Origin of the sequence: Luteimonas sp. FCS-9, assembly GCF_001014645.1 — a bacterium.
In the GTDB taxonomy this organism is placed as follows: domain Bacteria; phylum Pseudomonadota; class Gammaproteobacteria; order Xanthomonadales; family Xanthomonadaceae; genus Luteimonas.
In genome coordinates, this window is sequence record NZ_LASZ01000010.1 from 57,672 (window position 1) to 113,752 (window position 56,081).

Below are 56,081 nucleotides of genomic sequence, written 5' to 3' on the forward strand. Positions count from 1 at the left end.
GTCGCGGATCGTCGACGGCTCGCGCCGCGCGCCGGTCTCGCCGGCCGCCACGCCGTCGATGCGGGCCAGCAGCCGCGGGTCGAGCGCGTCGGCCGCGTGCACCGCCGGCTCGCCCGACAGGTTCGCGCTGGTCGACACCAGCGGCCCGCCGAACGCCGCGCACAGCGCGACGACGCCGGGGTGCGCGCTGACCCGCACCGCGATGCCTGCGTGGGCGCCGGTCAGCCAGCCGGGCACCGTCGGCAGCGCCGGCACGATCCAGGTATTGGGCCCCGGCCACGAGCCCAGCACCGCATCGCGATGCCCGGCGTCGAGGCCGGCCCAGTCGACGATGCCGGCGAGCTGCGCGGGCGTACCGGCGACCAGGATCACGCCCTTGTCGACCGGCCGCCGCTTGATGTCGAGCAGGCGGTGGACCGCGCCGGCGTCGAAGGGGTCGCAGCCCAGGCCCCACACGCCCTCGGTCGGGTAGGCGACGACGCCGCCGCGCGCGAGCACGGCGGCCGCGGCGGCGGTGTCCAGGCGCGCGGAGGCGGCCATGCGCGACGCGGCGGGCGCGTCAGAACGGTGCGGCGTCGTCGGCCGCGGCCTTGACCACGCGCTTCTTGCCGGGCGCGACCTTGGCTGGCGTCAGCAGCGACTTCGCAGGCTCGGGCGCGGCGACCGTCCGCTTGGCGACCTTCCTGGTCGCTTTCTTCGCGGTCTTGCTGGCGGCCTTCTTCGCAGGCGCCTTCTTCGCGGTGGTCTTCTTCTCGGCCGGCGCTTTCTTCGCAGCGACCTTCTTGGCCGCGGCCTTCTTCGCGCCGAAGCCCTTGCGCACCGGCTTGCCGGTCTCCTCGAGCAGCTTCGTCACCTCGTCGAACGTCAGCGACGCGGGCTCGCGGTCCTTCGGGATCTTGCCGTTGAGCTTGCCGTCGCTGATGTAAGGCCCGAAGCGCCCGTTGAGCACCTGGATGTCGCTGCCGTCGAAGGACTTGATGATCCGGTTGCGCGCGATCTCCTCCTTCTCCTCGACCAGGAACACCGCGCGCGCCAGGTCGATCTTGTACGGGTCGTCCTCCTTCTTCAGCGAGGCGTATGTGCTGCCGCGCTTGGCGAACGGCCCGAAGCGGCCGATGCCGACGCTGACCTGCTCGCCCTTGTCCTCGCCGAGGATGCGCGGCATCAGGAACAGCTCGAGCGCCTGCTCCAGCGTGATCGTGTGCATGCTCTGGCCGGGACGCAGCGACGCGAACTTGGGCTTCTCCTCGGCGTCCTCGGCGGTGCTGCCGATCGCCGCGTACGGCCCGAAGCGGCCCAGCCGCACGCTGACCGGCTTGCCGGTCTTGGGGTCGGTGCCCAGCTCGCGCGCGCCGGTGGCCTCGGTGCGGTCGACCGACTCGGTCTTCTCGGCGACCAGTTCCTTGAACGGGCCCCAGAACTTCTCCATCAGCGGGATCCAGTCCTCCTCGCCGCGGCTGACCGCGTCCAGGTCGTCCTCCAGCCGCGCGGTGAAGTCGTAGTCCACGTAGCGGGTGAAGTGGCTCGACAGGAACTTCGACACCGCGCGGCCGACGTCGCTGGGCCGGAAGCTGCGGCCCTCCATCTCGACGTACTTGCGGAACAGCAGCGTCTGGATGATCGAGGCGTAGGTCGACGGCCGGCCGATGCCGTACTCCTCGAGCGCCTTGACCAGCGCGGCCTCGGTGAAGCGTGGCGGCGGCTGGGTGAAGTGCTGCTCGGCGATGATGCGGTCCAGCGGCACGCGGTCGCCGGGCTTCATCTGCGGCAGCTTGCGGCCTTCGTCCTCGTCGTCCTTGCCCTTGGTGTCCTTGCCTTCCTCGTACACGGCCAGGAAGCCCGGCACGACGACGGTGGTGCCGCTGGCGCGGAAGCTGTGCTCGCTGCCGGCGGCCAGGTCGACCGACACGGTGTTGAGCGTGGCCGGGATCATCTGCGAGGCGACGGCGCGCTTCCAGATCAGTTCGTACAGGCGGCGCTCGTCGTCGGTGAGAAAGCGCGCGACCTGCGCGGGCGTGCGCAGCGCGGACGTCGGACGCACCGCCTCGTGCGCTTCCTGGGCGTTCTTGGACTTGGTGGTGTAGACGTTGGGCTTGTCCGGCAGCGAGGACGTGCCGTAGTCCCGCGCGATGACGTCGCGGATCTCGCCCAGGGCGTCCTGCGACAGGCTCACCGAGTCGGTACGCATGTAGGTGATCAGGCCGACCGTGCCTTCGTCGCCGATCGCCACGCCCTCGTAGAGCTTCTGCGCGACCTGCATGGTCTTGCGCGTGGTGAAGCCGAGCTTGCGTGCGCCTTCCTGCTGCAGCGTCGACGTGGTGAACGGCGCGGCCGGGCGACGCTTGCGCTCCTTGGCGCCGACGTCGGTGACGTGCAGCGCACCCTGGGCGGCGGCCTGGATGCGTGCGCGTGCGGCCTCGGCGGTGTCGCCGTCGGTGACGGTGAACTGCTCGAACTTCTGCCCATCGAGCTTGGTGAGGCGTGCGTTGAACGGCTGCGAGGGGTGGGCGAGGGCGGCCTCGATCGACCAGTACTCGCGCGCGATGAAGGCCTCGATCTCCTCCTCGCGCTCGACGATCATGCGCAGCGCCGGCGACTGCACGCGACCGGCCGACAGCCCGCGCTGCACCTTGCGCCACAGCACCGGCGACAGGTTGAAGCCGACGAGGTAGTCGAGCGCGCGACGCGCCTGCTGGGCATCGACCAGGTCGGACGCGATCGCGCGCGGCTTCTGGATGGCCTCCTTGATCGCGCGCGGCGTGATCTCGGTGAACACCACGCGCTGCAGGTTCTTGTCCTCGAGCAGGCCGCGCTCCTTCAGGATCTCGGCGATGTGCCAGCTGATCGCCTCGCCTTCGCGGTCCGGGTCGGTCGCCAGGAAGATGTCGTCGACACCCCGGGCCGCCTTGGCGATCGCCTCGACGTGCTTCTCGTTCTTGTCGATCAGGTCGTAGCGCATCGCGAAGTTCTGCGCCGGGTCGACCGCGCCTTCCTTCGGGATCAGGTCGCGCACGTGGCCGTAGGACGCCAGGACATGGAAGTCCTTGCCGAGGTACTTGTTGATCGTCTTGGCCTTGGCGGGCGACTCGACGATGAGGAGGTGTTTGGCCATGGTGGGCGACATCCGTGGGCGCGCCGCCAGCGCGGCGGCCCGAAAGTGTGAAGACGACGCCGCCCGGGGACGGGCCCCGGGCGGTCGGTTGCTTTTATAGTGGAATCACGGCCGGGCAGGCCTGTCAAGCACCGGCGGTGCGGGGGTTCACATGGCAGCGAAGCCGATGGCCGCCAGGACGACGAGCAGGGCCAGGCCGAACAGCGCGCCGAAGATCGCCAGCACGACGACCGTCACCGTGCCGAGCTCGCGCCGCTGCAGCTCGGGCCGGTCGGTGAACGCCCATTTGTCGACCACGAGCGTGTCGCAGACCATGTCGTGCAGCGCCTGCTTGCGCTGGGTGAAGCCGGCCATCAGGAAGCCGATCATCAGGATCATCGCGCTGAGCACCGTCGCGAAGTAGCGGCCGATGCCGCGCAGCAGCGAGATGCGCTCGCCGCTGGTGCGCACGACCTTGATGCCGACGGCCATCTTGCCCGGCGTGGCCATCGCGTTGGACGCGTGGAACCAGGCGTAGTAGACGGCGGTGACCGCGAGCGAGAGCAGGTTGGCGAGGATCTGGATCAGCGCGAAGCCGAGATCCCCGGCCACGCCGCTGACGGACAGGATGCCGCCGATGAACCCGCCGACGATGACGGCGACCAGCATGCTGGCCATGCCGACGACCATGGCGTCGATGAAGTAGGCCGCCAGGCGTTTCCAGAAGCCCGCGTAGACCACCTCGCCGCCGTGCACCACGGTGTCGGCGCGGGCCAGCGGTGCGGTCGGCGGTGCGTACGGCGAAGCCTCCGACGCGCCCGCTGCGGGGACCGCGGCGACGGCGCTTTCGGTGACCGGGCGCCAGGCGTCGCCGGGCGCGGGCGGCGCGTCGTCGGCCCCCGGCGGGGGCGTGGGTGCCAGCGCCTCGAGCGTCCACTCCGACGCCGCCGGGGCGGTGGCCCCCGCGCCGTCGAGTTCGCCGCGCACCGCATCGAGCGTGACCCACTCGGCCAATCCGTCGCGCCACACCAGCGTCCGGTCGTCGATGCGGCCCGCTTGGGACAGGCGCAGCAACTCGGCGGCCGGGATCGGCCCCTGGCGGGTGTGCGTGGCGTCGGCGTAGTACCAGTCGGTCATCGGTGGAAATCCTGTGCGGGGAGCGGGCGCCGGGTGCGGCGGTGGGGGGCGGGAGGTGCGGTGCGACGGCCGGCAGCGGAGGCGCGGCGGTACGGGCGCGTCGGGCAGGCGATCGCGCACGCGCCCACGGCGGCGCCGGCCCCGATGGGCCGGCCCGCGGACGTGGTGCGGCATGCGAACCGGTTCATCCCTGCGCCCCTGCAACCCGGCAGGCGACGGCCCCGCCGGCCCCTGCGCGACCGCGCGCCGGTGTCGTGGCGTTCATGCTAACCCGCCGGACGCGGGTTCGTCCCCGTCGCGGGGCCGGATCGGTGCGGTGCGTGTGCCGCCGCGGCACGCGGCCGTGGCGGTCGTCCCTGCGGTCAGTGCACCGGTTCGGGCTCGTCGACGAACATCTGCGTCTCCATCCAGGCGTAAGCCGCCTCGCTGCCTGGCTGGTTGAACAGCACCATCAGCACGACCCATTTCAGGTCGTCGAGGTCGAGCTCGTCCTGGTCGAGCGCCATCACGCGGTCGAGCACCAGCTCCCGCTGGTCGGCGTCGAGCACGCCGTGCTGCTCGAGGAACAGCAGGAAGCCGCGGCACTCGACATCGAGACGGTCGAGCTCGGGCGCGGAGTACACGCGGGTCGGCCCGTTCGCGCGGACCTCGGAAACGGCCGGGCGCTGGTCGGCCAGCGCGTCGAGCCAGTCGAAGGCCTTGCTGGTCTCCGCCGGGCTGAACCCGGCCTGCAGCAGGCCGCTCTGCAGCGAATCGCGGTCGCGGACCAGGTCCGCGTCCTCGGTGAAGTAGTGCTCGAACAGGTAGAGCAGGACATCCAGGATGCTTTCTTTCATTTCCCCCGGCCTGCGTCCCCAAGGACGCGTGATTCAGGACTTTCGGCAATAGCGACCGTGCGCGACGTCGATGCGTCCATCCAGCTCCATGGCCAGGAGCATGGCCGACGCACGGGCGACCGTCAATCCGGTGCGGGCGATCAGTTCATCCATACCGCTTGGGTCGTGGCCCAGCGCCTGCCACAAGCGGTTGTAGTCGGGATCGGCGGACGATGCGGACGGGACGGCGGTTGCCCCGTCCTCCTGCCCGCCCTGGATGGGGGCGGCCAGGCGCCCGCGCAAGGCGTCGGCCAGGCCGGCGGCGGCCGGGCCCAGCGCGGCGGCCGCCTCGTCGGGGGATTCGACCAGCATCGCCCCGTCGCGCAGCAGGCGGTGGCAGCCGCGGGCCATCGGGTTGCGGATCGAGCCGGGGACCGCGAACACCTCGCGGCCGGCTTCGCCGGCGAGCCGGGCGGTGATCAGCGCGCCCGACCGGTAGGCGGCCTCGACCACCAGCGTGCCGAGCGCGAGCCCGGCGACGATGCGGTTGCGGCTGGGGAACTGCGCGCGGCGCGCCGGGGTCCCGGGCGGATATTCGCTGACCACGGCCCCCTCGGCGGCGATGCGCGCGTACAGGCCGGCATTGCAGCGCGGGTAGGGCACGTCGATGCCGCTGCCCAGCACCGCGACCGTGATGCCGCCAGCCTCGAGTGCGCCCAGGTGCGCGGCGGCGTCGATCCCGCCGGCGAGGCCGCTGAACACCGCCAGGCCCTGCGCGGCGAACCGCCGGGCGAAGCCGGTCGCGCTCGCCAGGCCGCCGGCGGTCGGGGCCCGGCTGCCGACCACGGCGACCCCCGCACGCCACAGCAGCAGCGGGTCGCCGTCGACGAACAGCGCCAGCGGCGGGCCGGACATGCGCCGCAGCAGGGCCGGGTAGTCGGGGTCGTGCCAGCCCACGAGGTGGCGCCCGGGCGCGGCGGCCAGCCAGGCCTGCGAGCGGTGGCGTGCCGGATCGGGCGCGCGCAGCGCCGCGCGCTGCGTCGCGTCGAGGCCGGCCTCGCGCCAGGCGTCGTGGCCGGCGGCCAGCGCGGCGGCCGGGCCGGGATGGCGTTCGAGCAGGCGGCGCCGCGGCGCCAGCGGGCCGGCGGCGTGGACGAGGCGCAGCAGGGCGTCGAGGTCGGTCTGGGCGGTGTCGGGCATTCCGCGAGGCTAGGCGCGCCCCGCGCCGGCGACCGTCGGCGCATGCCCCGCGGACGCGTCGGGAACGCCCGCGCCGCGCGAGCCCCGCGCTCAGTAGGTCGCGTCGGGGTGCTTGAGGCGGTCGCCGACCTGGATCGGCCTGGTGCCTTCCATGATCAGCGCATAGCTGACGTGGTCGAAGGTGCGGAACACCATCGCGTGCGCGGCGTACTCGTCGGGCAGGCGGTCGCGCCGCGAGCCGCGGTCGGGCGCGGCGTCGATGCGCGAGGTGTTGGGATGGCGGACGCGGTCGACGACGTGGTCGCCGCTGTTCCAGATCGAGAACACGGTGCCGTTGTCGACGCCCGAGGCGCGGCCGGCCGAGATCGCGATCACGTCGCGCGGGCCGCCGGTGATCAGCGTGTCGGCGACCGCGAGCACCTGCGCGTCGGCGGCGATCGCGTCGGCGACCGGCGCATGCGGGAAGAACTGCAGGTCGTAGGGCTGCGGGTCGACCGGCACGACGCGGTCGCCCGGGCGCGCCTCGAAGCCGCCGCCGTCGAGGGCGATCGTCGTGGTGTCGGTATCGGTCGTGGGCCCCGAGACCACGGTGCCCACGCCCAGCTGGACCATCTCCACGCCCAGGAACGCATCCTGGCCGCGCAGGCGCGGCAGCGTCTGCCGCCACAGGTGGCTCTCGCCGGCCACGCGCTTGCCGCGGAAGTTCAGGTCGCGCGCGCGGCGGGCGCCGTAGAACTCGGTCGCCGGCCGCTGCACCGCGTAGCGCTGGCCGGGCAGCGCGCCTTCCAGCCCCTTGACGTAGATGTCGCGGTCGATGCTGCCGCGCAGCCGCGTGCCCTCGCTGCCGAGCACGTAGGGCAGGTGGTCGAAGTCGTAGACGATGCTGCGGTTCTTCAGGAACGGCTCGATGTCCGACAGCGAAACCGCGTCGACCGGCGCCTGGGCGGTCGCGCGCGGGCCCGGGCGCACCGTCGCCGTCACCCGGTCCAGGTAGGCCAGGCTGATGACGTCGCCGGGATAGATCAGGTGCGGGTTGGCGATCTGCGGATTGGCCTGCCAGATCTCCGGCCACAGCCACGGGCGGTCGAGGAAGCGGCCGGCGATGTCCCACAGCGTGTCGCCGCGCACCACGACGTAGGTATCGGGATGGTCGCCGCGCAGCTGCTGGGCCGCGGCATACGTGGTCACGGTCAGCAGCGCGACGGCACACACCGTGCGGAGCGATCCGGAAAGGCGTCGAAGCATGCCGGCCATCTACAGCTCCCCTTGGGTTTCTCCCCTTGCAGCGCCGCAATATAGCCTGAAACCGCGAAACGGAAGCAACTGCGCAGCGCGTTACAATGAGCGGCTCCGCCTGCGGCCCCGGCCGCCCACGCCGTCGAATCCATGGCCCTGCTCCCGATCCTCGAATACCCAGACAACGGCCTGCGCAAGGTCGCCGCGCCCGTGCCCGACGCGCGTTTCGCCGATCCGGCGTTCCAGCGGCTGCTCGACGACATGTTCCAGACCATGTACGAGGCGCCGGGCATCGGGCTGGCCTCGACCCAGGTCGACACCTACGAGCGCTTCATGGTCATCGACGTCACCGAGACGCGCGACCAGCCGCTGGTGTTCGTCAATCCCACGATCCGCGATCGCTCGGCCGACCTGCGCGTGCACACCGAGGGTTGCCTGTCGATCCCCGGTGTGTTCGCCGACGTGACCCGCGCCGACGGCATCGTCGTCGAGGCCTTCGACCGCCACGGCAAGCCGTTCGAACTGACCGTGGACGGCCTGCTGGCGACCTGCGTGCAGCACGAGATCGACCACCTCGACGGCAAGCTGTTCATCGACTATCTCTCGCCGCTCAAGCGCGACCGCGCGCTGAAGAAGCTCGAGAAGCTGCGGAAAGGCCGGGAATAGGACGTCGGGATGGGGATTGGCAGCGCGCCGGATCCGTCACCCGTTCTCCGAGCCCGCCGTTCCGATTCCCGAACCCCGAATCCCCATTCCCGTCCCATGAGACTCGTCTTCGCCGGAACCCCGGATTTCGCCGTGCCGTCGCTGCTCGCCGCCGATGCGCGCCGCGAGGTCGTGGCCGTGTACACCCAGCCCGACCGGCCGGCCGGGCGCGGGCGCGCGCTGGCCGCCTCGCCGGTCAAGCAGGCGGCGCTCGACCGCGGGCTGGTGGTGCGCCAGCCCGAGCGGCTGCGCGGCGCCGAGGTGCTCGACGCGCTGCGCGCGCTCGAGCCCGACCTGATGATCGTCGTCGCCTACGGCCTGCTGCTGCCGCAGGCGGTGCTCGACATCCCGCGTCTGGGCTGCTGGAACGTGCACGCCTCGCTGCTGCCGCGCTGGCGCGGCGCCGCGCCGATCCAGCGCGCGATCCAGGCCGGCGACGCCCAGACCGGCGTGTGCCTGATGCAGATGGAGAAGGGCCTGGACACCGGGCCGGTGCTGCTGCGGCAGTCGACGCCGATCGCCCCCGACGACACCGGCGGCCGCCTGCACGACCGGCTGGCCGAGCTCGGCGCGCAGGTCCTGGCCGACGGCCTGGGGCTGTTGCGTGCCGGCATCCGCCCGGTGCCCGAGGCTCAGGCCGAGGCCGGGGCCACCTACGCCCGCAAGCTCGACAAGGCCGAGGCGCGGCTGGACTGGACGCGACCGGCGCGCGTCCTGGCCGACACCGTGCGCGCGTTCGACCCCTGGCCGGTCGCCGAGGCCGAACTCGCCGGCGAGCGCGTGCGCGTGCACGCGGCGCAGGCGCTGGCGCTCGACCACGACCGCGCGCCGGGCACGCTGCTGACGGCCGGCCGCGACGGGCTGGACATCGCCTGCGGCGACGGCGCGCTGCGCGTGCTGCGGCTGCAGCGCGCCGGCGGCAAGGTCGTCGCCGCGGCCGACTACCTCAACGCCCGCCAGGACCTCAAGTCGCTGACCGGCGCGCCGGCGGGGCCGGGCTGACGTGGGCGTGCCCGGCGCCGCGGTGCGGGTGCAGGCCGCGCAGGTGCTCGACGCGGTCGCGCACCGCGGCACCTCGCTGAAGGCCGCGCTGGCCACCGCGCTGCCGGCGCTCGCCGACCCGCGCGACCGCGCGCTGCTCGAGGCGATCTGCTTCGGCGCGCTGCGCGGGGCCGCCCGTTACGACCGCGCGCTCGCGGCGTGGATGCCGCGCCCGCTGCCGCGGCGCGATGCCGCGCTGCGCGCGTTGCTGCATGTCGGCTTCGCCCAGCTCGACCCGCTCGGCCTGCCGGCGCACGCCGCGCTGTCGGCGACCGTCGACGCCGCGCGCGCGATGGGCCGCAGCCACCAGGCCGGGCTCGTCAACGCGCTGCTGCGCCGCGCCCAGCGCGACGGCCTGCCGCCGCCGGCGCCGGGCGACGGCTGGCCGGCGTGGCTGCTGGCGCAGGTGCGCGAGGACTGGCCGGATGCCTGGGAAGCGATCCTCGATGCCAGCGCGTCGCAGGCCCCGACCTGGCTGCGGGTCAATCGCCGGCGCAGCACGCCCGCGGCCTGCATCGCCGCGCTCGCCGACGCAGGCGTCGAGGCGGTCGCGCATCCTGCGCTGCCCGACGCGCTGCGGGTCGACACGCCGTTCGCGGTCGCCGCGTTGCCCGGTTTCGCCGACGGGCTGTTCTCGGTGCAGGACGGCTCCGCGCAGCAGGTCGCCGCCGCGCTGGCACCGGCCCCGGGCGCACGCGTGCTCGACGCCTGCGCCGCGCCGGGCGGCAAGAGCGCGCACCTGCTCGAGCGCGATCCGGCGCTGCGGCTGACCGCGCTCGACGTCGCCGCGCCGCGCGTGGCGCGGATCGCCGCGACCTTCGAACGCCTGGGCGTGGGCGGCCAGGCCACGCTGCGCGCCGTCGATGCGCTCGAGGTCGGCCGCTGGTGGGACGGCACGCCGTTCGACGCGGTGCTGCTCGACGCGCCGTGCTCGGCGACCGGCGTCGTGCGCCGCCAGCCCGACGTGCTGCTGCACCGGCGCGCGTCCGACCTCGAGGCGCTGACCGCGCTGCAGGCGCGCCTGCTCGATGCGCTGGCGCCGACGGTCGCACCGGGCGGCGTGCTGCTGTACGCGACCTGCTCCATCCTGCGCCGCGAGAATGCCGCGCAGGTCGAGGCCTTCCTCGCCCGCCATCCGGACTTCGCGGTGGCGCCGCTCGACGCGCGCTTCGGCCGCGACACCGGCGCCGGCCACCAGCGCCTGCCCGGCGAGGACGGCATGGACGGCTTCTTCTACGCGCGGCTGCGCCGCCGGCGCTGACCTGGACGGCTAGAATCGCCGGCATGCAGACGCCCGCCGCCAGCCTGATCATCAGCACGTACAACAACACCGACTGGCTGCAGCGCTGCCTGTGGGGCTACGCGCAGCAGGACCGGACGGATTTCGAGCTGATCGTCGCCGACGACGGCTCCGGCCCGGCGACGCGCGAGATGCTCGAGGCGATGGCGCCGACGCTGCCCTATCCGCTGCGCCACGTCTGGCACGAGGACGCGGGCTTCCGCAAATGCACGATCCTCAACCGCGGCATCGAGGCGGCGCGGTCCGACTACCTGATCTTTTCCGACGGCGACTGCGTGCCGCGCGCCGACTTCGTGTCCCAGCACCTGCGCCTGCGCGAGCCGGGCCGCTACTTGGGCGGCGGCTACTGCAAGCTGCCGATGGACCTGAGCCTGAAGATCGACCGCGACGTCATCGCCCGCGGGCTGCATGCCGACCCGGGCTGGCTCAAGGCCAACGGCCTGCCGCGCAACAAGCGCTCTCTCAAGCTGTGGGCGCGGCCGGGCTGGCGCGAGCGGCTGCTCAACGCGGTCACGCCGACGCCGCCGCGCTGGGCCGGCAACAACGCCTCGGGCTGGAAGGCCGACCTGGTGCGCGTCAACGGTTTCGACGAGCGCATGACCTACGGCGGCGAGGACCTCGAACTGGGCGAGCGGCTGGCGAATGCCGGCGTGACCGGCAAGCAGATCCGTTTCTCGGCGGTGTGCGTGCACCTCGACCACGCGCGCGGCTACGTCAAGCCGGAGATGAAGGCCGCCAACCAGGCGATCCGCGACGCGGTGAAGGCCGGGCGGCTGACGTGGACCGAGCATGGGCTGGTGCACGGGCCGAAGGCCTGACCGAAGCCCTGACCGCTCCGCTCCGGACGCACGGCCGCGTCCCGGCGGGGGCCGTGTAGGAGCGCGCTTGCGCGCGATGGGCGTTCCCGGTGAAGCCCGTCGCGCGCGAGCGCGCGCCTACAGGTTCCGCGACAGCGCGCGCAGCCGGCGGTACTTCTCGAGCACGTAGCCGGCCTGGGCGCAGTGGAAGCGCCAGCCGGCCGCGCCGTCGACGAACGCGCCGCGCAGCAGGTACTGCTTGAGCAGGTAGGCGGCGGCATGCAGCGGGCCATCGAGCGCGCCGGCGCGCTTGCCGGCCTCGGCGCGCTGCTGCGCCCACAGCTGCGCGTAGCGCGACAGCTTGGCGACGTGCTCGGCATGGCTGCGCGAGGTGTCGTGCTCGAAGTCGGCATCGAGCGCGCGCACCGTCTTGCCCGCGAGGTCGGGCCGCTCGTGCACCTGCGAGGGCAGGTAGCGCCAGCCCGCGCGCACCAGTCGCTCCATCGGCTCACCGCCGCGCAGGCGGTGGCCGAGGAACCGGTTGCGGCGGGTCAGCAGCCAGGCATCGGCCTGCTCGACGCGCCCGTCGGAAAACAGCGCCCGGATCGCGTCGGCGGTGCCGGGCGAGAGCCATTCGTCGGCATCGAGCAGCAGCAGCCAGTCATGCGCGGCCAGCGTGTTGGCGAAGGTCTTCTGCGCGGCGTAGCCCAGCCAGTCCTGGTGCACCACGCGCGCGCCGTGCGCGGTGGCGACCGCGACCGTGTCGTCGGTCGAGCCCGAGTCGACGACCAGCAGTTCGGCGCACAGCCCACGCATCGAGTCGAGGCAGCGGCCGATGCGATCGGCCTCGTTGCGGGTGATGACGACGCCGGAGAGAGGAAGGGGGGCGGACATAGGGCAGGCACGTCGGGGTAAGCGCGATTGCCTAGAATCGCATTGCCGGGACACATCATGCATCCTGTCTCGATTCGATTCTCAGTGAACCGGCAGGGCATGGCGAACATCCGCATCATTTCCCGCGACAACGGTGTCGGACTCAGCCGGGATATGGCGCTGGTCGCGGCCTTGTTCCGTGACGCCGGGCATGCGGTGGAGGTCGTTGCCTATGGTGGCAACCGGGCCCTGGATCGCTGCATGGAGATCGGACACCGTGTCCGGCATGCACTGGGCCGGCGCGTGGATATGCAGATCTTCCTCGAACGCGTGTATCACCGGTTCCTGTCGTTGGCAGATTGCAATCTGCTGATCCCCAATCCCGAGTGGTTCCAGCCCGCCTGGCAGAAGTTTCTGCCGCGATTCGATGCGGTGCTGTGCAAGACCCAGCATGGCGCACACGCCTTCGCGGCCTTGGGCAGCGAGGTGCGCGAGATCGGATTCACCAGCGACGATGTGTTCGACCCCGGGGTCGCCCGTGTGCGTCAATTCTTCCACCTGGCCGGTCGGAGCAGCGCGAAGGGGACTCAGGTGGTACTCGACGCCTGGGAGCGGCACCCCGAATGGCCGGAGCTGGTGGTCGTGCAGAACCCCAAGACCGCAGTCAGGCGGATGGCGCGTGCGAATGTCTCGCACCGGCTCGAGTACCTGGGGGCGGACGAACTGCGGCAGCTACAGAACGCGAGCCTCTTCCACCTGTGTCCGTCCGAGATGGAAGGCTTCGGGCATTATCTCAACGAGGCGATGTCCGTCGGCGCCGTCGTGCTGACGACAGATGGCGCACCGATGAACGAGTTGGTGTCGGCCGATGACGGCGTATTGCTCACGCCGAGCGCGCGCATTCCCGAAGGGCTGGTCGAACGGTTCATCGTCGACGTCGCTGCGATCGAAGCAGGGGTTACCCGCGCACTGACATTCGACGACGCCGAGCTGGCACGTCGGGGCGCTGGCGCGCGTCGACGCTTCCTGGAACGCGACGCGCGCTTCCGCAACACGCTGGTACCGCAATGCCTGGCGATTGCCGACGCCGTGCGTCGATGAGGTGAGATCGGGGGCGGCGAGGACGGGTTACCGACCGCCTCGGCGAGACTCGACGGGCCGTAGTGACGAGATCTGATCGTTCATGCGCATGCGTTCGAAATTGCGCACATCCCGATTGATGATTTCGCAGCGGCCGCGGAAATCTGCGTGCTCGCAGACTTCCCATGCGCCGCGCACCTCGACCGAGCTGATCATGTCGTTCATGCCGACACTTCGCATATCGCGAATGCCTTGGCTGAACGACTGCACGCGGCCTTTGAAATCGGCGTGTTCGTACACCGTGATCGACGGGCCGTAGCGGTCGGAACGCGCGTCGCGGCGTCCGCGTCCCCAACGCTCGTCTCGATCGTTACGTTCGCGGCGAGCCCACCGCTCGTCTCGATCGTCATACACGTGGCGATCGTCGTATCCGTACCGATCGTCATCATGAAACGCCTGAGCGGTGCCCGTACCGGCAAGGGACAGCGCTGCAAGTACAAGTGCGGTGCGGAGACTTGCTGACATGATGGGTCCTTGGGATGTGGTGTCGGGCGAGCACACCGTAGCCACGCACAGCTGAAGAATGGCTGGCCGAATCCGACACGAGCGCCTGCCTGATGTGCCGCGGTCGGCGTCTGTTACACCTTCCGCAAGGCGTCTGCCAGCAGCGCCAGCCACAACGCCAGCCACGCCCCACGCCCCACGCCAGCGTCCCATATCGCGCCAGGCCAGCCGCCAGGGGCCGGCCTCATGCCGGCCGCCGGCGCTGCGCCGAGCGCAACGCGTCGGCCGCGCGCAGGCCGTAGAGGTAGACGCCGGTCGCGCACAGCGCGGTCAGCATCGCGCCGAACGCGCACCACAGCCAGCGCACCGGCCAGCCGCCGAACGTGCCGAAGTGCAGCGGGTCGGCCAATTCGGCGATGCGCTTTGCAGCCCCATGTCGCGGCCGTCGCGCAGGTCGGCGACCGTGTCGTCGCGCAGACCGAAGCCGCGCTGGAGATCGTGATCGTCGACGACGGCTCGCGCGACGGCTCGCCAGAGCTGGTCGGCCACCGCGAGCACGGCAGCAACGCGCTCAAGTCGTTCGGTCCCTCGCGCTGCGGGTGTACCGGCACGTGATCGGCAGCGAGCGCATGCTCGAGTTCTACCGGCGCCAGGCCGGGATCACGCCGCGCTGGCTGCGCATGGCCAAGGCCGAGTTCCGCACCAAGCCGGCGCCGACGTTCTGGGAGCTGCGCGCCTACCTCTGGCTGCTGTTCCGTGCGCCGGTCCCGCTGACCAAGCGCATCGAGCACGGGCTGGGCATGCTCGGTCATTTCCTGCGCGCGCGCCGGCGCTGAGGCGTCAGGCGGTGCCCGCGCCGTCGTGCCAGCGCCATGCGGTGGCGACGATGTCGTCGAGCCGGGTGTAGTCGGGCCGCCAGCCCAGTTCGCGGCGTGCCAGGTCGCTGGCGGCCACGAGCACCGCGGGGTCGCCGGCCCGGCGCGGGGCGATGTCGACCGGTACCGGGCGGCCGCCGACGCGCTCGACGGCCGCCACGACCTCGCGCACCGAGAAGCCCTGGCCGTTGCCGAGGTTGAACGCGTGTGCGCCGGCGTGCGTTTCCATGTAGCCCAGGGCCCGCCAGTGCGCCTGGGCCAGGTCGTCGACGTGGATGTAGTCGCGCACGCAGGTGCCGTCGGGCGTGGGCCAGTCGTCGCCGAAGATGCGCAGGCGGCCTCCGTCGCCGCGGGCGGCGGCGATCGCGTTGGGGATCAGATGGGTCTCGGGCGCGTGCCCCTCGCCGATCGCGCCGTCGGGGCTGGCGCCGGCGGCGTTGAAGTAGCGCAACGCGACCGAGCGCAGCCCGTGCGCGTCGGCCACGTCGCGCAGCATGCGCTCGACCATCAGCTTGCTGGCGCCGTAGGGATTGATCGGCGCGGTGGGGTGGGATTCGTCGATCCGGTCGCGCACCGGCTCGCCGAACACCGCGGCCGTCGACGAGAACACCAGCCGCCCGACGCCGTGGCGCCGCATCGCACGCAGCAGGTTGAGCGTGCCGACGACGTTGTTGTCGTAGTAGTCGAGCGGCAGGCGCACCGACTCGCCCACCAGCGAACGCGCGCAGAAGTGCATCACCGCGTCGAACGGCCCGGCCTCGAACACTGCGTCCAGCGCGGCGGGCTCGAGCAGGTCGGCTTCGACCAGCCGGCCGTAGCGCGCGGCCTCGCGGTGGCCGGTCGACAGGTTGTCGAGGATCGTGACCGCAGTGCCGCGCGCGTGGAGCCATTTGGCCATGTGGCTGCCGATGTAGCCGGCGCCGCCGCAGATCAGGATCGACATCGGGTGGCGCTCCGGACGAAGGGACGTCCGGACGGGGCGGCTGCCGGGCGGTATCGGCGACGCTAGGCGCGCCGATGTCGGGGCCGCGTGGCCGCGGGTGCCGAACCTCAGCCGCGCAGTGCAATCGACAGCAGCGCGGCCCACAGCGCGAGCAGCGCCAGCCAGGCCCAGCGCCAGCGGCCCATGCCGCGCCAGGCCAGCCGCCAGGGGCCGGCCGGCCTCATGTTGGCCGCCGGCGCTGCGCCGAGCGCAACGCGTCGGCCACGCGCAGGCCGTAGAGGTAGACGCCGGTCGCGCACAGCGCGGTCAGCATCGCGCCGAACGCGCACCACAGCCAGCGCACCGGCCAGCCGCCGAACGTGCCGAAGTGCAGCGGGTCGGCCAGTTCGGCGATGCGCTGGTGCAGCCCCATGTCGCGGCCGTCGCGCAGGCCGGCGACTGTGCCGTCGCGCAGGTCGAAGCCGATCGCGTTCGCGCGGTCGCGCACCAGCCAGGCCTGGGCCTGGCCGTCGACCAGCAGCGCCGAGGACGAGACGTCGTGCACGCCGCGGATGCGCAGCTGCGGCCAGCGCCGCGCCGCCTCGGCGATCGCGCGGTCGATCGCGGCCGGATCGGCCGGGCCCACGGTCGCGTCGTCGCCGGGCAGCGCGATCTTCGCCGCCGGTCCGGCGCCGCCGCCCAGCGATTCGACCAGGTACCAGCCGCCGGTCAGGCCGATCAGCGCGACGAACCACAGGCTCCAGACACCGGCCAGCCGGTGCACGTCGCCCCACAGTCGCCGCGGCCGGTCGCCGCGCGGCCAGGTCCCGAACCCGCGCCACCAGCGCTTGTAGATGACCAGGCTGCTGACCAGCGACAGCAACAGCGGCATCGACAGCGCCGCCACCAGCGGCACGCCGATCTTCAGCGGCAGCATCAGGTGGCGATGGGTGTTGCGCAGGATCCGCTGGGCGTTGAACCAGGGGGTATCGCCGGTCACGCGGCCGCTGCCCGGATCGATCCAGACGAAGCGGCGCCGGCCGTCGGGCAGGCGCATCACCGCGCGGGCGGCGAAGCGCGAGGCGTGCGGCGCAGCCAGCGATTCGAGCGTCCACGCCGGATAGGCGCGCTGCACCCCGGCGACCAGCGTGCCCCAGCTCGCGTGCTGCGTGGGCGGCGGCACCCGCGCCTCGGGGAACACCAGCCAGTCGATCTCCTGCGACACCGTCGCCAGCGTGCCGGTCAGGCACACGAAGCCCATCAGCAGCGACAGCTTGAGCCCGACCCAGCTGTGCAGGTCGAACCACAGCCGGCGGCCACCGGTCTTCTTCGCGGCGGCGGCGGGCGGGCGCTGGCGGCAGGCGGACGCGTCGGCGTGCATCGGTTCAGAACGTATACGCGGCCTGCAGGTACAGCCGTCGCGGCTCGCCGGGGAAGTGCCCGGTGCGCCCGGTGAACCCGCTGGCCGCGTAGACCTTGTCGAACAGGTTCTTGACGTTGGCCTGGAACTTCCAGCGTCGCCAGTGCGTCTGCCAGCTCAGGTCGAACACCGTGTACGGCTTGACCCGCTGGCCGTCCAGGCTCAGGCGCTCGCCGGTGTGGTCCAGGCCGAAGCCGACCGCCGAGGCCAGGGCGGGCAGGTCGTAGCGGGTCCACACCCCGAGCTTGTTGCGCGGCGCGTTGGCGAAGCGGTCGCCGGCGGCGTTGACGATGCCGTTGCTGCCGGCGTCGACCACGCGGGCGTCGTTGTACGCGTAGGCGACGTTGAGCACCCAGCGCTCGGTCAGGTCGGCGAGCAGGTCGACCTCCAGGCCCTCGCTGCGCACCAGGCCCAGCGGCGCGAGCTGGTTGACGCCGTCGACGACCTCGCCGGTGGCCTGCACGATGTTGCTGCGCTCGATGCGGTAGAGCGCGGTGCCGAGCGTGACGCGGCCATCGGCGAACGCCGTCTTGAGTCCGGCCTCCCACTGCCGGCTGCGCTCGGCGTCGAACGGGCCGCCGGCCGCCGGATCCTGGCTGCCCGTGGCCTGCGGCAGGAAGCCGCTGGCGACGTTGGCGTAGGCGTTGACGCCCTCGCGCAGCGTCACGGTGCTGCCCAGGCGCCAGCTCAGGTCGCGGCCCTCGACCCGGCTGCCGCCGATCCGGTCCTCGTCCTCGAAGCCGTCCCAGCGCAGGCCGGCGAGCACCTGCCAGCGCGGCGTGATCGCGATCTCGTCCTGCACGTAGGCGCCGTAGCGCAGCCCGCGCGTGCGGGTGCCGCGCCAGGGCAGGGTGTCGAGTCCGTAGTCGAAGTACCCGCTGCGTCCGTAGACCGGCGCGCGCAGGTCGATGCCCGGCACCGGACCGGCGCCACGGGCCAGGTCGGCGCTGTTGGCGGTCTGCGCGGCGAAGTCGGCATCCAGGCGGTAGCCGTCGGCGCCGAACAGCAGCGTGTGGCCGAGCGCGCCGGTCGAGAAACGCCAGACCGCGTTGCCGGCGACGGTCAGTCCCTCGTTGTCGCGGATCTGGTTGCGCAACTGCCGGGTCATCCATTCGGCGCGGCCGTCGCCGTCGCGGTCGATCAGCCCCATCGGCTCGTGGTAGATCTGGTGCTCGCCGTTCTCGAACCAGCGTGCCGAAAGGTCCACGTCCCAGTCCGCAGACGGCGAGGCGCGGTACTGCACCAGCGCCACGCGCGCGTCCATGTCGAGGAAATCAGTGGCCTCGTTGTGGTTCCAGCGACGATCGGTCAGGAAGACGCCGTCGTCGGTCACCGGCACGCCGCGCAGCCGGTTGCCGCCGAGGTTCTGTTCGATGTCGGTCAGCTGCAGCGTCAGCTCGCCGGTGGCGCCGACGTCGAAGGCCAGCGACGCGTCGCCGATCCGGCTCTCGCTGTCGGCGTTCCAGCGCACGCCCTCGTCGCCGTCGGCATGCGCGCCGACCCGGTAGCGCACGCGCTCCGACAGCGGGCCGGTCGCCTCGAACGAACCGGCCGCGAACGCGGCGTTGCCGGCCGCCAGTTCGATCCGGCGCAGCGCCCGGCGCTGCGGCTTGCGGGTCACGTAGTTGATGATCCCGCCGGGCTCGCCGCCGCCGTAGAGCGCGCCGGCCGGCCCCTTGAGCACCTCCAGCCGCTCGATGTTGAACAGCTGCGGCACCGAGAAGCCGGCGTAGGGATCGCCGCGCAGGCCATCGTAGAGCACGTTCTCCTGGCGGAATCCGCGCAGTGTGACGCCGGCGTAGCTGAAGAAGCTCACGCCGCTGATGCTGCGGTACAGGTCGGTCACTTCGTAGGCGGCCTGATCGTCGATCAGCTCGCGCGGCAGCACCTGGACCGAGGCCGGCACCTGCGACAGCGGCGTGCCGGTGCGGGTCGCGACCGCGGCGTCGTCGCTGCGGTAGAGCGCCTGCGCGCGGCCGACGACGCGCACCGCGTCGAGCTCGGTGGCCTGCGGCGGTTCGGCCGCGGAGGCGATGGACGGGGCGAGTGCGACGGCCAGCCACCAGGCCAGCGGGCGGAACGGGGAACGCGGGGACAAGGGCGGCCTGCAGAAGCGAAAGTCGGCCGACGAGTATAAATGAAATCAATTCTCATTCGTTTCTTGCGCAACCGCCCAGCCCTTACGGCTACCAGCGCAGCGGCCGGCGGGCGATCTCGCGCGACAGCGCCGCGTGCAGTCGCTCGGCTTCGGCGAGCGGCACGAAGCGCAACCGCAGCTGCGGCGCCAGCGGATGCGCGCCGGCGGTGTCGAGCCACAGCGAGGCCATCCCGGTCCAGCGGTCGAGCGGCGACTGGCGCAGTTCCACCGCCTGCAGCTTGCCGATCTCGGCAAAGCGCCAGTGCCGCCGCCACCAGCCCTCGCGCACGGCGACCATCGCCGCGTCGACCGCGTAGCCGGCGCGCGCGGCATGGCGGTGCGCGACGAACGCCGACCACGGCAGCCACAGCAGGCCGAGCAGGCCCCAGCGGCCGAAAAACCAGCCCAGCACGACGCACAGCGCGGCCGTCGGCAGCCACGCGCCGAGCGCCAGCCGCAGCCAGGCGCGCCGATGCAGCGGCCGCCACTGCGTCGGCGGCCAGGCCGCGACCGCGGCGACGTCGCGCACGATCGCGTCGCAGGCCGCGGCCGTCGCGATCGGCGCCAGCGCATCGAGCCCGCGGCCGTCCTGCTGCCCCTGGCCGTCGCTGCCGCGTGCGCTGGCGGTGTCGATCTCCAGCGTGCGCCGCGCGAACAGCCGGTGCAGCACGCCCTCGCGCAGCGTCCAGGCCTGGATGCGCCGGCGCGGCACCGAACTGCGCGAGCGGCTCAGCAGGCCGCGCTCGACGGTCAGCCGGCGGCCCTGCCGCTGCAGCCGGAAGCCGTGATAGCGCACCAGCGCCAGCAGCACGGAGAATGCGCGGATCGCGACCAGTACCAGCGCCACCGCGCCGGCCGCCACCAGGGCCTTGGCCATCCAGGTCGCGGCGAACGCATTGGCATAGCCGAACGCCTCGCGCCCGCCCTCGACGAGCCAACGGCCGGCGGTGCGGTCGGGAAGCGCCTGGAACGCCAGTGCCAGCGCGCCGGCGACGACGATCATGCCGCGGTTGGAGATCAGCCCGAGCTTGACGACCTCGGCCGTCGACAGCGCCAGCAGCGTGTCGCCCGGGGCGGCGTCCGGCGTCGGCTGCGTCGCGCCGGCGTCGGCATCGGTCCGGCCGCGGTCGCGGATCAGCTGCTCCAACGCCAGCGCCTCGGGCAGGCGCAGCACGCGCATCTGCGCTTCGGGGCGGGTGCCGCCGGCCGACTCGAGCCGGACCTCGGCCACGCCGACCAGGCGATGCAGCAGCGACTGGTGGATCGCGACGTTGTGGATGCGCGAGTACGGGATCTGGCGCACGCTGCGCTCGAGCAGGCCGCTGCGCACCACCAGGCGGTCGTCGGCGATGCGGTAGCGGAACGTCAGGTACTGCCACACCGACACCGCGACCAGCGCCCCGACGCCGATCAGCGGCAGCCAGGCGGGGCCGTCGTCGGCGCGCCGGCCGGCGACCAGCAGCACGACCAGCGGCACGATGAACTGGCGCAGGTTCTGCAACAGCACGAACAGCCACGAGGCCGGATGCAGCCGACGCTCGGCGTCGCCCGCGTCCGTGCCCGCCGCCGGCGGCAGCGGCGGCGGCTCAGCCGTCGTCATGGTCGTCGTCGCGCGCCGCGCGCGCGGCCAGCGCGTCGCGCAGGCGCTCGGCCTGGGCGTGCTCGAGGCCCGACAGCGCCACCGCGCTGTTGCGGGTGCCGGCGGTGTGCACGGTCAGCGTCGACAGCCCGAACGCGCGCTCCAGCGGCCCGCGGCGGATGTCCAGGTGCTGCACGCGGGTGCCCGGCACGCGCACGTCGCTGCGCCACAGGTGACCGCGGCGGATGCCCAGGCCGTCGTCGTCGAGCCGCCAGCGCGTGCGCAGCCAGCGCCGCCGCGCGATCCACACCGTCCAGGCCGGCAGCAGCACCAGCGCGGCGGCATGCGCGGCCAGCGAGGCGGGCGAGCGGCCGAACGCGATCAGGGCCGGCACCAGCGCGACCGACAGCGGCAGCAGCGTGCCGACCAGCGCGGTGATCGTCGACAGCGTGCGCGCGGCGACCGGAAGCGGCTGCCAGACGTCGGTCTCGACGGCGGGCATGCCCCCGGTCTCGGCCACCGGCTGCGCCGCCGCGTCGTCTCGGCCGTCGTTCGGCGCGGTCATCGGCGACGCTCCAGGTCGAGGTAGGGATTGTCGTCGCCCGAGCCGGACGGCCGCGCCTTGTAGCGCTTGTAGGTCCACTGGTACTGCGCGGGGTCGCGGCGGGCGATGTGCTCGACACCGGCATTGAGCACGGCGGTGGCGTGCAGCACGTCGGCATCGGCGATGCCGTCGGGTGCCGGTTCGATCCGCAGCGCGAAGCCCGGACCGTCGCCGATGCGCTCGCAGTAGGCGTAGAGCACGGTCGCGCCGGTGCGTTCGGCCAGCCGCGGCACCAGCGTCATCGTCAGCGCCGGCAGGCCGAAGAACGGCGCGAACTCGCCGTCGCCGGCCTTGGGCTGCTGGTCGGGCAGGATGCCGGTCACGCCGCCGTCGCGCAGGGTCTTCCACAGCTGGCGCACCGCCGGGCCCTCGGCGCGGACCTGGCGCACGCGGTCGCCGTCGCCGGCGCGCGCGCGGACCAGTCGCAGGAACGCCTCGCCGACCGCCGAGTCGGGCGCTCGGTAGAGGATCGAGATCGGCGTGCGCGCGGCCAGCCACTGGTTGAGCAGCTCCCAGTTGCCGTAGTGCGGTGCGACGACGATCAGGCCCTTGCCCGACGCGAGTTCCGCGTCGAACAGCCCGACGCCGTGCTGTTCGCGGATCGCGCGCAGGTTGCGCGCCGGGCGGCGGGTCCACAGCCGCAGCGTCTCGAGCGTCTGCAGCGCCGTCGTGCGCAGCACCGCGCGCCGCAGCGCCTCGCGTTCGTCGGGCGACAGCTCGGGATAGGCCAGTTCGAGGTTGCGCAGCGTCACGCGGCTCTCGCGGCTGCCGGCGGCGCGGCCGAGCGCGGCGGCGGCGGTGGCGATCGCGCGCTGCACGGCCGACGGCAGCAGGCCGACGAGCGTGGCGAGCAGGTACAGCAGGCGGGCGAGGAAGACGGGCATGCGGGGAGTTTAAGCGCCCGGGCCCCGAACGAAGAACGCCGCCCGGAGGGCGGCGTTGGATGTCGTCAGTCGCGGTCGCTGTCGATCGCGGTGCGCTCGGTCGCGAACGGGTTGAGGCGGCGGATGCGCCAGGGCTCGTTCGGCCAGGACCCGGTCAGATAGGCGTGGTCGGGCTCGTTGCGCTCCAGGACCCGGCGCGCGTCGGCGGCCAGCGCCTCGTTGCCGAGCCCCTCGTAGGCGAGCGCGAGCACCGCGACGGCGTCGTTCTGGTACTCGCTCTGCGGATAGGTCTCCAGCAGGTAGGTCGCGCGCTCGGTCGCGGCGACGTACGCGCCGCGGCGCAGGTAGTACAGCGCGGTCTCGATCTCGTGGCGCGCGAACATGTTGCGCAGCGCGACCATGCGCTGGCGCGCGTCGGCGGCGTAGCGGCTGTTGGGGAAGCGCTCGGTGACGGTGTTGAAGTCGGCGTAGGCCTGGTTGGGCGAGGCCAGGTCGCGCCGGCTGCTGTCCAGGCTCCACACGCGCTGCAGGAACACCGTGTCGCGGCTGGAATTCACCAGGCCGCGCAGGTAGTACATGTAGGCGATGTTGCGGTGCGTGGGATAGGTGCGGATGAAGCGGTCGATGCTCGAGATCGCCTCTTCGTTGTTGCCCATCTTGTACTGCGCGTAGGCGATCTCGATCAGCGCCTGCTCGGTGTGCGGGCCGTACGGGTACTGGGCGACCAAGCGGCGGAACGTCGTCGCCGCGTTGCTCCAGTTGCCCATGCGCATCGACGCATGGCCCTTGTCGTAGAGCTCGGTGACCGGCACGCCCTCGTTCTCGTCGTCCTTGGTGTTGCCGCGGGAACAGCCGGTGGCGACCAGCGCGGCCAGCAGCAGGCACACCAGGGCGCGGGTCGTCGATGCAAGGCGTGGGGTCATGGAGGCGGTGAGCGGTCGGGGCACGAACGGCGGATAATAACAGTCCGGGCCCCGGGCCCGCCGCCCACGCCTGAATCCGAGCCGTCCAAATGCAGCCAGCCCCCAGCGACCCTTCCGACCAGCGCACCGCCACGGTGCCCGACGCCGCCGCGGGACGCCGTTTCGACGCGGTCCTGGCCGAGCTGTTCCCGCAGTTCTCGCGCTCCCGGCTGACCGCCTGGATCAAGGCCGGCGACGTGCTGCTCGACGGCGCCGTGCCGCGCCCGCGCGACCCGGTCGTCGGCGGCGAGACCGTCCGCCTGAACGTCGTGCTCGACGCACAGACCGAGGCGCTGCCGCAGGACATTCCGCTGTCGGTGCTGTACGAGGACGACCAGGTCTTCGTGATCGACAAGCCGGCCGGCCTGGTCGTGCACCCGGGCGCCGGCAACCCGGACGGGACCCTGGTCAACGCGCTGCTGTTCCGCGATCCGTCGCTGGTCGCGCTGCCGCGCGCGGGCATCGTCCACCGGCTCGACAAGGACACCTCGGGGGTCATGGTCGTGGCGCGCACGCTCGAGGCCCACAACGCGCTGGTCGAGCAGCTCTCGGCGCGCGACGTGCACCGCCAGTACCTGGCGGTCGTGGTCGGTGCGCTGGTCTCGGGCGGCACGGCCGATGCGCCGATCGACCGGCACCCGCGCGACCGCCTGCGCATGGGCGTGCGCGAGGACGGCCGCGAGGCGGTCACCCATTACCGGCTGCGCGAGCGCTTCCGCGCGCACACCGCGCTCGAATGCCGGCTCGAGACCGGCCGCACGCACCAGATCCGCGTACACATGGCGCATCTGCGCCATCCGATCCTCGGCGACCCGCTGTACGGCGGCGCGCTGAAGCTGCCCAAGGGCGCATCGGAGGAGGCCGCCGCGATGCTGCGCGGCTTCCGCCGCCAGGCCCTGCACGCCGAGACGCTGGCGTTCCGCCACCCGGCGACCGGCGAGGCGGTGCGCTGCACCGCGCCGCTGCCGGCCGACATGCAGGCGCTGCTGAAGACCTTGCGCGCCGACGCCGCCGAGCACGGCGACCTGGCGCGCCGGTGAGCGCCTGGCTGCCCGCCGACTGGCCCGCGCCGCCGGGCGTGCGCGCCGGCACCACGCTGCGCCACGGCGCTGGCGCCTCGTCGCCGCCGTTCGACAGTTTCAACCTCGGCAACCACCGCACGTCAGCGGGCGACGACCCGGCGGTCGTGGCCGGCAACCGCGACGCGCTGGCACGCCTGCTCGCGCTGCCGTCGCCGCCGCACTGGCTGCGGCAGGTGCACGGTACGACGGTGCTGCGCTTCGACGCGCCGGCCGCGGGCGCCGCGGCGATCGACGCCGAGCCCGAGGCCGACGCGGCCGTCACCGCGGTGCCCGGCGTCGTGCTGGCGATCCTGACCGCCGACTGCCTGCCGGTGGTGTTCGCCGCCGACGACGGCGGCGAGATCGCGGCCGCGCACGCGGGCTGGCGCGGCCTGGCCGCGGGCGTGCTCGAAGCGACGGTCGCGGCGATGCGGACCTCCTCATCGCGGCTGCGGGTCTGGCTCGGGCCTGCGGCTGGACCTGCGTCCTACGAGATCGGCGCGGAGGTGCGCGAGGCATTCACGGCCACCGATCCGGGCGCCGATGCCGCCTTCGTCGCCACGCGAGCCGATCACTGGCGCGTGGATCTCTACGCGCTCGCGCGTCGGCGTCTCGAGGCGGTGGGGATCCGCAGCGACGCGATCCACGGCGGCGACCGCGACACGATCGCCGAATCCGACGCGTTCTTCTCGCATCGCCGCGACGGCCGCAGCGGCCGGATCGCGACGCTGGCGTGGATGGCGCACGCGTGAGCTGGATCCCTGAAGGACGCAGTCCCCTGTAGGAGCGCGCTTGCGCGCGATGACGCTGTCCCGGCGACGCCCGATCGCGCGCAAGCGCGCTCCTACAGGAGGTCGGACGCGCGCCAGCAGGATCAGGCACGCGCCAGCAAGGAATCAGGCACATGCCAGTCCATCGCGTGCGGATGCCGCGGGACGCGCCTTCAGAACGTGTAGCGGACCCGGGTGTACCAGTAGGCGCCGTTGCTGCCGATCGGCGAGAGCACGTCGTAGGGCAGGTTGCCGAAGTAGAAGATGTCCTCGTTCGACAGGTCCGGGTACTCGTCGGTGATGTTCTGGCCGCCCACCGCCAGCGTCCAGCGCTGGGCCAGGCGCAGCTCGACCTCGGCGTCGAGCTGCCATTCCGCGCCGTAGACCTGCTCGGGCTCATAGCCGCCGCCAAAATTGAACACCCGCTTCGCGCTGCCGTGGCGCTGCACGCGCGCGAGCAGGTGCCAGCGGTCGTCGCGCCAGGTCGCGGTGAACTGGCCGCGGGTGCGCGGCGCGGCGTCGGTCAGCGTGTTGCGCTCCTCGACGCCGAACAGCACGTAGTCCGGGTCCAGCGCGGCGAGCTGCTGCGGCGTGGCGACGACGTTGCGCAGCTCGGTCTTGGCGTAGCTCCAGGCGCCGGTCAGGTGCAGTTGGCCGCCGGCGAGCGCATCGCGCCAGTTGGCGACAAGTTCGGCGCCGCGGGTGCGGGTGTCGGCGGCATTGACGAAGAACTGCGCGCTCTCGATCCGCGCGACGTCGAAGTTGGCGTCGACGAACGCAGTCAGCGCATCGCCGGTGATCGCCTCCGACAGCGCGATGCGGTCGTCGATCTCGATCTGGAACAGGTCCAGCGCCACGTCGAAGCGCCGGCCGATGCGGCTGGTGAAGCCCAGGCTGGCGTTGATCGACTTCTCCGGCGACAGGTCGGTCGCGCCCAGCGCGCGCGCGATCGGGTTGTTCACCGACAGCAGCCGGCCCTGCACGATCTGGCCGGCGGCGCTGTAGCCGGTGCTGGTGGACTCGTAGCCGGTCTGCGCCAGCGCCGGCGCGCGGAAATTGTTCGACAGCGCGCCGCGCAGCGCGAACGCCGGCGCGAACTCGTAGCGCGCGGCAAGCCGCCCGGTCAGTTCGCCGCCGAAGTCATCGTAGTCCTCGTAGCGCACCGCGACATCGGTCACCAGGCGCTCGCCGAAGCTGCTGGCCAGGCTGGCGTAGAGGCTGGCGACGTCGCGGTCGAGGTCGGCCTCGTCCTGCGGCGTCAGCCCGCCGCCCGCCTGCGACCCGGCCGGTCGGTCGGTGTAGGGACCGACCGCATAGCTCGCCGGGTCGCCGGCGCCGGTCTCGTAGCGCTCGGTGCGCAGTTCCAGGCCCGCGGCGACGGTGTGGTAGTCGGTGAACGTCTCGAAGCCGCGGCTCAGGTCGAGGTTGAGCAGGCTCTGCGAGAATGCGTAGTCGCCGGTGCGGAAGCGCGTCGGGCTGCCGGGGCCGAGCGAGGCGTTGATCGAGTCGCGCAGCCGGAAGGTGAATTCGTTGCGGCCGTGGTTGAGGCTGGCGTCGACGTTCCACTCGCCCCACTGCCCGCGCACGCCCGCGACCGCGCCGACGTCGAGGTTCTCGCCGATCGAGACCGGCCGGAAGCCGTCGGGGTAGACCTGCGGCCAGTTCGCCTCGCCGTCGGGATAGCGGTAGTAGTTCGCGCCCTCGGTGTCGCGCTGGTGGTAGGTGCCGAAGCCGTACAGCGTCGCCGTCTCGCCGACCGGCACTTCGGTGTTGAACCAGCCGTTGAGGTCCTGCGACTCGCCGTCGCCCAAATGGTAGTTGCGCCGGCCCTGCACCGCGAGGTTGGCGTCGGTCCGGTCCCACGGCGGCACCTGGTCGAAGCCCGCGCGGTTGGTGGCCTCGCGGTTGCGGGCCTCCAGGCCCACGCGCAGGAAGCCCTCGTCGCCGAGCGCGGTGCCGACCTTGGCGCTGGCGAAGCTGGTCTGGCCGTCGGTGAGCGTGCGCCCGATCGGCGCCAAGTCGGTGTGGTGCAGGCCGTAGCTGGCCTCGAACGCACCGCCGTCGGCCGCGTCGTCGAGGATCACGTTGACCACGCCGGCGACCGCGTCCGAGCCGTACTGCGCGCCGGCGCCGTCGCGCAGCACCTCGATGCGCGCGATCGCCGAGACCGGGATCGCGTTGAAATCCACCGGCGTGGTGCCGCGGCCGATCTTCGAACCGGTGCTCACCAGCGCCGAGGTGTGCCGGCGCTTGCCGTTGATCAGCACCAGCACCTGGTCGGGCGAGAGGCCGCGCAGCTGCGCGGCGCGCACGTGGTCGGCGCCGCCGGAGTTGGACTGGCGCGGGAAGTTGAACGACGGCAGCAGCGTCTGCAGCGCACTGCCCAGCTCGCCGCCGGCCACGCCCGCCCGGCGCAGGTCCTCGGCATCGAGCACGTCGATCGGCGAGGTCGATTCGAGCACCGTGCGGTCGGCGGCGCGGGTGCCGGTGACGATGACCGCGTCGAGCCGCGTGGCTCCGTCGGCGTCGGTCGTCTGCGCGGCGGCCGGCATGCAGATCGCGCACGCGATCGCGAGGGCCAGCGGGGCGGGAGGACGACGGAAGAACGGACGGCGCATGCGGGCTCCTGGCGGGGACGGGAAAGGGAGTGGCACCGGGAACCGTCGCGGGCGGGGAGAGGGGACGCGCGCGACGCCCGGTGCCGGTGACCGTGCGTGCAGCGACGGCCAGGGTCGCATTAGGCCCGCTCGCCGGTCCATGCGTCCATCGGCATAAAGCGATACAGTGTTGCGGCGCCGCAACAATCGCGGGCGCGCCGGTGCCTAGGATGGCGCTCTTCCCTTCCTCGACCCCGATCGCCATGCCGTCTCCGTTGCGCACCGTCCTCCTGATCCTCGTCGCACTGTCGCTGGGTGCCTGTGCGAGCGCGCCCGTGCCCGCCGGCGCGCCGCTGCAGGTCGCGACCGCCGCCTACCAGGGCGATGCGACGCGGCCGGCGGACGGCCGCGGCTGGCTGCGCACCGAGCTGTACTTCGCCACCGGGCGCTGGGACGCCGATGCCGACGAAGCGGCCGCCGCCGAGCGCCGCTGGCTCGATTTCCTCGATCGCGAGGTCTCGCCGCGGTTTCCCGCCGGCCTGAGCGTCGTCGACGTTTACGGCCAGTGGCTGCCGCCGGGCAGCGACACCCCCAGCCGGTTGCGCTCCAAGGAGTTGGTGGTGCTGCATGCCGACACGCCCGAAGCCGCGGCGTCGATCGAGGCGATCCGGCTGGCGTGGAAGCGCGAGACCGGCCACCTGTCGGTGCTGCGTTCGCAGCTGCACGCCGACGTGTCGTTCTGAGGGGCGCGACGATGGCCTCGATGCCCGGCGCCGCGCAGCGCGGCGCGCGCTGGTTCGTCCCCGGCGACGTCAACGGGTTCTTCGGCCTCGTCGTCGACAACCTGTCGATCCTGGGCTTCATCGCCGCGGCGCTGGTCGGGATCTTCGGCATGCCGGCCGACATCGTGTTCGGGCGCATGTTCCCGGGCACGGCGCTCGGCGTGCTGGTCGGCAACCTGATGTACACGTGGATGGCGCGCCGTCTCGCCCGACGCACCGGGAGAGACGACGTGACCGCGATGCCGCTGGGCCTGGACGCGCCGACGAGTATCGGCATGGCGCTGCTGGTGCTGGGCCCGGCGTTCCTCGCGTTCGGCCGGCAGGGCCTGGATGCGGACGCCGCCGGCATCGCGACCTGGCAGCTCGGCATGGCGTCGCTGGTGGTGATGGGCGCGCTCAAGCTCGTGCTGTCGTTCGCCGGCGACTGGATCACCCGCGTCGTGCCGCGCGCGGCGCTGCTCGGCTCGATCGGCGGCGCGGCGCTGATGCTGCTCGGCTTCCTGCCGCTGATCGAGACCCTGCGCGCGCCGGTCGCCGGCTTCGTCACGCTCGGGCTGCTGCTGTACGTGCTGGTCGCGCGCGGGCCGGTCCCGCTGCGCCTGCCCGGCGTGCCGTTCGCGCTGCTGGTGGGTCTGGCGCTCTACTACGGTCTGGGGCTGGCCGGCCTGTCGCCGGGCTTCGCTTTGCCCGACGTCGCCTGGCCCGCACCGGCATGGCCGTGGCCGAACCTGGGCTTTGTCGACGGGCTGCCGGCGACGCTGCCCTACCTGTCGCTACTGCTGCCGTTCGGCCTGCTGATGGTGGTGGGCGGCATCAACGTCAGCGAGAGCGCACGCGCGGCCGGCGACGACTACCGCACGCGCGACGTGCTGCTGGTCGAGGCGGTGTCGACGCTGGTGGCCGGGGTCTGCGGCGGGGTCGCGCAGACCACGCCCTACATCGGCCAGCCGGCCTACAAGCAGATGGGCGCGCGCAGCGGCTACACGCTGCTGACCGGCCTGTTCGTCGGCCTGGGCGGCATGCTGGGCCTGGTGTCGGGCCTGGTGCAGTGGCTGCCGGTCGCAGTGCTGGCCCCGATCATCGTGTTCGTCGGCATCGGCATCACGGTGCAGGCCTTCCACAGCACGCGACGCGAGCACGCGATCGCGGTGTCGCTGGCGTTCCTGCCGGCCGTCGCCTATCTGTTCAACATCAAGTTCGGCAATCCGGCGTGGATCGAGCCGGGGCGCATGGCCGCGCTGTACGCGCAGGTCGACGCCGGCCACGGCCTGCCGGAGATGGCGACGATCGTCGTGCTCGGCAACGGCTTCATCATCACCGCGATGCTGTGGGCGACGGCGCTGGTCGCGCTGGTCGACCGGCGCCCGGGCGCCGCCGTGGCAACGCTGCTGGCGGCTGCGGTCGCGACGCTGTTCGGCGTGATCCACTCGGTGCACCCGACCGGCGCGCTGGTGTTGCCCTGGCAGCTGGAGGGCCTGCGCCAGGCGATCGCGTTCCAGTTCGCGGCCGCGTACGCGGTGCTGGCGGTCGTGGTCGGGCTGCTGGGCCTGCAGCGACGGCCGGCGACGATCGATCCGGCCTGATCGCACGCGGTGCGCAGGCGCTATCCTGCGCCGCCCGATCCACCCGAGACCCGAGATGGCGCCGACGCTGTTCCAGACCCTGCTCGGCGCCGCCTTCTTCCGGCTGCCCGAGACTCTGCGCGTGCTGCACGGCGTGCGCGGGCAGGCGCGCCATGCCGGCGCGATGACGATCGAGCGCAGCGGCGGGCTCGCCGCGCGGGCATGCGCGCGCCTGGCCGGTGTGCCGGCCGCGGCGACGGACGCGGCGTTGTCGCTCGACTGCACGACCGGTCCGCGCGGGGAAATCTGGGTCCGCCGGCTGGGCGCGCCGCCGAGGATCGTGCAAGCGCGCTGGCGGCTGTGGCACCGCGATGGCCAACTGCGGCTGCGCCGCGGTGCGCTGCAGTTGCGCTGCGTGCTGCACCACCACGACGGGACGCTCTACTGGAACGTCGTTGGCGCGCGCGCGTTCGGCGTGCTGCCGCTGCCGGCACGGCTGCTGTCGGAGGTGCGCGGCAACGAGCGCGAGGTCGACGGACGCTGCGCGTTCGAAGTCGAGGCGGCGCTGCCGCTGGTCGGCCCGGTGTTCCGCGCGCACGGCTGGCTGCACCCGGCGAACCGGCAGGACTGAGCGCGCGACGCGACGCGCGCAGGCCGGCACGAACGCACCGTTGCGGGCCCGATCGGGGACGATGGACGCCCCGATCGTCGATAATGCCGCTCCCCCTGCCTTCCCGGAGCCGTGCCATGTCCGCACAGACCCGCGCCCCGTTCGCCGATGTCCCCGGTGTCGCCCCCGCACGCGATGCCGCCACGCGCGAGTTCGTCTTCAACCACACGATGCTGCGGGTCAAGGACCCGGCCGCGTCGCTGGACTTCTACACCCGCGTGCTGGGCTTCACGCTGGCGCGCAAGGTCGACTTCCCGGAGGCGAAGTTCTCGCTGTACTTCCTGGTGCTGGTCGACGACGCCGGCGCCATCCCCGACGACGACGAGGCGCGCCGCCAGTGGCTGGCGCAGCAGCGCGGCGTGCTCGAGCTGACCCACAACCACGGCACCGAGGCGCAGGACGGCCCGGTCTATCACGACGGCAACAGTGACCCGCGCGGCTTCGGCCACATCTGCGTCAGCGTGCCCGACATCCGCGCGGCCTGCGCGCGCTTCGAGGCGCTGGACGTGCCGTTCCAGAAGCGGCTGAGCGACGGCAGCATGAAGTCGATCGCCTTCATCAAGGATCCCGACGGCTACTGGGTCGAGATCATCCAGCCCGCACCGCTCTGACCCGGCCTAGCGGGTCTGCCCGAGCCGGCCGAGGAAATCGCGCCGCCAGGCGTGGATGTCGTAGCTGGAGATGCGTTGCATCATCGACTGCCAGCGCTCCCGGCGCTCGTCCTGCGGCATCTTCAGTGCGGCGGCGATCGCATCGGCGACGCCGTCGCTGTCGAAGGGGTTGATCAGCAGTGCACCGTCAAGCTCGCGCGCCGCGCCGGCGAAGATCGACAGCACCAGCGCGCCCGGATCGTCGGGATCCTGCGAGGCCACGTACTCCTTGGCGACCAGGTTCATGCCGTCGCGCAGCGGCGTGACCAGGCCGATGCGTGCCAGCCGGTAGAAGCCGGCCAGCGTCGCATGCGGATAGGTGCGGTTGACGTAGCGCACCGGCGTCCAGTCGGGGTCGGCATGGGCGCCGTTGATGTGGCCGGCGTACTGCTCGAGCTCGCGGCGCAGCGCGCGGTAGCTCGCGACGCCGCCGCGCGAGACCGGCGCGATCTGCAGGTAGGTCAACTGGCCGCGCAGGTCGGTGTGCTTGTCGAGGACGCGTTCGAACGCGCGGAAGCGCTCGGGCAGGCCCTTGGAGTAGTCGAGCCGGTCGACGCCGATCGCCAGTGCGCGGCCGGTCAGGCTGGCCTGCATCCGCCGCACGGCCGCGTTGCGCGCGGAATTGGCCGCCAGCGTCGCGATCGCCGTGGCGTCGATGCCGATCGGGAACGCCTCGGCCTGGAAGCTGCGCCCGTCGTGGTCGCGCAGCGTGCCGCGCCCGGGCACGCTGCCGCCACGGAACAGGCGGATGTAGTCCTGGAAACGCTCGAGGTCGCGCTCGGTCTGGAAGCCGACCAGGTCGTAGGCCGCCAGCGCGCCGAAGGTCTTCTCGTGGTGCGGCAGGCCGGCGACGATGTCGGCCGACGGGAACGGCACGTGCAGGAAGAAGCCGATGCGCGCGCGCACGCCGCGTCGCCGCAGCTCCTGCGCCAGCGGCAGGAGGTGGTAGTCGTGCACCCAGACGATGTCCTCGTCGCGGATCTCCTTGGCCAGCTTCTCGGCGAACAGCGCGTTGACGCCGCGGTAGGCGGCCTGGGTCAGCGCGTTGTAGTCGACCAGGTCCAGGCGGAAGTGCAGCAGCGGCCACAGCGTGCGGTTGGAGAAGCCGTTGTAGTAGCCCTCGTAGTCCTCGCGCGACAGGTCGATCGTCAGGTAGTCGATGTTCTCGTGCGTGGTGCGGTGCATCTCGCCCGAGTGCGCGCGTGCGACCTTGCCGCTCCAGCCGAACCACAGGCCGCCGGTCTCCTTGAGCGCGGCGTCGAGCGCGGTCGCCAGGCCGCCGTTCTGGTCCGAATCCGGCAGCGCGACCCGGTTGGAGACGACGACCAGGCGGCTCATGCCGCCTCCTGCCAGGAGCGCGAGAGCCGCATCGCCGCCATGATCAGGCCGACGTGCGAATAGGTCTGCGGGAAGTTGCCCCAGGCCTCGCCGTCCTCGAACGACATGTCCTCCGACAGCAGGCCGAGATGGTTGCGCCGCGCGAGCATCGTCTCGAACAACGCGCGCGCCTCGTGGTGGCGGCCGATCGAGGCGAGCGCATCGATGTACCAGAACGTGCAGATCGTGAAGCTGGTCTCCGGCGCGCCGAAGTCGTCGGGCACGACATAGCGGAACAGCCCGTCGCCGTGGCGCAGGGTCTGACCGATCGCGTCGACGGTGCCGACGAAGCGCGGGTCCTCGGGCGTCACGAAGCCCAGGTCGGCGAGCAGCAGCAGCGAGGCGTCGAGCCGGTCGCCACCGAACGCGTCGGCGAAGTGACCGAGCTCGGCGTTCCAGGCCTCGGCCAGGATCCGCGCGCGCATCGTATCGGCGCGCTTGCGCCAGTGCGTGGCGCGCGCCTCCAGGCCCAGCTGCACCGCGATCCGCGCCAGCCGGTCGCAGGCCGCCCAGCACATCACGCTGGAATAGGTGTGCACGTGCGCCTTGCCGCGGAACTCCCACAGGCCCGCGTCGGGCTGGTCGTAGAGCTTCCATGCCAGGTCGCCGAGCGGCTCGAGCTTGGCGAACGTCGCGGCATCGCCCGGATGCTCCAGGCGGCGGTCGAAGAACAGCTGGGCCGAGGCCAGCACCACGCTGCCGTAGGTGTCGTGCTGGCGCTGCACGTAGGCCAGGTTGCCGCGACGCACCGGGCCCATGCCGCGGTAGCCGGCCAATGCCGGCATCTCCTCTTCGGTCAGCTCGTGCGCGTAGTCGATGCCGTAGACCGGCTGCATGTCGCCGTCGTCGCTGACCGCCAGGTTGAAGATGTAGCGGATGTACTCCTCCATCGTGCGCGTCGCGCCCAGCCGGTTGAGCGTGCGCACGACGAACGCCGCGTCGCGCAGCCAGCAGTAGCGGTAGTCCCAGTTGCGCGCGGTGCCCGGGGCCTCGGGGATCGAGGTCGTCATCGCGGCGATGATGCCGCCGCTGTCCTCGTACTGGCACAGCTTGAGCGTGATTGCGCTGCGGATCACCGCCTCCTGGAAATCGAGCGGGATCGACAGATAACGCACCCATTCGCGCCAGTAGTCGGTGGTGCGGTGCAGGGCGTCGCGCACGAACTCGACGATCGGCTGGGTCAGCGTCTCGTCGGGACCGAGCACGAAGTGCAGGTCGCGGTCGAGCACGAACGGCAGGCCCTCGCGCAGCAGCCGGATCGGCATGTCGGTCGTCGCGCGCAAGGCGAAATCCGTCAGCACGAAGCGCTGGTGGTTGCTGCCCCAGGTGCTCTCGGGCGTCCGCGCGCCCCAGTCGGCGAGCGGGCGCAGCAGCACGCGGATGCGCGGGCTGCCCGACAGCAGGCGGATCCGGCGCGCGAGCATGACCGGGCGGTAGAACCGCCCGTGCTGGCGCCAGCGCGGCGCGAAGTCGACGATCTCGATCGATGCGCCATGGCGGTCGTGCAGCACGGTGCGCAGGATCGCGGTGTTCTCGATATAGCGCTGTTCGCTGCGTTCGAAGTCGTCGAGCTCGATCGACCAGTCGCCGTGGCCCGTCTTGGGCGACAGCAGCGCGCAGAAGGCGGGATCGCCGTCGAACGCCGGCAGGCACGACCAGACCAACCGCGCCTTCGCGTCGAACAGCGCGCCGAAGCTGCCGTTGCCGACGAGGCCCAGGTCGAGGGTGGAAGCGTCGGCTGGCGTCATCGGGCGATCTCCGGGGGCGGGGTGGGAAGGGGGGCGGGCACGCCGAGCCAGCGGTGGACCTGGGCCGGGTCGGCGACGGCGAAGCGCGCGGCCGAGGCGGTGCGATCGCCGACCAGCACGCTGATGCCGCCGCGCGCGTTGACCGCGGCGAAGCCGGTCTCGTCGGTCAGATCGTCGCCGGCGAACACCGGGCGGCGTCCGGCGAATGGCGGCTCGTCGAGGAAGGCGAGGATCGCGCTGCCCTTGTCGGCGTGCTGCGGGCGCAGCTCGACGACGTGGTCGCCGGGCTGGAGCTGGTAGCCCGGCAGCCGCGGCAGCATCGCCTGGGCGAAGGCGCGCAGCGCGACCTCGGCCTGCGGGGCGCCGCGCCAGTGCAGTCCGAGCGCCGCGCCCTTGTCCTCGACGACGGCACCGGGATAGCGGCGCGCGACGACGACGGCCTCGTCGCGGATCGCCGCCAGCGCGGCCGGCGGCAGCGCGCCGTGCGCGGCGCCGTCGGCGCGCCGCCGCTCGACACCGTGCAGGCCGGCCGCGGTGAACGTCTCGGGCGCGAACAACTGGTCGAGCGTCGCGAGGCTGCGGCCGCTGACCAGCGCGAGCGCGCCGTCCAGCGAGGTGCGCAGCGCCTCCAGGCGCGCGAGCAGGGCGGGGGGAACGGACACCGCATCGGGACGTTCGGCGAACGGCAGCAGGCAGCCGTCGACGTCGAGGAACAGGGCCCAGTCGTCGGCCGGTGGCGGGGGCGGCCCGCGGAGCGGGGCGGGGGAATCGGGCGGGGGCGCGGAGGCTTCCGGTGATTGGCGCATCGCAGCATGATCGCGTGTCGGGCGATAAACGGATGTGAATCCGCGCCGCGGTCAGTCCTCGTCAGGCACGATCGCGCCGTCGAGCTCGGGATAGTGGCGGAAGATGCCCTGCGTGTTGAACGGCAGCCGCCGGGTCGAGGCCAGGTAGGCGGCGATGTTCGGCCGCTCGGCGATCCGCGCCTCGAGCGCGCGCAGCCCGGGCAGTGTCGGCGACAGCGACGCCATCGCGTCTGGATAGGCGTAGTCGAGGCCACGCAGCAGTTGGAACAGCGACAGATCGACATAGGAATGCCGCCCCAGCGCGTGCACGCCGCCGGCCTGCGCGAGCACGGCCTCGAAGTAGCCGAGGAACTTCGGCAGCCGGTGCCGGCGCAGGTCGGCCGCACGGCGGGCGGCCGCGTCCTTCTGGTCCTCGTAGTACGCCGCGCTCGCGATCGGGTGGTGGCTGTCGTGGACCTCGGTCACCAGGTCGGCGATCGTCAGTTGCAGTTGCAGCGCCTGCAGTTGGCGCGGCGCGTCGTCGGGCACCAGGTCCAGCCGCGGGCCGAGAAAGTGCAGGATCGCCGCGACCTGGGCGACGACCTGCCCGCCGGCCTCCAGGAACGGGGCGGCGAACGGGCGCAGTCCGATCGCTCGGCCGGTCAGGAACGCATCCATCGCCGCGTCGCCCTGCTCGCGGACCACATCGACGTAGTCGGCGCCGGCGTCCTCCAGCGCCAGGCGCACGAACTCGCCGCGTCCCTGGATGCCGTTCCAGTAGTAGAGGCGGTAGTGCATGGCGTCTCTCCAGGCGGGGAAACCCCCATCCTGGCCCCGGCCGCGCATGGCCGGGGTGAGGACGCGGCCCCATCCGGGCCGGCGCTTGCAACCGGCGGCTTCGGCCGCATCTGGTGGACATCGCCGGCAGGCGCCGGCCTCCCCCTTCGAGGACACCCGTCATGCGGATGGACAAGCTCACCTCGCGTTTCCAGCAGGCGCTGGCCGACGCGCAGTCGCTGGCCGTGGGCCGCGACCACAACTTCATCGAGCCGGCGCACCTGCTGCTGGCGCTGCTCGACCAGCAGGGCGGCGGCACCCGGCCGCTGCTGGGCCAGGCCGGTGTCAACGTACCGGTGCTGCGCGAGCGGCTGACCGAGGCGCTCGAGCGCATGCCCAAGGTGACCGGGCAGGCCGGCCAACTGTCGGTCGGCAACGACCTCTCGCGCCTGCCCAACGTGACCGACAAGCTCGCCCAGCAGCGCGGCGACGCCTTCATCGCGTCCGAACTGTTCGTGCTCGCTGCGCTCGACGATGGCGGTGACGCGGGCAAGGCGCTGAAGGCCGCCGGCGCGGACAAGGCCCGGCTCGAGGCCGCGATCGCGAAGGTCCGCGGCGGCGAGAGCGTCCAGGACGAGAACGCCGAGGATGCGCGCCAGGCGCTGGAGAAGTACACGATCGACCTGACCGCGCGCGCCGAGAGCGGCAAGCTCGACCCGGTCGTCGGCCGCGACGAGGAGATCCGCCGTACGGTGCAGGTGCTGCAGCGGCGCACCAAGAACAACCCAGTGCTGATCGGCGAGCCGGGCGTGGGCAAGACCGCGATCGTCGAGGGCCTGGCCCAGCGCATCGTCAACGGCGAGGTGCCCGAGGGCCTGCGCGGCAAGCGCGTGCTCTCGCTCGACATGGGCGCGCTGATCGCCGGCGCCAAGTACCGCGGCGAGTTCGAGGAGCGCCTGAAGGGCGTGCTGGGCGACCTGGCCAAGAACGAGGGCCAGATCATCCTGTTCATCGACGAACTGCACACGATGGTCGGCGCCGGCAAGGCCGATGGCGCGATGGACGCGGGCAACATGCTCAAGCCGGCGCTGGCGCGCGGCGAGCTGCACTGCATCGGCGCGACCACGCTCGACGAGTACCGCAAGTACGTCGAGAAGGACGCCGCGCTCGAACGCCGCTTCCAGAAGGTGTTCGTCGGCGAACCCAGCGTCGAGGACACGATCGCGATCCTGCGCGGGCTCAAGGAACGCTATGCCGTGCACCACGGCGTGGAGATCACCGACCCGGCGATCGTCGCCGCGGCGACGCTGTCCAACCGCTACATCGCCGACCGCCAGCTGCCCGACAAGGCCATCGACCTGATGGACGAGGCGGCCAGCCGCATCCGCATGGAGATCGATTCCAAGCCCGAGGAGCTCGACCGCAAGGAGCGTCGACTGATCCAGCTCAAGATCCAGCGCGAGGCGCTGAAGAAGGAGAAGGACGCCGAGTCGAAGCAGCGCCTGTCCGACCTCGAGGCCGAGATCGGCACGCTCGAGCGCGAGTACAACGACCTGGAGGAGGTCTGGAAGGCCGAGAAGGCCACGGTGCAGGGCGCGACCAGGATCAAGGAGCAGATCGAGGCCGCCAAGCTCGACCTCGAATCGGCGCAGCGCACGCAGGATTACGCGCGCATGAGCGAGATCCAGTACGGGCGCATCCCGGAGCTGGAAAAGCAGCTCAAGGCCGCGCAGGAGGCCGAGACCCAGGGCTTCCAGCTGCTGCAGGACAAGGTCACCGCCGAGGAGATCGCGCAGGTCGTCGCGCGCTGGACCGGCATCCCGGTCAGCAAGATGCTCGAGGGCGAGCGCGAGAAGCTGCTGGCGATGGAGTCGCAGCTGCATGCGCGCGTCGTCGGCCAGGAGGAGGCGATCAAGGTCGTGTCCGATTCGGTGCGCCGCTCGCGTGCCGGCCTGTCCGATCCCGACCGGCCGACCGGCTCGTTCCTGTTCCTGGGCCCGACCGGCGTCGGCAAGACCGAGCTGTGCAAGGCGCTGGCCGAGTTCCTGTTCGACAGCCAGGACGCGATGGTGCGCATCGACATGAGCGAGTTCATGGAGAAGCATTCGGTCGCCCGGCTGATCGGCGCGCCTCCGGGCTACGTCGGCTACGAGGAAGGCGGCTACCTGACCGAAGCGGTGCGCCGGCGCCCGTACAGCGTGATCCTGCTCGACGAGGTCGAGAAGGCGCATCCCGACGTGTTCAACATCCTGCTGCAGGTGCTCGACGACGGCCGCCTGACCGACGGCCAGGGGCGCACGGTCGACTTCCGCAATGCGGTGATCGTGATGACCTCCAACCTCGGCTCGCACCAGATCCAGGAGCTCGCCGGCGACGATTCGGCCGAGGCCTACACGCAGATGAAGGCGGCGGTGATGGGCGTGGTGCAGGCGCACTTCCGGCCCGAGTTCATCAACCGGCTCGACGACATCGTCGTGTTCCACCCGCTGCGCAAGGCCCAGATCCGCGAGATCGCGAAGATCCAGATGCGCGGGCTGGAAAAGCGCCTGGCCGAACGCGGACTGCGCATCGAGGTCTCAGACGCGGCGTTCGACCTGCTGGGCAACGTCGGCTTCGACCCGGTCTACGGCGCCCGCCCGCTCAAGCGCGCGATCCAGCAGCAGCTCGAGAACCCGCTGGCCTCGAGGATCCTCGCCGGCGAGTTCGCCAGCGGCGACACGATCGCCGTCGACGCCGCCGGCAGCGAACTGGGCTTCGCGAAGGCCTGACCACCGCCGGCGCGCCCGCTGCCTGCGCTTCCTCCACCGGTCGCGCGGTCTCAGCGCGAGCGGATACGGACACCTCCCCCGCGCGCGGGGAACGCGCACTCGCCAGTCGTGGGCGTGGTCACGTCGCCCACACCTCCCCCGCCCGCGGGGGAGGTCGGCGCGCCCCTGGCGCGCCGGGTGGGGGCACGGGCCCTCCCAATGTCCAGCCCTTCAACCAGCCGAAGCGCTGTTCGCCACCACCTTGACGCCCGCTTCCCCACCCCCGCGCGAGCATCCGGGCAACGCGACGGGGCCCACGCATGCACATCCTGATCACCGGCGGCAGCGGTTTTCTCGGCGGCGCGCTGACCGGCGCGCTGCAGCGCGACGGCGCGCGTGTGACCTGGCTCTCGCGCCGGGCCTCGACACCGGCCCCGGCCGGCGTCGAGGTGCGCGACTACGCCGCGCTGTGGTCGGACGACCGTTTCGATGCGGTCGTCAACCTCGCCGGCGCCGGGATCGCCGACCGCCGCTGGAGCCCGGCGCGCAAGCAGGTGCTGCGCGACAGCCGGGCGATCCCCACGCGCGTGGTCGTCGACTGGATCCGTTCGGTGCACGCGCCGCCGCGGGTGCTGCTGAGCGGTTCGGCGGTCGGCTGGTACGGCGCCCAGGGCGACGCGCCGCTGGACGAGGACGGCGCGCCGCACGACGAATTCCAGCATCGCCTGTGCGAGGAATGGGAAGCGGCGGCGCGCGCCGCCGAGGACCGGGTGCCGGTCGTGCGGCTGCGGACCGGCGTGGTGCTGCATCCCGACGGCGGCATGCTGCAGCGGCTGCTGCCGCCGTTCCGGTTCGGCCTCGGCGCGCGACTCGGCGACGGTCGGCAGATGCTGAGCTGGATCGCGCGCGAGGACTGGGTGTCGGCGGTGCTCGCGCTGCTGCATGCGCATCTGCGCGGCGACGCGCAGGCGCCTGTCGGCGCGTTCAATCTCACCGCGCCCGAGCCCGTCGACAACACCGGCTTCACCCGCGCGCTGGCCGATGCCTTGCGGCGTCCGGCGCTGCTGGCGGTGCCGGCGCGCGCACTCGCGCTGGGCCTGGGCGAGATGGCCACCCTGCTGGTGGACGGCCAGCGCGTGCTGCCGGCGCGGCTGCTGGCGTCCGGGTTCGCGTTCGCCTGGCCCCGGCTGGGGCCGTACCTCGACGCCGAACTGCGCTGAGCGCAGCGACCTGCTCAGCCCGGCTGCGACGCCGGGGGCGCGGCGGCCTCGCTGCCCGGCCGCACGGGACGGAACGGCGGCGTCGACATGACCATCTCGGCCAGCGAGTAGGCCAGTTCGCGCTCGGCCAGCACCGCGCCGTCGGCGCCGTGCTCGAGCAGGTGGCGCACCTCGCCGTCGCTGTGCGCGCGCGCCAGCACGGTGATGCCCGGGTTGATGGCCTTCATGCGCTCGATCGCCTCGCCCGCCTCGAGTGCCTGCGGGATCGCGAAGATCGCCAGCGCCGCGCGCTCGGGTGCGGCGTCGCGCATCACCGGCTCGGAGGCGACGTTGCCGCGGACCACGAGCAGGCCGCGGTCGCGGGCCTTGCGCACCAGATCGGGATCGTCCTCGACGATCACCAGCGGCACCTCGCGTTGCTGCAGCAGCTCGGCCAGCTGGCGGCCGACGCGTCCGTAGCCGACCAGGATCGCGTGGCCGCGCAGGTCGGCCGGGATCGCCTGGATCGGCTGCGCGGGCTCGGGCGCCGCCGCTGCGGCCGCCGCGGCGCGCCGCGCCTGCCAGCTGTCGAGCAGGCCGAAGATCAGCGGGTTGGCCATGATCGAGATCAGCGCGCCGGCGAGCACCAGCGAGCGGCCGTCGGGCGGCAGGATCTCCAGCGCCACGCCGAGCCCGGCGATGATGAAGGCGAATTCGCCGATCTGCGCCAGGCTGGCGGAGATCGTCAGCGCCGTGCTGGTCGGGTGCTTGAACGCACGCACGATCAGGAACGCGGCCGCCGACTTGCCGAAGATGATGATCAGCGCCGTCGCGAGCACCTGCCAGGGGTGCACCAGCAGGATGCGCGGGTCGAACAGCATGCCGACCGACACGAAGAACAGCACCGCGAACGCGTCGCGAAGCGGGAGCGAGTCGTTCGCGGCCTTGTGGCTGAGCTCCGATTCGTTGAGCAGCATGCCGGCGAAGAACGCGCCGAGCGCGAACGACACGCTGAAGATCGCCGCCGAGCCGAACGCCACGCCCAGCGCGATCGCCAGCACCGACAGCGTGAACAGCTCGCGCGAGCCGGTACCGGCGATGCGCTCGAGGATCCACGGGATCACCCGGCGGCCGACCAGCAGCATCACCGCGACGAACATCGCGACCTTGAGCAGCGTCCAGCCCACGCTCAGCAGCACCGAGCCGACCGTCGTCTGTTCGCCGCCGCTGTTGTGGACCACGTCGGCCAGCACCGGCATCAGCACCAGGGCGATCACGCAGGCCAGGTCCTCGACGATCAGCCAGCCGACCGCGATCTTGCCGCGCGTGGTGTCGAGCAGCCGCCGCTCCTCCATCGCCCGCAGCAGCACCACGGTGCTGGCGGTCGCGAGCGCGAAGCCGAAGACGATGCCCTGGACCGTCGGCCAGCCCATCAGCGCCGCCAGGCCCCAGCCCAGCAGGGTCGCCACGGTGATCTGGGTCAACGCGCCCGGGATCGCGATCGACTTCACGTCGAGCAGGTCCTTGAGCGAGAAATGCAGGCCGACGCCGAACATCAGCAGCATCACGCCGATCTCGGCGAGCTGGTCGGCCAGCGCCTGATCGGCGACGAAGCCGGGCGTGTACGGGCCGACGAGGATGCCGGCGACCAGATACCCGACCAGCGGCGAGAGCCGCAGGCGGTTGGCGAGCGCGCCGAACACGAACGCCATGCCCAGGCCGACGGCGACGATGTTGATCAGGTCGGTGTTGTGCGGCATCGGGGAAGGGCGCGAAATCGGTCGTGCAGTGTCGCCGACGCGTCGTGACGCGGGCAAGCGGCGCGATGTCCGGTTGTCCGCCGGTCGGATTGCCTGCAGACGCGCTTGCGGGCGATCGGGCTATTCCCCCGCAGGCGCGCGATACCGGATCATCCCTCCTGTAGGAGCGCGCTTGCGCGCGATTGAGGTTGTCCCGTCGAAGCCCCATCGCGCGCAAGCGCGCTCCTACGGTGAGGTATCCGTCGCGCCTAGGGGACGATGCCCCGGCGGGCCGGGGCATCGTGGCGCCCGCGATCACGGGCGCCGCGTCACCAGGTGTAGGCGATCTTCGCGTAGCCGAACGCGCCGCCGAAGCCGAACGGCGACAGGTTGCTGTACGGGAACTGCCCGTTGGTCGAGTTGCCGAAGATGTTCTCGTCCGGGTACTCGTTGAGCACGTTGTCGGCGCCCAGCGTCAGCGCCCAGTTGTCGCCCGGCTTGTACGTCGCCGAGACGTCGACCAGCCACTTGGCCCCGTACTTCTGGTCCAGCGCCGGGTTGTTGGGCGTGGTGCGCACGCTGCCGTAGCGTGTGGTCGACAGCGAGAAGCCCCAGTCGGCGGCGTTCCAGGTGCTGGCCAGCAGCAGCTTGTTGCGCGGGAAGCCCTGCTCGATGCGGCCGGCCTCGACGCGGTCGATGCGCTCCAGATCCACGCCGATCGCCTCGAGCGCGGCCGGGTTGTCGGCGATGCGGGTGATCTCGGTCTTGGAGTGGTTGTAGCCCGCGGTCAGGTCGAGGCTGCCGGCCGCCAGGTCCCAGCGGTAGGTGCCGACCACGTCCACGCCGCGGGTGCGGGTGTCGATGGCGTTGGTGAAGTAGCGCCCGCCGTTGACGCCGGTGATGCCCTGCGACTCGAGCAGCGCGCGCACCGCATCGCCGGTCAGGTTCGACGACAGCGCGATGCGGTCGTCGACGTCGATCTGGTACGCATCGACGGTGACGTAGAGGTTGTCGACCGGCTGCAGCACCAGGCCCAGGCTGTAGGACAGCGATTCCTCGGGCCTGAGCGGCTCGGCGCCGAAGGCCTGCGCGACCGCGCTGCTGGCCGGGAAGGTGCGGATCTCGAACGGCGTGGCGATGCCCGGCAGGAACACCGTGCTCACGGTCTGGAAGTACTGCTGGGCCAGCGAAGGCGCGCGGAAGCCGCTCGACACCGTGCCGCGCAGCGCGACCGCGTCGGTGAACGCGTAGCGCGCCGACAGCTTGCCCGACAGCTGGCTGCCGAAATCGTCGTAGTCCTCCCAGCGCGCGGCCAGGCCGCCGGAGAACTTCTCGGTCAAGTCGGCCTCCAGGTCCGCGTAGAGCGCGTGGCTGTCGCGGTCGTAGGCGCCGGCGATGCCGGGCGCGAACCCGCCGAAGCCCTGCGCGCCGGCCCCTGCGCCGGGCACGCCGGCACCCGCATCGATGTACGAGCCCGGTTCGCCCGGCGACTGGTTCCACTTCTCGTTGCGGCCCTCGGCGCCGAAGGCCAGCGTCACCGGATAGGCCAGGCCCCAGTCGAACTGCCGGCTGACGTCGAAGTTGACGATGTTCTGCGTGGTCTCCAGCGCGCCGTCGTAGAAGGACGTCGGCGAGTCGGGGCCCAGGCTCGCGTTGAGCGAGTTGCGGGTGTAGAACTCCAACCGGTTGTAGCCGTAGTTGTAGCTCAGGTCCCAGTTCCACTCGCCCGCGGTGTGGCCCTTGAGGCCGGCGACGATCGAGCGGTCCTTGGAGATGTTGTTGATCTCCGGCAGGAAGCCGTCGGGGTGGATGCTGCGGATGTTCTGGGTCGGGTTGGCCGGGGCGCGGAAGAACGCGAATGAGGTGACGTCGCGGTTGCTGGCCGTGCCGAAGCCGTAGAGGCTGATCGCGTCGGTCAGCGCGATGTCGGTGTTGAAGCCGACCGCGCCGAAGTCGACTTCCGGCTCGCCGATCACGAACGCCTTCTGGCCGAGCGCGGGCTGGGTCGGGCCCGGGGTGCCAGCGAACGGGCGCGCCCGGTTGGTCGCCTCCTGCTGGCCGACCTGGGCCGACAGGTGCAGGAAGCCGCGCTCGCCCAGCGCCAGGCCGGTGTCGCCGGCGATCTGGTGCTGGGTGCCGTCGCCGGCCGAGTACTGGCCCAGGTTCACCGCCAGGCTGCCGCCCTGCGAGGCGCCCTTGAGCACGATGTTGACCACGCCGGCGATCGCGTCCGAGCCGTACTGCGCCGAGGCGCCGTCGCGCAGCACCTCGACGCGCTCGATCGCCGAGACCGGGATCGTGTTGAGGTCGACCGGGGCCGAGCCGCGGCCGATCGTGCCGTTGAGGTTGAGCAGCGACGAGGCGTGCCGGCGCTTGCCGTTGACCAGCACCAGCACCTGGTCGGGCGAGAGGCCGCGCAGCTGCGCCGGGCGGATCGCCGAGGAGCCGTCGACCAGCGCAGGTCGCGGGAAGTTCAGCGACGGCAGCGCGCGCGCCAGCGCGGTCGCCAGTTCGGTCGTACCGGTGGCCTGCAGCGACTCCGCAGTGATGATGTCGATCGGCGACTGCGACTCGGCGACCGTGCGGTCGCTGACCCGTGTGCCGGTGACGATCAGCGTGTCGAGGGTGGAGGTGCGCGTCTGGGGGCCGGCGTCCTGCGCGAGCGCGGCGGGGGCGACCGGCAGCAATGCGGCGAGCACGGCAAGGGTGAGGCGATGGCGGGGCATGGCGGACCTCGATCCGGGGGAGGGCAGGTGTTAATGGCGATTTAACAGGCGTGTTTCAAAGGCGTCAATGCAGCCAGGAATAGGTTTCGATTGTTCCTTTTTTGGGACGATCGCATTCATCCCGGGGGCGCGGGGCCGGGGTCCTGTAAAATCGGTGGATGATCTCCTTCAAGAATTTCGCCCTGCGGCGCGGCGAACGCCTGCTGCTGTCCGACGTCGACCTCACGCTGCACTCGGGCTGGCGCGCCGGCGTTGTCGGCCGCAACGGGGCCGGCAAGTCCTCGCTGTTCGCGGCCGTGCGCGGCGAGGTCGAGGCCGACCGGGGCGACCTCGACCTGCCCAACCGCGTGCGCGTGGCGAGCATCGCCCAGGAACTGCCGTCGCTGCCCGATCCGGCGATCGAGTTCGTGCTCGGCGGCGATGCCGCGGTGTCCGAGGTGCTCCGGGCCGAGGCCGCCGCGATGGCCGCCGAGGACTGGGAAGCCGTCGCCGAGGCGCACGTGCGCATGGCCGAACTCGGCGCCTACGACGCCACCGCGCGCGCCGGCAAGCTGCTGCACGGCCTGGGCTTCCCGGCCGAGACCCACCAGCGCGCGGTCGCGACGTTCTCCGGCGGCTGGCGCGTGCGCCTGAACCTGGCGCGCGCGCTGATGACGCCCAGCGACCTGCTGCTGCTCGACGAGCCGACCAACCATCTCGACCTCGACGCGGTGCTGTGGCTGGAGCAGTGGCTGCTCAAGTACCCCGGCACGCTGCTGCTGATCAGCCACGACCGCGAGTTCCTCGACAACGTCTGCACCCACACGCTGCACCTGCACGGCGGCGGCGCGAAGCTCTACACCGGCAACTTCACCGCGTTCGAGCGCCAGCGCGCCGAGCAGCTGCGCCTGCAGCAGATCACCCACGAAAAGACCCAGGCCGAGCGTGCGCACCTGCAGAAGTTCATCGACCGCTTCAAGGCCAGCGCGGCGAAGGCCAAGCAGGCGCAGTCGCGGGTCAAGCGCCTGGCCAAGCTCGCCGACACCGAGGCGGTGCGCGCCGAACGCGAGGTGCGGATCGACTTCCCGCAGCCGCTGAAGCTGCCGCACGCGCTGCTGCGGATCAACGACGGCGTCTGCGGCTATGCCGCGGGGGGGCGGGATCCGGGATTCGCGAATCGGGATTCGGAAGCGCGGGCTGTCTCCAATCCCCAATCCCCGATCCCCGATCCCGGGGCGAAGGCCCACGTCGTCATTCTCGACGACGTCGGCTTCGGCCTCGAGGCGGGCGACCGCATCGGCCTGCTGGGCCCCAACGGCGCCGGCAAGTCGACGCTGGTCAAGTCGCTGGTCGGCGATCTGCCGCTGCTGGCCGGCGAGCGGTACGCGCACCCGGATCTGCGGATCGGCTACTTCGCCCAGCACACGGTCGAATCGCTGGTCGCGGGCACCTCGCCGATCGACCACCTGCGCGAGCTCTCGCCCAACGTCGCCACCCAGGCGTTCCGCGATTTCCTGGGCAAGTGGAGCTTCCCCGGCGACCGCGCGTTCGAGAGCATCGACGGCTTCTCGGGCGGCGAGCGCGCGCGGCTGGCGCTGGCGCTGATCGCCTGGCTGCAGCCCAACGTGCTGCTGCTCGACGAACCGACCAACCATCTCGACCTGGAGATGCGCGAGGCGTTGGCCGAGGCGCTGAGCGACTTCCCCGGCGCGATCGTGCTGGTCTCGCACGACCGGCACCTCATCGGCCTGGTCAGCGACACCTACTGGCGGGTGGCCGACGGCGCGGTCGTGCCGTTCGACGGCGACCTCGACGAGTACGCGGCGTGGCTGCGCGCGCGCGGCAACGCCGGCGAGCTGCGCACGCCTGCGGCCACCCCGGTCGCCGAGGCCGCGCCCGCGCCGCCGGCCCGCCAGGCGCCGCGCGCGAAGGTCAATCCGCACCGGCTGCAGAAGGTCGAGTCGCGGGTCGCCGAGCTCGAGGCCGAACTGGCGCGGATCGAGGCCGCGCTGGCCGAGCCGGCGACCTACACCGACGGCCCGCGCGTGGCCGAACTGGGGCAGCGGCAGGCGGCGCTGCGCGGCGAACTGGACACCGCCGAGGCCGAGCTGCTGGCGCTCTACGACGCCTGAGGGCCCGCTCGGGTCGCCCCGGGTTGCCGGTGCGCGGCGTGGCCGGGTAGGGTGGCGCGATGAACCGACTCCTGATCCCGACCGCCCTGTCCGCCGCCGTGCTGCTCGCCGCCTGCGGCAACACCGAACCGCCCGCCGACACCCGTCCGCCGCCGGCCAACCCGACCGCCGACGCCGCTGCGGCGGCCGCCGCCGAGGAAGCCGCGCGCGAGCGCGTGCCCGCCGATGCGTTCCTGGCCGCGATCGCCCGCCACTGCGGCGAGGCGTTCGCCGGCCGCATCGTCGCCAACGAGCCGGCACCCGCGCCCGACGCCGCGCCCGATCCGTTCGAGGGCAAGGAGCTGGTGATGCACGTGCGCGGCTGCAGCGACAAGGCGCGCGAACTGCGGATCCCGTTCCACGTCGGCGACGACCATTCGCGCACCTGGATCCTGACCCGCACCGAGCACGGCCTGCAGCTCAAGCACGACCACCGCAAGCCCGATGGCAGCGACGATCCGTTGACGATGTACGGCGGCGAGACCCAGAACGCAGGCACCGACCAGCGCCAGGAATTCCCGGTCGACGCCGAGTCTGTCGCGCTGTTCGAGCAGCAAGGCCTGGCCGATTCGGTCACCAACACCTGGGCGATGGAGATCCATCCCGGCCAGCGCTTCGTCTACGAGCTCACGCGCCCGGGCGGCCGCAAGTTCCAGGTCGAGTTCGACCTGACCAAGACCGTCGCCGCCCCGCCGACGCCCTGGGGCTACTGACCGCCCGCGCAAGGCGGCCGCGGGCGACCGGTCACGGCGCCCGTGCCGGCACGAGCGCCCGCTGCGCCTGCAGCCAGAGCCGGAACTGCTTGAGCGGCGGCGGTTCGGGCCGCGAGCGCAGCCGGGTCAACCAGTAGCGACCGAGCGCGATGCCGGTCTCGAAGGGCTGCACCAGCCGGCCGTCGCGCAGTTCGCGCTCGAACATCGCCAGCGGCAGCAGCGCCACGCCGGCACCGGCCGCCGCGGCACCGGCCAGCGCCAGCGAGGAATCGAACACCGGCCCGCGCGCCTCCGGGCCGGCGGCGCCCGCCGCCGCCAGCCAGCGCGGCCATTCGTCGGTGCGGTAGGAGCGCAGCAGCGTCGTGCGGTCGAGGTCGTGCGGCGTCGCCAGCCTGCGCGCGAGCGTCGGCGCGCAGACCGGGGCGAACAGCGTGTCGACGACCGGCGTGCAGGCCAGGCCCTGCCAGTCGCCGTCGCCGAACCGCACCGCCGCGTCCAGCCCTTCGCTGGCCAGGTCGATGCGGTTGTTGTGGGTCTGCAGGCGCAGCTCGACCTGCGGGTGGGTGGCCTCGAACGCGGGCAGCCGCGGCAGCAGCCAGCCGGTGGCGAACGTGCCGACGATGCCCAGGCTCAGCACCTCGCGCGTCGCGGTGCCGCTCGCGCGCTGCACCGCTGTCGCGATGCGGTCGAAGGCGTCGTTGAGCACCGGATAGAGCGCCGCGGCCTCGTCGGTCAGCGCGACGCCGCGCGGCAGGCGGTGGAACAGCCGGACGCCGAGCCGGTCCTCCAGGCCGCGGATCTGGTGGCTGAGCGCGGCCTGGCTCACGCACAGCTCGAGCGCGGCGCGGGTCAGGTTCTGGTGGCGCGCGGCCGCCTCGAAGGCGCGTAGCGCATTGAGCGGCAACGGCGGGCGGGACATGGGCGCAGGGATGAGCGGGATCGATGGATGGTCGCACGGGTCGGCCGGAAACTGCAGGGCGCTGCAGGCAGCCATGAGTTTTGATGGGGGCTGGCCTCCGATAAACGCGCTGGTCCGGCGTCCGGGCGCGCACCACACTCGATCGCTCCTGCCACTGGAGAAGAGTCGATGAAGGGAAGACGCGCGTTTCTGAAGGCCACGGGCGGCGCGGCCCTGCTGGCTGCCGCAACACCGATGTTGGCGCGGTCGCGCCCGGATATTCCGGCGAGTCTGCAGGCGGCCGGGGATATCGGGAGCCTGGAAGCGGCCAGCGGTGGACGGCTGGGACTGTGTCTGCTGGGCCCCGACCGCAGACGGGTCGTGGCCCATCGCGCGCGCGAATCGTTCCCGACCGCCAGCACGATCAAGTTCGCGTTGTCCGCTGCCGTCCTGGCGCAGGCCGATGCCGGTGCGCTGTCGCTGGACGACCGGATTGCGGTGCGCGCGCAGGACATCCGGTCGGGCGCCTCGGTGACGGGGCGGCATGTCGGCAAGGACATGACCGTGCGCGACCTGTGCCGTGGCAGCATGGTGTGGAGCGACAACCCGGCCGTCGGGCTGCTGCTGCCGCTGGTGGGCGGCGCGCCGGGCCTGCAGGCGTTCCTGCGCCGGCACGGGGACGCGGACACCCGCACCGACGGCATTGCCGAAGGCGCGAGCACGACCTCGCCTGACACGATGGCACGCAACCTCGCGCGCTTCGTGCTCGACGACGCCCTGTCGCGGCCGTCTCGGCTGCAGCTGGCCGACTGGTTGATCGAGAACCGGACCGGCGATGCTCGGATCCGCGCCGGCATGCCGGCCGGCTGGCGGGTCGGGGACAAGACGGGAGGCATGGCGGGCGTGAGCAACGACATCGCGGTGCTCTGGCCGCCGGGCGGCGGGGTGCCGTGGCTGCTGGCGCTGTACCTGCAGGGCTCGCCGCTGCAGGCCGGCGCGCGCGATGCAGTGCTGCGCCGGGCCACCGAACTGGTGGCGCCGCACCTGGCGACCTGAGGCCGGTCCCCGGGCGCCAATGGCGGGGCGCTGCCGCATCGCACCGGCACGGCGCCGTCCGCATCCTGCGAAAATCCCGCACAATCGCGTCCCCGGCCGGCTTGAAGCGGCCGGGGGCCGACCGCATGTCCGCGGTCCCGATCCTCCAGCACGCCTCCATCAAGTCCTCCGCCATGCCGATCTACGCCTTCCAGTGCGCCGACTGCGGCCACAGCTTCGACCGCCTGCAGAAGCTCTCCGACCCCGATCCCGAGACGTGCCCGGCCTGCGGCGCGACGGCGATCAAGCGCCAGCTCACCGCGCCGGCGTTCCGCCTGGCCGGCAGCGGCTGGTACGAGACCGACTTCAAGAAGGACGGCGACAAGAAGCGCAACCTGGCCGGCGGCGACGGCGCGAAGCCGGCCGGCGACGCCGCGGCCGCGCCGGCAGCGGGCAAGACCGAGGCCGCCACACCCAAGCCCGACGCGAAGAAGGCGGACGCCAAGCCCGCCGCTAAGCCTGCCGCGGCCGACTGACGCTTCCGCCCGGCCTGCCGCGCCGCGCGCAGGCGCACGCGGACCGGCGGACACGGATTACACTATCGGGTTCCGCCCGCCCGGCGGTCCGTCTTTCGTGTATTCCGTGTCCGGAGTGTCCATGCGTACCCATTTCTGCGGCCTCGTCGACGAGGCGCTGATCGGCCAGACCGTCACCCTGTGCGGCTGGGCCGATGTCGCCCGCAACCTCGGCGGCGTCTGCTTCATCGATCTGCGCGACCACGAGGGCATCGTCCAGGTCGTCGCCGAACCGTCGGACGATGCACATGGACGTGCGAGTGCCGCGGGAGGCAGGACGCCGGGAGCGGCCGGCCCGGGCAACGCCGCGGTGCTCTCGACCGCCGAGCAGGTGGGCTACGAGGACTGCCTGCGCATCACCGGGACCGTCCGGCGCCGGCACGCGGTCAACGCGAAGATCCCGACCGGGCAGGTCGAGATCGTCGCGCAGACCATCGAGGTGCTGAACAAGGCCGAGCCGCTGCCGTTCCACCACCACGAGAACCCGGGCGAGGAGACGCGGCTCAAGTACCGCTATCTGGACCTGCGGCATCCGCAGATGCAGCGCCGCATGCGCACGCGCACGAAGCTGGTCAGCGCGCTGCGCCACTGGCTCGACGCGCGCGGCTTCCAGGACATCGAGACGCCGATCCTGACCAAGGCCACGCCCGAGGGCGCACGCGACTTCCTGGTGCCCGCGCGCATGCACCCGGGCGAGTTCTACGCGTTGCCGCAGTCGCCGCAGCTGTTCAAGCAGATCCTGATGATGGCCGGCTTCGACCGCTACTACCAGATCGCGCGCTGCTTCCGCGACGAGGCGCTGCGCGCCGACCGCCAGCTTGAATTCACCCAGCTGGACATGGAGTTCGCGTGGGTGTCGGAGCGCGACGTGCAGGACACGGTCGAGGCGATGATCCGCGACGTGTTCCGCGAGGTCGCCGGCGTCGAGCTCGACGCGCAGTTCCCGCGCATGACCTGGGCCGAGGCGATGCGTCGCTACGGCTCCGACAAGCCGGACCTGCGCATCGACCTGGAACTGGTCGACGTGGCCGAGCTGGTCAGGGATTGCGGCTTCGCGGTGTTCGCCGGCCCGGCCGCCGACGCCGGTGGCCGGGTGTGCGCGCTGCGCATCCCCGGTGGCGCGTCGCTGAGCCGCAAGCAGATCGACGACTACGCCACCCATGCCGGCAAGTACGGCGCCAAGGGCCTGGCCTACATCAAGATCTCCGAGACGGGCGAGGTGTCGTCGCCGATCCAGAAGTTCTTCGACGAGGCCGCGTTCGCGGCGCTGGTGTCGCACGTCGGTGCCGGCAACGGCGACCTGGTGTTCTTCGGCGCCGGCAAGTATTCGACCGTCAGCGACTTCATGGGCGCGGTGCGCCTGAAGGCCGGCAAGGACTTCGGCCTGGTCGCCGAGGGCTGGCGGCCGCTGTGGGTCACCGATTTCCCGATGTTCGAATGGGACGATGAGGCGCAGCGCTACGTGGCGCTGCACCACCCGTTCACCGCACCGGCGGTCGACGACGAGGCCGACCTGCGCGCCAATGCCGCCACCGCGGTCTCGCGTGGCTACGACATGGTGCTCAACGGCAACGAGATCGGCGGCGGTTCGATCCGCATCCACCGGTCCTCGATGCAGTCGGCGGTGTTCGAGCTGCTGGGCATCGGCGCCGAGGAGGCCCAGGCCAAGTTTGGCTTCCTGCTCGATGCGTTGAAGTACGGCGCGCCGCCGCACGGCGGCATCGCGTTCGGTATCGACCGCATCGCCGCGCTGATGGCCGGTACCGACTCGATCCGCGACGTCATCGCGTTCCCCAAGACCACCGGCGCGCAGTGCCTGATGACCGATGCGCCGTCGCCGATCGCCGACGCGCAGCTCGCCGAAGTGCACGTGCAGGTCCGCGCGCCGCGCTGAACGCCCGATGGCCGGCCGCGCCGTGCGCGGCTGGTTGCGCCTGCGCGTTGATCACGATCAACGAAACGTCCACAGTCGTCCCGTATCCTTGGTCGCGACGATTTCCTCCTCCGACAGGACTGCCATGAAGCCCAACGAGCAGGAGGCTGCCCTCCTGGACGCCCATGCCGCGCCGGCGGCCGACCGCCGGGCCAAGCGCAAGGAACTGCTGCTGTTCCTGTTCATCACCGTGGTGCTGTTCCCGGTGCTGTCGGTGCTGATCGTCGCCAGCTACGGGTTCTCCGTCTGGTTCTGGCAGATCTTCACGGGTCCGCCCACCCACTAGTGCAGCCCTCGTCATGGTAGCCGCCGCCACCAGACCGCCCGACCCGCGCCGACGCGCGCTGTTGCGCGGCCGCCTGCACGCCCCCGCCGTCCTGCGCCCGCCGTGGTCGCTCGACGAAAGCGCGTTCGCCGATGCCTGCACTGCCTGCGGCGCGTGCGTCGCGGCCTGCCCGGAGCGCGTGCTGGTGCTGGGCGAGGGGCGCCTGCCGGTGTTCGACCCGGGCCAGGGCGAATGCACGTTCTGCACCGACTGCGTATCCGCCTGCGAGGCCGGTGCGTTCCGCCCGGTCGCCGGGCCGGCCTGGACGCTGCAGGCGACCGTCGCCGACGACTGCCTCACGCTTCACGGCATCGTGTGTTCCAGCTGCCGCGATGCCTGCGGCGAATCGGCGATCCGCTTCCCGGTGACCTCGCGCGTGCCCGCGCCGGTCGTGGCGGCGGATCGCTGCACCGGCTGCGGCGCCTGCGTCGCCGGCTGCCCGGCCGCGGCGATTTCGCTGCGGCCGGCCCACGAGGAGCGTTCCCATGTCTGAACCGCGCCAGGAGTGGCATGTCGCCAGTCTGGTCGTCCGCCACCGTCCCGAGGCGCGGGACGCGCTGGCCGCCACGGTCGGGACCACCGTCGGCCTCGAGCTCGCGATGCAGGAAGACACCTGCAGCGTGCTGCTGCAGGAGAGCGACGGCACCGCCGGGCTGATGGCGAGCATCGACGTCCTGCAGGCGGTCCCCGGCGTGATGGCCGTGAACCTCGTCTACCACCATGCCGAGCCGACGTCCGCGATCGATCGCGACCTCGCGCCGGCCACCGAACGCACAGAAGACACGACAGGAGCAACGGCATGACCAGCCGCCGCGAGTTCATCCGCAACACCGCCATCGCCAGCGCCGCCGCCGCGGCCGGCATGCCGATCCCGGCCCACCTGGCCGAGGCCGTGACCGAGGGCGACGGCCAGCTCAAGTGGAGCAAGGCGCCGTGCCGCTACTGCGGCACCGGCTGCGGCATCAACGTCGCGGTGCGCGACGGCCGCGTGGTCGCGACCCACGGCGATGTGCACGCCGAGGTCAACCGCGGCCTGAACTGCGTCAAGGGCTACTTCCTGTCGAAGGTGATGTATGGCGCCGACCGCCTGACCACGCCGCTGCTGCGCAAGCGCAACGGCGTGTTCGCGAAGGACGGCGACTTCACCCCGGTCAGCTGGGACGAGGCCTTCGACGTGATGGCCGAGAAGTTCCGTGCCGTGCTCAAGGCCAAGGGCGGCGACGGCATCGGCATGTTCGGCTCCGGCCAGTGGACGGTGTGGGAGGGCTACGCGGCCAACAAGCTGATGAAGGCCGGTTTTCGCAGCAACCACATCGACCCCAACGCGCGCCACTGCATGGCCTCGGCCGTGACCGGCTTCATGCGCACCTTCGGCATGGACGAGCCGATGGGCTGCTACGACGACATCGAGGCCGCCGACGCGTTCGTGCTCTGGGGCTCGAACATGGCCGAGATGCACCCGATCCTGTGGACGCGCGTGACCGACCGCCGCTTGACGCACCCGCACGTCAAGGTCGCCGTGCTCTCGACGTACGAGCACCGCAGCTTCGAGCTGGCCGACATCCCGATGGTGTTCAAGCCGCAGACCGACCTGGTCATCCTGAACTTCATCGCCAACCACATCATCAAGACCGGCCGGGTCAATCGCGACTTCGTCGACAAGCACACGACGTTCAAGCGCGGCAACGACGACATCGGCTACGGCCTGCGGCCCGAGCACCCGCTGGAGGTCGCGGCCAAGAACGCGCAGGACCCCAACGGCGGCACGCCGATCGACTTCCAGGCCTTCGCCGATTTCGTCGCGCCGTACACGCTCGAGCGCACGATCGAGATGACCGGCGTGGAACGCGCCTGGCTCGAGCAGCTGGCCGAGCTGTACGCCGATCCGAAGATCAAGGTCATGTCGTTCTGGACCATGGGCTTCAACCAGCACACGCGCGGCACGTGGGCCAACAACATGGTCTACAACATCCACCTGCTGACCGGGAAGATCGCCACCCCGGGCAACAGCCCGTTCTCGCTGACCGGCCAGCCCTCGGCCTGCGGCACCGCGCGCGAGGTCGGCACGTTCAGCCACCGCCTGCCGGCGGACATGGTGGTGACCAATCCCGAACACCGCCACCACGCCGAGGAGATCTGGAGGATCCCGCACGGGATCATCAAGGACAAGGTCGGCTACCACGCGGTGGAGCAGAACCGTGCGCTGCGCGACGGCAAGCTCAACGCGTACTGGGTGCAGGTCAACAACAACATGCAGGCCGGCGCGAACATGCTCGAGGAGGGCTACCCCGGCTACCGCAATCCCGACAACTTCATCGTGGTCTCGGACGCCTATCCCACGGTGACCTGCCAGGCGGCCGACCTGGTCCTGCCCTCGGCGATGTGGGTGGAGAAGGAGGGCGCCTACGGCAACGCCGAGCGCCGCACGCACTTCTGGCACCAGCTGGTGCACGCGCCGGGCGAGGCGCGCTCGGACCTGTGGCAGCTGATGGAGTTCTCCAAGCGCTTCACGACCGACGAATGCTGGCCGGAGGAGATCCTGGCGGCGAACCCGCAGTTCCGCGGCAAGACGCTGTTCGACGTGCTCTACCGCAACGGCAAGGTCGATGCGTTCGGCGTCGACCAGATCGAGGCCGGCTACGCCAATTCGGAGGCCGACGCGTTCGGCTTCTACGTGCAGAAGGGCCTGTTCGAGGAATACGCTGAGTTCGGCCGCGGCCACGCGCACGACCTGGCGCCGTTCGACATGTACCACCGCGAGCGCGGCCTGCGCTGGCCGGTGGTCGACGGCAAGGAGACGCGCTGGCGCTACCGCGAGGGCGCCGACCCGTACGTCAAGCCGGGCACGGGCTTCCAGTTCTACGGCAACAAGGACGGCCGCGCGGTGATCTGGGCGCTGCCCTACGAGCCGCCGGCCGAGTCGCCCGACGCCGAGTACGACCTGTGGCTGGTGACCGGGCGCGTGCTCGAGCACTGGCACTCGGGCTCGATGACGATGCGCATCCCCGAGCTGTACCGCAGCTTCCCCTCGGCGGTGGTGTTCATGCATCCCGACGATGCGCGCGCGCGCGGCCTCAAGCGCGGCGACGAGGTCTCGGTGTCGTCGCGTCGCGGCGCGATGCGCACCCGCGTGGAGACGCGCGGCCGCAACCGGATGCCGCGCGGGGTGATCTTCGTGCCGTGGTTCGACGCCGCCCAGCTGATCAACAAGGTCACGCTCGACGCGACCGATCCGATCTCCAAGCAGACCGATTTCAAGAAATGCGCGGCCAAGGTCGCCGCGGTGGGAGTGGCCTGACATGCGCAAGATCCTCGCCATCGTGTTGATGCTCGTCCTCGCCGCCTGCGGCGACCGCGCGCCCAAGCCCGAGATCGTGCCGCCGGCGCCGGAGGTCGGCGCGCGCGGCAATCCCGCCCAGGACATCGACAACCTGCGCCGCAACGTGCCGATCACCGCCGAGATCACGCCGCTGCCGATGGCACGCGTCGAGAACTTCGACCGTCGCCGCGGCCGCGCCTATCCGATGCAGCCTCCGACCGTGCCGCACAGCATCGAGGGCTACCAGGTCGACAAGAACTCCAACCGCTGCATGCTGTGCCACGCGCGCAGCAACGCCGCGCAGTTCCAGGCGCCCGAGATCAGCGTGACCCACTACATGGACCGTGACGACCAGTTCCTGGCGCAGGTCTCGTCGCGACGCTACTTCTGCCTGCAGTGCCACGTGGTGCAGACCGACGCGCAGCCGCTGGTGGCCAACGGCTTCCGCGACATCGACAGCGTGCTGCGCTCCGAGCGCTCGGAGCTGGAGCAATGAAGGCGTTCGGGCGGGTCGCGACCACGATTCGGTCGTTCTGGAGGACGCTGCGTTCGCCCGCGGTGCACCTGAGCCTGGGGTTCCTGACGCTGGGCGGGTTCATCGCCGGCATCATCTTCTGGGGCGGCTTCAACACCGCGCTCGAGGTCACCAACACCGAGGAGTTCTGCACCGGCTGCCACGAGATGCGCGACAACGTGTTCGAGGAGCTCAAGACCACGATCCACTACAACAACCGCTCGGGCGTGCGCGCCTCGTGTCCCGACTGCCACGTGCCGCACAACT

General features: G+C 71.9%; 49 protein-coding genes (2 of these 49 cut by a window edge). 25 read left to right on the forward strand and 24 right to left on the reverse strand.

Annotated features, from left to right (window positions below; translation table 11 throughout):
• The 6 genes from WQ56_RS10330 to WQ56_RS10355 form a co-directional block, all read right to left on the reverse strand.
• Positions 1-540: the 5' portion of a Sua5/YciO/YrdC/YwlC family protein gene (locus WQ56_RS10330; protein ID WP_047137032.1), read on the reverse strand. 30 nt of this gene lie to the left of the window's left edge; 540 of the gene's 570 nt are visible here — the first part of the coding sequence; its start codon is at positions 538-540; its stop codon lies off the left edge, out of view.
• A 19-nt stretch (positions 541-559) separates the two neighbouring features.
• Positions 560-3,112 (reverse strand): DNA topoisomerase I, encoded by a 2,553-nt coding sequence (locus WQ56_RS10335; RefSeq protein ID WP_047137101.1) that lies wholly within the window; start codon positions 3,110-3,112, stop codon positions 560-562.
• A gap of 147 nt (positions 3,113-3,259) precedes the next feature.
• Positions 3,260-4,228: an RDD family protein gene (locus tag WQ56_RS10340; protein ID WP_047137033.1), complete on the reverse strand. Its 969-nt coding sequence runs from the start codon at positions 4,226-4,228 to the stop codon at positions 3,260-3,262.
• 362 nt (positions 4,229-4,590) lie between these two features.
• Positions 4,591-5,064 carry a DUF494 family protein gene (locus tag WQ56_RS10345; RefSeq protein ID WP_047137034.1) on the reverse strand — a complete coding sequence of 158 codons (474 nt, stop codon included), beginning with the start codon at positions 5,062-5,064 and terminating at the stop codon, positions 4,591-4,593.
• Between the two features lie 33 nt (positions 5,065-5,097).
• Positions 5,098-6,243: a DNA-processing protein DprA gene (gene dprA / locus WQ56_RS10350; RefSeq protein WP_047137035.1), complete on the reverse strand. Its 1,146-nt coding sequence runs from the start codon at positions 6,241-6,243 to the stop codon at positions 5,098-5,100.
• 90 nt (positions 6,244-6,333) lie between these two features.
• Positions 6,334-7,488, reverse strand: a complete 1,155-nt coding sequence (locus tag WQ56_RS10355; RefSeq protein WP_047137036.1) for a LysM domain-containing protein — start codon at positions 7,486-7,488, stop codon at positions 6,334-6,336.
• Between the two features lie 141 nt (positions 7,489-7,629).
• On the opposite strand from WQ56_RS10355, the gene def reads away from it, so the two are divergent.
• The 4 genes from def to WQ56_RS10375 all read left to right on the forward strand — a co-directional run bounded on the left by def (position 7,630) and on the right by WQ56_RS10375 (position 11,343).
• The gene (gene def / locus WQ56_RS10360) at positions 7,630-8,145 is read left to right on the forward strand and encodes a peptide deformylase (protein ID WP_047137037.1); all 516 of its coding nucleotides are present in this window, start codon (positions 7,630-7,632) and stop codon (positions 8,143-8,145) included.
• 96 nt (positions 8,146-8,241) lie between these two features.
• Positions 8,242-9,186, forward strand: a complete 945-nt coding sequence (gene fmt, locus WQ56_RS10365) for a methionyl-tRNA formyltransferase (protein ID WP_047137038.1) — start codon at positions 8,242-8,244, stop codon at positions 9,184-9,186.
• Between the two features lie 7 nt (positions 9,187-9,193).
• Entirely contained in the window at positions 9,194-10,486 is a 1,293-nt protein-coding gene (rsmB, locus tag WQ56_RS10370; protein WP_231583395.1) for a 16S rRNA (cytosine(967)-C(5))-methyltransferase RsmB, read from the forward strand.
• 23 nt (positions 10,487-10,509) lie between these two features.
• Entirely contained in the window at positions 10,510-11,343 is an 834-nt protein-coding gene (locus WQ56_RS10375; RefSeq protein ID WP_047137040.1) for a glycosyltransferase family 2 protein, read from the forward strand.
• Between the two features lie 117 nt (positions 11,344-11,460).
• Here the strand turns inward: WQ56_RS10375 and WQ56_RS10380 are convergent, their stop codons facing one another.
• Positions 11,461-12,216: a glycosyltransferase family 2 protein gene (locus WQ56_RS10380; RefSeq protein WP_047137041.1), complete on the reverse strand. Its 756-nt coding sequence runs from the start codon at positions 12,214-12,216 to the stop codon at positions 11,461-11,463.
• 57 nt (positions 12,217-12,273) lie between these two features.
• Between WQ56_RS10380 and WQ56_RS10385 the strand changes: the two genes are divergently transcribed.
• On the forward strand, positions 12,274-13,296 hold the full coding sequence (locus WQ56_RS10385; protein WP_047137042.1) for a glycosyltransferase: 1,023 nt from the start codon (positions 12,274-12,276) through the stop codon (positions 13,294-13,296).
• Positions 13,297-13,323: 27 nt separating this feature from the next.
• On the opposite strand, the gene WQ56_RS18125 is transcribed toward WQ56_RS10385, so the two are convergent.
• Both WQ56_RS18125 and WQ56_RS18130 read right to left on the reverse strand, forming a co-directional pair.
• Positions 13,324-13,800, reverse strand: coding sequence for a beta/gamma crystallin-related protein (locus tag WQ56_RS18125; protein WP_197076476.1), 477 nt, complete (start codon positions 13,798-13,800; stop codon positions 13,324-13,326).
• Between the two features lie 223 nt (positions 13,801-14,023).
• Positions 14,024-14,314 carry a PepSY-associated TM helix domain-containing protein gene (locus tag WQ56_RS18130; RefSeq protein WP_082132339.1) on the reverse strand — a complete coding sequence of 97 codons (291 nt, stop codon included), beginning with the start codon at positions 14,312-14,314 and terminating at the stop codon, positions 14,024-14,026.
• A 64-nt stretch (positions 14,315-14,378) separates the two neighbouring features.
• Here WQ56_RS18130 and WQ56_RS10400 point away from each other — a divergent pair, with 64 nt between their 5' ends.
• On the forward strand, positions 14,379-14,615 hold the full coding sequence (locus WQ56_RS10400) for a hypothetical protein (RefSeq protein ID WP_156170502.1): 237 nt from the start codon (positions 14,379-14,381) through the stop codon (positions 14,613-14,615).
• 4 nt (positions 14,616-14,619) lie between these two features.
• On the opposite strand, the gene galE is transcribed toward WQ56_RS10400, so the two are convergent.
• From galE to WQ56_RS10435, 7 genes are all read right to left on the reverse strand, one after another.
• Positions 14,620-15,597 carry a UDP-glucose 4-epimerase GalE gene (galE, locus tag WQ56_RS10405; protein ID WP_047137045.1) on the reverse strand — a complete coding sequence of 326 codons (978 nt, stop codon included), beginning with the start codon at positions 15,595-15,597 and terminating at the stop codon, positions 14,620-14,622.
• 220 nt (positions 15,598-15,817) lie between these two features.
• The gene (locus WQ56_RS10410; RefSeq protein ID WP_052772960.1) at positions 15,818-16,957 is read right to left on the reverse strand and encodes a PepSY-associated TM helix domain-containing protein; all 1,140 of its coding nucleotides are present in this window, start codon (positions 16,955-16,957) and stop codon (positions 15,818-15,820) included.
• Positions 16,958-16,961: 4 nt separating this feature from the next.
• On the reverse strand, positions 16,962-19,055 hold the full coding sequence (locus WQ56_RS10415) for a TonB-dependent receptor (RefSeq protein WP_231583400.1): 2,094 nt from the start codon (positions 19,053-19,055) through the stop codon (positions 16,962-16,964).
• A gap of 127 nt (positions 19,056-19,182) precedes the next feature.
• Positions 19,183-20,733: a PH domain-containing protein gene (locus WQ56_RS10420; RefSeq protein WP_047137047.1), complete on the reverse strand. Its 1,551-nt coding sequence runs from the start codon at positions 20,731-20,733 to the stop codon at positions 19,183-19,185.
• Positions 20,720-21,277, reverse strand: a complete 558-nt coding sequence (locus tag WQ56_RS10425) for a PH domain-containing protein (protein ID WP_052772961.1) — start codon at positions 21,275-21,277, stop codon at positions 20,720-20,722. The genes WQ56_RS10420 and WQ56_RS10425 overlap by 14 nt, the downstream gene beginning before the upstream one ends.
• The gene (locus WQ56_RS10430; protein ID WP_047137048.1) at positions 21,274-22,200 is read right to left on the reverse strand and encodes a lauroyl acyltransferase; all 927 of its coding nucleotides are present in this window, start codon (positions 22,198-22,200) and stop codon (positions 21,274-21,276) included. The genes WQ56_RS10425 and WQ56_RS10430 overlap by 4 nt, the downstream gene beginning before the upstream one ends.
• Before the next feature lie 65 nt (positions 22,201-22,265).
• Positions 22,266-23,123 carry an outer membrane protein assembly factor BamD gene (locus tag WQ56_RS10435; protein WP_047137049.1) on the reverse strand — a complete coding sequence of 286 codons (858 nt, stop codon included), beginning with the start codon at positions 23,121-23,123 and terminating at the stop codon, positions 22,266-22,268.
• A gap of 89 nt (positions 23,124-23,212) precedes the next feature.
• Here WQ56_RS10435 and rluD point away from each other — a divergent pair, with 89 nt between their 5' ends.
• Together rluD and pgeF are read left to right on the forward strand one after the other, a co-directional pair.
• On the forward strand, positions 23,213-24,202 hold the full coding sequence (rluD, locus tag WQ56_RS10440; RefSeq protein WP_047137050.1) for a 23S rRNA pseudouridine(1911/1915/1917) synthase RluD: 990 nt from the start codon (positions 23,213-23,215) through the stop codon (positions 24,200-24,202).
• A complete protein-coding gene (gene pgeF, locus WQ56_RS10445; protein ID WP_047137051.1) occupies positions 24,199-24,975 on the forward strand; it encodes a peptidoglycan editing factor PgeF in 777 nt (258 codons plus the stop codon). Before rluD ends, pgeF begins: the two co-directional genes overlap by 4 nt.
• Positions 24,976-25,166: 191 nt before the next feature.
• Here the strand turns inward: pgeF and WQ56_RS10450 are convergent, their stop codons facing one another.
• Complete coding sequence (locus tag WQ56_RS10450) at positions 25,167-27,611, reverse strand: TonB-dependent receptor (RefSeq protein ID WP_047137052.1); 2,445 nt, start codon at positions 27,609-27,611, stop codon at positions 25,167-25,169.
• Positions 27,612-27,853: 242 nt separating this feature from the next.
• Here WQ56_RS10450 and WQ56_RS10455 point away from each other — a divergent pair, with 242 nt between their 5' ends.
• The 4 genes from WQ56_RS10455 (at position 27,854) to gloA (ending at position 31,215) form a co-directional block, all read left to right on the forward strand.
• Positions 27,854-28,333 carry a DUF3574 domain-containing protein gene (locus WQ56_RS10455; RefSeq protein WP_047137104.1) on the forward strand — a complete coding sequence of 160 codons (480 nt, stop codon included), beginning with the start codon at positions 27,854-27,856 and terminating at the stop codon, positions 28,331-28,333.
• Positions 28,334-28,344: 11 nt separating this feature from the next.
• Complete coding sequence (locus tag WQ56_RS10460; protein ID WP_047137053.1) at positions 28,345-29,955, forward strand: hypothetical protein; 1,611 nt, start codon at positions 28,345-28,347, stop codon at positions 29,953-29,955.
• A 55-nt stretch (positions 29,956-30,010) separates the two neighbouring features.
• Entirely contained in the window at positions 30,011-30,565 is a 555-nt protein-coding gene (locus WQ56_RS10465) for a DUF4166 domain-containing protein (RefSeq protein ID WP_047137054.1), read from the forward strand.
• Positions 30,566-30,681: 116 nt separating this feature from the next.
• Positions 30,682-31,215, forward strand: coding sequence for a lactoylglutathione lyase (gene gloA, locus WQ56_RS10470; protein WP_047137055.1), 534 nt, complete (start codon positions 30,682-30,684; stop codon positions 31,213-31,215).
• A 6-nt stretch (positions 31,216-31,221) separates the two neighbouring features.
• Here the strand turns inward: gloA and otsA are convergent, their stop codons facing one another.
• Genes otsA through WQ56_RS10490 form a run of 4 tightly spaced genes read right to left on the reverse strand, consistent with a single transcriptional unit; the run spans position 31,222 to position 35,962 of the window.
• Positions 31,222-32,592: an alpha,alpha-trehalose-phosphate synthase (UDP-forming) gene (gene otsA / locus WQ56_RS10475; RefSeq protein ID WP_047137056.1), complete on the reverse strand. Its 1,371-nt coding sequence runs from the start codon at positions 32,590-32,592 to the stop codon at positions 31,222-31,224.
• Entirely contained in the window at positions 32,589-34,379 is a 1,791-nt protein-coding gene (locus tag WQ56_RS10480; RefSeq protein WP_047137057.1) for a glycoside hydrolase family 15 protein, read from the reverse strand. The genes otsA and WQ56_RS10480 overlap by 4 nt, the downstream gene beginning before the upstream one ends.
• Positions 34,376-35,185 carry a trehalose-phosphatase gene (gene otsB / locus WQ56_RS10485; RefSeq protein ID WP_047137058.1) on the reverse strand — a complete coding sequence of 270 codons (810 nt, stop codon included), beginning with the start codon at positions 35,183-35,185 and terminating at the stop codon, positions 34,376-34,378. Before otsB ends, WQ56_RS10480 begins: the two co-directional genes overlap by 4 nt.
• Before the next feature lie 51 nt (positions 35,186-35,236).
• Positions 35,237-35,962 carry a glutathione S-transferase gene (locus WQ56_RS10490; protein WP_047137059.1) on the reverse strand — a complete coding sequence of 242 codons (726 nt, stop codon included), beginning with the start codon at positions 35,960-35,962 and terminating at the stop codon, positions 35,237-35,239.
• 161 nt (positions 35,963-36,123) lie between these two features.
• Between WQ56_RS10490 and clpB the strand changes: the two genes are divergently transcribed.
• Positions 36,124-38,709 (forward strand): ATP-dependent chaperone ClpB, encoded by a 2,586-nt coding sequence (gene clpB, locus WQ56_RS10495; protein WP_047137060.1) that lies wholly within the window; start codon positions 36,124-36,126, stop codon positions 38,707-38,709.
• A gap of 299 nt (positions 38,710-39,008) precedes the next feature.
• Entirely contained in the window at positions 39,009-39,908 is a 900-nt protein-coding gene (locus WQ56_RS10500; protein ID WP_047137061.1) for a TIGR01777 family oxidoreductase, read from the forward strand.
• 14 nt (positions 39,909-39,922) lie between these two features.
• Here the strand turns inward: WQ56_RS10500 and ybaL are convergent, their stop codons facing one another.
• The gene (ybaL, locus tag WQ56_RS10505; RefSeq protein WP_047137062.1) at positions 39,923-41,647 is read right to left on the reverse strand and encodes a YbaL family putative K(+) efflux transporter; all 1,725 of its coding nucleotides are present in this window, start codon (positions 41,645-41,647) and stop codon (positions 39,923-39,925) included.
• Between the two features lie 308 nt (positions 41,648-41,955).
• Positions 41,956-44,352, reverse strand: a complete 2,397-nt coding sequence (locus WQ56_RS10510; RefSeq protein WP_047137063.1) for a TonB-dependent receptor — start codon at positions 44,350-44,352, stop codon at positions 41,956-41,958.
• A gap of 158 nt (positions 44,353-44,510) precedes the next feature.
• Between WQ56_RS10510 and WQ56_RS10515 the strand changes: the two genes are divergently transcribed.
• Complete coding sequence (locus WQ56_RS10515) at positions 44,511-46,463, forward strand: ABC-F family ATP-binding cassette domain-containing protein (RefSeq protein ID WP_047137064.1); 1,953 nt, start codon at positions 44,511-44,513, stop codon at positions 46,461-46,463.
• Between the two features lie 59 nt (positions 46,464-46,522).
• Positions 46,523-47,215 carry a hypothetical protein gene (locus WQ56_RS10520; protein WP_047137065.1) on the forward strand — a complete coding sequence of 231 codons (693 nt, stop codon included), beginning with the start codon at positions 46,523-46,525 and terminating at the stop codon, positions 47,213-47,215.
• A gap of 31 nt (positions 47,216-47,246) precedes the next feature.
• Here the strand turns inward: WQ56_RS10520 and WQ56_RS10525 are convergent, their stop codons facing one another.
• Entirely contained in the window at positions 47,247-48,134 is an 888-nt protein-coding gene (locus WQ56_RS10525; protein ID WP_047137066.1) for a LysR family transcriptional regulator, read from the reverse strand.
• Between the two features lie 234 nt (positions 48,135-48,368).
• Between WQ56_RS10525 and bla the strand changes: the two genes are divergently transcribed.
• From bla to WQ56_RS10570, 9 genes are all read left to right on the forward strand, one after another.
• Positions 48,369-49,169, forward strand: coding sequence for a class A beta-lactamase (gene bla / locus WQ56_RS10530; protein WP_231583401.1), 801 nt, complete (start codon positions 48,369-48,371; stop codon positions 49,167-49,169).
• Between the two features lie 173 nt (positions 49,170-49,342).
• Entirely contained in the window at positions 49,343-49,684 is a 342-nt protein-coding gene (locus WQ56_RS10535; RefSeq protein ID WP_047137105.1) for a zinc ribbon domain-containing protein, read from the forward strand.
• Between the two features lie 121 nt (positions 49,685-49,805).
• A complete protein-coding gene (gene aspS, locus WQ56_RS10540; RefSeq protein ID WP_047137068.1) occupies positions 49,806-51,617 on the forward strand; it encodes an aspartate--tRNA ligase in 1,812 nt (603 codons plus the stop codon).
• Positions 51,618-51,741: 124 nt separating this feature from the next.
• A complete protein-coding gene (gene napE / locus WQ56_RS10545; RefSeq protein ID WP_047137069.1) occupies positions 51,742-51,942 on the forward strand; it encodes a periplasmic nitrate reductase, NapE protein in 201 nt (66 codons plus the stop codon).
• 13 nt (positions 51,943-51,955) lie between these two features.
• Positions 51,956-52,474, forward strand: a complete 519-nt coding sequence (gene napF / locus WQ56_RS10550; RefSeq protein WP_047137070.1) for a ferredoxin-type protein NapF — start codon at positions 51,956-51,958, stop codon at positions 52,472-52,474.
• Positions 52,467-52,784 (forward strand): chaperone NapD, encoded by a 318-nt coding sequence (locus tag WQ56_RS10555; protein ID WP_047137071.1) that lies wholly within the window; start codon positions 52,467-52,469, stop codon positions 52,782-52,784. The genes napF and WQ56_RS10555 overlap by 8 nt, the downstream gene beginning before the upstream one ends.
• Positions 52,781-55,279, forward strand: coding sequence for a periplasmic nitrate reductase subunit alpha (gene napA, locus WQ56_RS10560; RefSeq protein WP_047137072.1), 2,499 nt, complete (start codon positions 52,781-52,783; stop codon positions 55,277-55,279). Before WQ56_RS10555 ends, napA begins: the two co-directional genes overlap by 4 nt.
• 1 nt (position 55,280) lies before the next feature.
• Complete coding sequence (locus WQ56_RS10565; RefSeq protein ID WP_082132341.1) at positions 55,281-55,796, forward strand: nitrate reductase cytochrome c-type subunit; 516 nt, start codon at positions 55,281-55,283, stop codon at positions 55,794-55,796.
• A protein-coding gene (locus WQ56_RS10570) for a cytochrome c3 family protein (protein WP_047137073.1) crosses the window boundary here: on the forward strand, positions 55,793-56,081 show its beginning. The gene runs 350 nt beyond the window's last position; 289 of the gene's 639 nt are visible here — the first part of the coding sequence; it begins with the start codon at positions 55,793-55,795; the stop codon falls past the right edge of the window. Before WQ56_RS10565 ends, WQ56_RS10570 begins: the two co-directional genes overlap by 4 nt.

Coding starts and splice junctions, on each gene's coding strand:
- WQ56_RS10335 (WP_047137101.1), bottom strand. CDS start 3,112: ATGGCCAAACACCTCCTCATCGTCGAGTCGCCCGCCAAGGCCAAGACG.
- WQ56_RS10340 (WP_047137033.1), bottom strand. CDS start 4,228: ATGACCGACTGGTACTACGCCGACGCCACGCACACCCGCCAGGGGCCG.
- WQ56_RS10345 (WP_047137034.1), bottom strand. CDS start 5,064: ATGAAAGAAAGCATCCTGGATGTCCTGCTCTACCTGTTCGAGCACTAC.
- dprA (WP_047137035.1), bottom strand. CDS start 6,243: ATGCCCGACACCGCCCAGACCGACCTCGACGCCCTGCTGCGCCTCGTC.
- WQ56_RS10355 (WP_047137036.1), bottom strand. CDS start 7,488: ATGCTTCGACGCCTTTCCGGATCGCTCCGCACGGTGTGTGCCGTCGCG.
- def (WP_047137037.1), top strand. CDS start 7,630: ATGGCCCTGCTCCCGATCCTCGAATACCCAGACAACGGCCTGCGCAAG.
- fmt (WP_047137038.1), top strand. CDS start 8,242: ATGAGACTCGTCTTCGCCGGAACCCCGGATTTCGCCGTGCCGTCGCTG.
- WQ56_RS10375 (WP_047137040.1), top strand. CDS start 10,510: ATGCAGACGCCCGCCGCCAGCCTGATCATCAGCACGTACAACAACACC.
- WQ56_RS10380 (WP_047137041.1), bottom strand. CDS start 12,216: ATGTCCGCCCCCCTTCCTCTCTCCGGCGTCGTCATCACCCGCAACGAG.
- WQ56_RS10385 (WP_047137042.1), top strand. CDS start 12,274: ATGCATCCTGTCTCGATTCGATTCTCAGTGAACCGGCAGGGCATGGCG.
- WQ56_RS18125 (WP_197076476.1), bottom strand. CDS start 13,800: ATGTCAGCAAGTCTCCGCACCGCACTTGTACTTGCAGCGCTGTCCCTT.
- galE (WP_047137045.1), bottom strand. CDS start 15,597: ATGTCGATCCTGATCTGCGGCGGCGCCGGCTACATCGGCAGCCACATG.
- WQ56_RS10410 (WP_052772960.1), bottom strand. CDS start 16,957: ATGCACGCCGACGCGTCCGCCTGCCGCCAGCGCCCGCCCGCCGCCGCC.
- WQ56_RS10420 (WP_047137047.1), bottom strand. CDS start 20,733: ATGACGACGGCTGAGCCGCCGCCGCTGCCGCCGGCGGCGGGCACGGAC.
- WQ56_RS10425 (WP_052772961.1), bottom strand. CDS start 21,277: ATGACCGCGCCGAACGACGGCCGAGACGACGCGGCGGCGCAGCCGGTG.
- WQ56_RS10430 (WP_047137048.1), bottom strand. CDS start 22,200: ATGCCCGTCTTCCTCGCCCGCCTGCTGTACCTGCTCGCCACGCTCGTC.
- WQ56_RS10435 (WP_047137049.1), bottom strand. CDS start 23,123: ATGACCCCACGCCTTGCATCGACGACCCGCGCCCTGGTGTGCCTGCTG.
- rluD (WP_047137050.1), top strand. CDS start 23,213: ATGCAGCCAGCCCCCAGCGACCCTTCCGACCAGCGCACCGCCACGGTG.
- WQ56_RS10450 (WP_047137052.1), bottom strand. CDS start 27,611: ATGCGCCGTCCGTTCTTCCGTCGTCCTCCCGCCCCGCTGGCCCTCGCG.
- WQ56_RS10455 (WP_047137104.1), top strand. CDS start 27,854: ATGCCGTCTCCGTTGCGCACCGTCCTCCTGATCCTCGTCGCACTGTCG.
- WQ56_RS10460 (WP_047137053.1), top strand. CDS start 28,345: ATGGCCTCGATGCCCGGCGCCGCGCAGCGCGGCGCGCGCTGGTTCGTC.
- WQ56_RS10465 (WP_047137054.1), top strand. CDS start 30,011: ATGGCGCCGACGCTGTTCCAGACCCTGCTCGGCGCCGCCTTCTTCCGG.
- gloA (WP_047137055.1), top strand. CDS start 30,682: ATGTCCGCACAGACCCGCGCCCCGTTCGCCGATGTCCCCGGTGTCGCC.
- otsA (WP_047137056.1), bottom strand. CDS start 32,592: ATGAGCCGCCTGGTCGTCGTCTCCAACCGGGTCGCGCTGCCGGATTCG.
- WQ56_RS10480 (WP_047137057.1), bottom strand. CDS start 34,379: ATGACGCCAGCCGACGCTTCCACCCTCGACCTGGGCCTCGTCGGCAAC.
- otsB (WP_047137058.1), bottom strand. CDS start 35,185: ATGCGCCAATCACCGGAAGCCTCCGCGCCCCCGCCCGATTCCCCCGCC.
- WQ56_RS10490 (WP_047137059.1), bottom strand. CDS start 35,962: ATGCACTACCGCCTCTACTACTGGAACGGCATCCAGGGACGCGGCGAG.
- clpB (WP_047137060.1), top strand. CDS start 36,124: ATGCGGATGGACAAGCTCACCTCGCGTTTCCAGCAGGCGCTGGCCGAC.
- WQ56_RS10500 (WP_047137061.1), top strand. CDS start 39,009: ATGCACATCCTGATCACCGGCGGCAGCGGTTTTCTCGGCGGCGCGCTG.
- ybaL (WP_047137062.1), bottom strand. CDS start 41,647: ATGCCGCACAACACCGACCTGATCAACATCGTCGCCGTCGGCCTGGGC.
- WQ56_RS10510 (WP_047137063.1), bottom strand. CDS start 44,352: ATGCCCCGCCATCGCCTCACCCTTGCCGTGCTCGCCGCATTGCTGCCG.
- WQ56_RS10515 (WP_047137064.1), top strand. CDS start 44,511: ATGATCTCCTTCAAGAATTTCGCCCTGCGGCGCGGCGAACGCCTGCTG.
- WQ56_RS10520 (WP_047137065.1), top strand. CDS start 46,523: ATGAACCGACTCCTGATCCCGACCGCCCTGTCCGCCGCCGTGCTGCTC.
- WQ56_RS10525 (WP_047137066.1), bottom strand. CDS start 48,134: ATGTCCCGCCCGCCGTTGCCGCTCAATGCGCTACGCGCCTTCGAGGCG.
- bla (WP_231583401.1), top strand. CDS start 48,369: ATGTTGGCGCGGTCGCGCCCGGATATTCCGGCGAGTCTGCAGGCGGCC.
- WQ56_RS10535 (WP_047137105.1), top strand. CDS start 49,343: ATGCCGATCTACGCCTTCCAGTGCGCCGACTGCGGCCACAGCTTCGAC.
- aspS (WP_047137068.1), top strand. CDS start 49,806: ATGCGTACCCATTTCTGCGGCCTCGTCGACGAGGCGCTGATCGGCCAG.
- napE (WP_047137069.1), top strand. CDS start 51,742: ATGAAGCCCAACGAGCAGGAGGCTGCCCTCCTGGACGCCCATGCCGCG.
- napF (WP_047137070.1), top strand. CDS start 51,956: ATGGTAGCCGCCGCCACCAGACCGCCCGACCCGCGCCGACGCGCGCTG.
- WQ56_RS10555 (WP_047137071.1), top strand. CDS start 52,467: ATGTCTGAACCGCGCCAGGAGTGGCATGTCGCCAGTCTGGTCGTCCGC.
- napA (WP_047137072.1), top strand. CDS start 52,781: ATGACCAGCCGCCGCGAGTTCATCCGCAACACCGCCATCGCCAGCGCC.
- WQ56_RS10565 (WP_082132341.1), top strand. CDS start 55,281: ATGCGCAAGATCCTCGCCATCGTGTTGATGCTCGTCCTCGCCGCCTGC.